Raw genomic sequence first — 54,997 nt, forward strand, 5'->3', positions numbered from 1 at the left:
GTGCAAATGGTGATTGGTGCGTATTGGTGCTGGTTGCTGTTGATCTGAAGAGTGGCGGAGCCCCGACGCAAAAGTGGGCCACCTCAGCGCGGGCGGCTTCGAGAGATCGGCCCTCACTTCCAGGAGCACAGCACCACCCCTGCCATACGACGCTGATCCTTGGTTCAGCCGACGGCCTGACGCCATCAACCCGCAAGGGGTCGGACTACGCGAAGCGTGCCGCCGCTTCGGCCCCGCCTTCGCTGTGATTGCGGCCATCGGCCGAACACATCGGGAGCCTGTCAGCGGGGGAGGGTCCTCCGCTTCAAACAGGAGCCGGATCGATGTCCCTCGCCGACGCGCATGCCTTCGCCTTCAGCCTCGCCGCCACCCTCATGGGCGCCATACGATTGCCAGGGTCTGCGATCTGGGCAATCTTTCCGTAGTCACCTCCTATTCACCTGTGAGCATCACGCCACTTTCTTCAAGGGACCTCCCGGCTTTATCCATTTTGGGGATCACAATAGCCAGTTTGCCGGACCCAGCATTTTCCTTATCATGGAAGGTTTGGAAGTTCGCGCCTGCGACGTTGCGCCATTGGATCAACCCGTCCATGGGACGATCATCAGGCCTCTGCTCGAAAAGCCGGGTATAGAACTCCTCCGCTTTGTCCATCCTTGCCGTGGCGAACGGCGTAAATTCCTTGGATTTGCATCCACATGCCTCGTGCAAATTGATTCCACCAATAAAAGGGCATGGGCGGGTTCCGTTCCGAAATGCGGTGTTTGCGGCAACCTGCTTTGTACGTTTCCGACTCTTGCCTTTTTCGGAAAGTGACCCACAGAATAGCTGATGAGGTTCTATCTCTCTGGGAGGATGGGATGGACATTCAAGCACCTGTTCGGCCTACGCAGCAAACGGCCAAGGAGCTGGTCCGCGAGGTCCTGTTGGGCTCTCAACCCGGCGACATTATTTCCGTTAAAGCGACCATTGTAGCGGTCCGTGAGCGCGGCCGCGATGTTCTCGAAACTGACTGCCAGTTAGTCGAAATGATCATCAAATCAGCCTCCGTTTGGGGACTGTTCATCGCCTTTGACGTTCGAGAGGCGTGATGCCCCACCGTTGGTTCAACCCTCCGGTTTATGTGAAGACCGAGCGCCCGGGGCTTCGCCTTGGTGTGAACCGGGTTGATGCCGCCGCCGAGGAGCTCCTTAAAGTGGTCCAATCGTGGCCCCAAGTGGCGGCTGGCGGCCGAGGCTTGCCTATCTGCGATCGATGGCAAAATGCCAGGTAATGACTTCCGGCTGCTGTTCGAAGCGGCAGCCGATGAAGAGGAGATGCTACTGCCGGATTAACAACGCTATACGGACGGGACCATTCGCGTCTGTTCGCGTTGGCGGTCGGCGAATTACTTGAACAATCTGACGCAAATGGCTGTGGCCATTGCTCTGTTTTGACCTTTTGTGTTACCTATTGTGCTACCTAACGTCCTACAAATGGGGGGCGCCAAAGCCAGCATCCCGACGTAGGTGGCCTCGCACTGCGGGCCAGCAGAGGTGTCCCCGATCAACATCGTAAATCCGCGTTCCCGAGCCTCCTTTTCGATCCCTTGAAGAATACCGGAAAGAACGGGTTCGCGATGTCCGACACCAGAACAATAAGCGCATCGGAACGACCCCGGCGAAAATCAATAGCTTGTCGATTGAACTGAAATCCGATCGACCTTGCAGCCTCGTTCACGCGGGTTCGGGTATCCTCCTTCACGTCGCCTGTACGCTCGAATTTCTGCTTTTGAGGCGCTTAGCCGACTGGCGGCTCATCACGAGAGCGGTCCGGCAGCTTTAGGAGTAGTCGATTTGTAATATGGGTGCCAACTATTCGTCCCAATTGGGACAGGCTGCGGCCGGCAAGCTGCGCCTAGGTCTCACAAAAGGCTCAGGCGCTGGCATCGGAAAAGGGGCGGCTGCTAAATTCTGAATGACCGATATGAGGCGCATGCGGTCCGGCAGTATAGGGAACGAGAGCAGAAGGTCTGCTTCTGGTGCAAACCAGCGGAAAGGCGCCATTCCGCTGGTGGCGCGATCTTGGCCGCAACGACGTTGGTTGCCGCTGCCTGAAAGCAGACACGGTGATACCGCGTTGGCAGCTTTGGCGCCTCAGAGCGATATTGAGGCTCAGGACGGTTTTATCTCACCTCGCGACCAATCAGCTTGGAAAAGCGGCATAGTCCGGATGCTCGTACCCCCAGCGGCCGGCGGAGATCGCATGATGCACGCCAGCTTCCTGCGCCGCCTCCAACACCTCCTCCGTGCTGTTGTCCTTGTCGGTGCAAACGAGCCAGCCTCCGCTTCTATGGTTTCCGAACGAATTAAAATGATCTTGAGAACCATTATCAAATGCGCGTCCCGAAATGGGGGCGAAGGCGATGCCAGCGCATCGGAGCGGAAGTTCTATGCCGGCGACCCTCCGCGGAAGTCGGTGCGAAAACTCCTGCCACAGCCCGCAACCGGAACATCAGATGTGCTGGTGCATTGCTAGTGAACGCCAATTCGACTGGGGCGCAAAATGCATCGCGCGATCACAAATGCATGGGCAATGGTGCGAGAAGCCGTCGTTGGGTTCGTCAACGACAATGCTCTCAGCCATGGCGCAGCAATCGCTTTTTATGCCACAATATCGTTGGCGCCAATTCTGCTCATCGTGGTTGCAATTGCGGGTCTCGCATTCGGTCACGAGGCAGCGCAAGCGGCATTGTCCGCCCAAATCACAGGGATGATGGGTACAGAAAGCGCAAACATCCTTCAAACCGCACTGAAGAGCGCATCCGAAAAGCCATCCGGCGGCACCTGGGCGGCGGTGATCGGCATCATCACCTTGCTTGTGAGCGCTTCCGGGGTCTTCGGCGAAATACAGCAGTCTTTGAACATGATATGGAAGGTCGAAGCGCAGGGCAGTTCGTTGTCTCGCCTGGTGCGCGCACGTGCGGTAAGTCTGGGACTGGTCACCGCACTTGGCTTCATGTTGCTCGTCTCTCTAGTCGCGAGCACGGCGATTTCGGCCCTAGGCAACCTCATCAACGCACAGTTGCCGTTCGGGACACTTGTCCTGGGCGTTATCAACGCGGTCGTTTCTTTTGTCCTCCTCGCAGCTATTTTCGCTGCCGTCTTCAAGATCTTGCCTGATCGAACCCTGGAATGGCGGGATGTCTGGATTGGCGCTGTTGTGACCGCTGCCCTGTTCACGCTCGGGAAATCGCTTATCGGTTGGTATATAGGCTCCAGCGCGGTCGCGGCCTCATATGGGGCCGCCGGTGGGCTGCTCGTCATCCTGTTGTGGGCTTACTACTCGGCGGAAATTTTTCTTTTTGGTGCGGAAATCACTCGCGCCTACTCCATTCGACACGGCAGCAGGTCCGATCAGGAAGCTGTGCTTCACAATGCTTGACCTGCAAGACATGCCACTATCGCCGGCTGATCCCCGGTCCTGATCGCGTACTCTGATCAGGTCTAGGCTCGCCGGGATCGAGGTGGTTGGGGTCTTCGCCCGGCGAGCTGTCCACCTGCACGGAAAGTACTGGCCGTGGGTTTGCCCATCAGCCGTGACTTATCCAATATCGGTGCGGTTAAGCCCCACAAGCACGCCCAACTGCTGGGGGGCTTTTTTGGGTCAGTCGGGAACATCCTCGCCCTGAGGCTGTTCAGTCACACCCGGCTCGTTCTTAAGCGGTCCTGCCGGTGACCAAGATGGCCCCTCACTCATCATGGTCGGCCCGCGCTCGGAAGCAAGCGCGGGCCATCCCTGAACAAGTCCGGGGCAATCGGCCAGGCAATTGCAGCATCGATGGTGGCCGGCCGCCTTGACCGAACTTGCGGGGCCAATTCCTCCTAGGTTGACGACGAAATATCGGTAGCAATTTCTACAATTTTCAATTTGGCTGGAAACCCTTTCTACCCGCAAGCGTTGAATTAGCACGGCTGCATTAAAGCAGTTGCATTCGGAGGAATTTTGATGAATTCGAAAATGCTCATTCTCGGCGCGACATTTGCCCTTGCGGATCGGCCTTTGCCGGCAGTTACACTGGCACGTCTGCGCTCGACGATCCTGCAAGAATGTCTCCTTTCTTCACGGACAGCAGCATGAAGACCATGAAGTCTGAGGCCGAAGCGAAAACCGCTTGGTCGGCTATGTCTCAGGAGGATAAGGACGCGGTGATGAAGGACTGCGCTGACGCAGATATTGCGAAGGCCCATGAGAACTTCTGCAAAGCTGCGATGATGATGGGCAAATAGGCCCAGCACCTAGCTTAATATAATACGCGCCCGCTGGCCCCGGCCGGCGGGCGTTTTCATTTGCCCTCGGACCCTGGGCCAATTCGCACAGTTGCTCCCCTGGGATGGCGCGGGCCACTCGATCTGAGACTCTGTCAATCGCCCGTCGGGCCTGATGCCCTCCATGGCGCAAGCCGGAATGCATAACGATTGCGGATGTGGCTGTTAAAATAGACTCCCTTGGCAAAGGCAGCTTTGAACGCAGCAACGGCCTCAGCAGGTACGTCCAAGAACTCGTAATGCTTCCCGCTCGCTACAAACCAAACCGACAGGACCCTAGTGTTGGGGTCATATTCGAACTTGCGTATCGAGGTCGACGGCATGGTATGCCATTCAAAAACTCAGCTAGCCGAGTTGGATCGCCAGCTACAGGCTGAAACTGTATTCGAATATGTGGCCGCGCTTTTCGTCGGCAACCCTGATCCAGATGGGCTCGCTGGTGCGCAGAGTGACTTCGCGCTCTGTCGCTTCCCGCGCCGCCCTGATCGGCGTTGTCGCATGGACGATGTGGGTAGCCGTCACGGTATCGCCGTCCATTTCCTCAACGTGGAATTTCGGCACTTTTGGTCCTAAGCGTCCAGTTCGAGCGGCTCGTGCTCCGGATCGGCATGATAAGTGACCTGGCGAAAATCGCGCATATCAATCTGTTGCCCGCAAACAGGGCAGGGGAGGAAATGCGCGAGTTCGCTCGCGGGCGGGCCTTCATGTCGGTGCCCGATTAGTGGTCTGCCGAGATCAGACAGCCTGGTCATTGTTTCCGCAGCGGCTTGGCTACCGGCTCCAAAGTCTCGCGTTGGTTGCCGTGCTTCGCGATCAGCTCTTTGACCTGCTGGGGTGTGATGCCGGTCTTTGTTGCGAAATATTCAACTTCATAATCCTCATCGGCCGAGACACGGTCCCGATCACGAAAATCCCGCTTGCTCTTGTCGTCGGCTATATCGATTCCTCCTCGCTCATCCCGCAACGCCGAGTTGACTTGTTTGTTGCACCCAAGAGGCTGATTTCCGGTTTCGGAACTATTTTAGCTTCATCTTATTGAATCGCCGGAGGGTGGTCAGTACATGCGTTTGAAGTTCATCGAGCCGTTGATGCCGACCCTTGTGGAGAAGCCTCCCGAGGGTGAAGGCTGGACCCACGAAGTCAAGTTCGACGGCTACCGATCGCAGATGATCATCGATGAAGTCGGCATGCGCATTTATACGCGCAATGGCCACGACTGGACGGCAAAATATCGCGACATGGTGAGAGAGGCCAAGCTCCTTGGTGCCGAAAGCGCCATCGTCGACGGCGAGATAGTCGTTCTGAATGACAAGGGCGTTTCGGACTTCGCAGCGCTGCGCAAAGCCATCACCCGCCGGCAACACGACTTGTATTTTGTTGCCTTTGATCTGCTTCATCTTAACGGCCACGATCTGCGCGATAAGGCGCTAGAGGAGCGGCGCGAGATCCTGGCCAGCATGATCGAGCCCGGCGGGCGCATTCAATTCAGTGAGCCGCTGCCGGGCGAAGCGAAGGCCATCTTTCACTTGCTCGACAAGGCCGGACTTGAAGGCATGGTGTCGAAGCGGAAGGACAGCAAATACCGAAGCGGTCCGTCGACCAACTGGCTGAAGGCCAAGTGCTATGCGATTGACGAGTTCGATCTGCTCGGCGTCGAGCGTGAAGTGGGCAAGCCGGCTTTCGCTCTGATGGCTGAGCGCGGCACAGGGCGCTATGTCGGCAGCGCGTTCGTCACCTTGAACCGGGAAATGCGCGAGAGGCTATGGAAACGCGTCCAGGAGCACTCAGGGACGGCGCCCAAGGGCATCATGAAGCGGCCAGCGACGCAATGGGTCAAGCCAGGGCTGATCGGCCGTGTGAAGCACCTGCGCGGCGAGGATGACCTGCGGCATGCATCGCTGCAGGACTTCCGCGAGGAGAACAAATAGCAGCTCCACAACTGGTCATCGCTTTTGCGAGAGGCGCGCATCCTAACGCCGCAAAGGCGGAGCTGAACGCGATACCGCAGGAACTCGCCTCACGCTTGTCAACGGTTAACACGGCTAAGAACGCCTAACACAATTCACTTCGTCACTGTCATTGCCAAGAATAGGTATGGAGTTTTTAGACATTTATTCATCTACTCGTGCTTTCTAGTGAGCTATGTCTTTCAGCACCTTCACCCGGATCTGGTTTGGAGGATGTCGTGGTCACGATCATAATTAATGCCGACAGCGGAGGTTTCCGCATGGCACATCTTACCGCCGATACGCCTATCTGATCGCGTTCCCGTTTTTCGATCAATACCCAATCAAGCACTCAACGACCACACCGTCGCGCTGGTTGCGAGCTAAAACACCGCCGGCCTTGGTTTGGAAAAGGGGCTGACATCCTTGGAGGCGCATTATGACAAAAATTTTTGAGATCCTGGTGGGAAGCATGGCCATTGGAGCCGTTCTCGCAAATCTTTGCATGCCGGCGAACGCCGCAGTTGGCGACGACGGAACCACTGCACCCATTGGCACGAGCGGTGCCACTGTCGGAACCGAGTCCCCCGACAATCCGACCAATACGGATCTGACTCGCATTGTCGACGCTATGTCGAGCGCCGAAATCACTCGGTTCAAGAAGCGCTGCATCGACGTGATCGAGAGCCGGGGCGTTTATGATCGTGACCTGCGCCAGCTCTGCCTGCTGATCTGGCGCCACTAACCAAACCGTTCGCAAGTGCCGGAGCTGTCGACATGACACTCTCCAGTTCCGACAGTGGAGGCCCGCCCACCGAAAGGTTGGCGGGCTTTTAGATAGCGGCCCTTACCCTACGGTTGGGTAAGTGTTTCCGCCCGATTTCCTGGCGTGCAGGCTTTCGTGACACAGTCGGCAATAGCCAAGAACGCTCAATCGGCGCTCGATGCCGCTAATCAGGCGGTTGCCGACGCCAAAGCGGCGCTCGACGCGCTGAATGCGAAAGCGGCTGACCCGAATACCCCGCCCGAAGATGTCCCTACGCAGGCCGACCTCGATGCAGCACAGACAGCATTCGATGACGCCACTCAGGCCGCGGCCGATGCTCAGGCCGCCGCCGCTGACGCCGCCGCCAATGTCCCATCGATCGATGCAGCCCTTGCCCAAATGGCCAACAAGCCGGTTGACCCTGAGGTGACAGATTGGGCCAATGGCGTGCTTGCCGACAAGATCGACCAAGTAGCCGCCAAGCTGGCGCCGGCCACGCCTTGAGGGGTCTCATGCGGCGGCAGCAATCCAGTCGACGCCGCCGGGTCCGCCCGGCGGCTGCATCTGATCGGGTCCGCGCTTTCCTTTTTAGGTGGCGCGGGCCGCTTTGGATTAGAAAATTGTGTCAACCGCCCGACGAGCCTGCTGCCCTCGCTGGCGCGAGCCGGAATGCATAACGATTGCGGATGTGGCTGTTAAAATAGACGCCCTTGGCAAAGGCAGTTTTGAACGCAGCAACGGCCTCAGCAGGCACGTCCAAAAACTCGTAATGCTTCCCGCTCGCTACAAACCAAACCGAGAGAACCCTGGTGTTCGGGTCATAGTCGAATTTGCGTATCGACGTTGAGGGCATGGTATGCCATCCAAAACTCAGCTGGCCGAGCCGAGTTGGATCGCCAACTACAGGCTGAAGCTGTACTCGAATATGTGGCCGCGCTTTTCGTCGGCAACCCTGATCCAGATGGGCTCGCTGGTGCGCAGCGTGACGTCGCGCTCGGTCGCTTCCCGAGCCGCCCTGATCGGCGTTGTCGCGTTGACGATGTGGGTGGCCGTCACGGTCTCGCCGGCCATTTCCTCGACATGGTATTTCGGCATTTCGCGCGCTCCCAAGCGTCCAATTCAAGCGGCTCGTGATCTGGTTGCTCGTGCCACATCACTTGACGGAAGTCGCGGCGGCCAACCTGCTGGTCGCATATCGGGCCATAGGTCGAAACGGTCTTGTCCGTCTGCCGGCGAATGTGGTTTGCCGGGGATGCGTGGGCCAAGGTCTGCTATTCTGGTCATGCTCGAACGAACACGATTCCGCGGCAAAAGTTCCGTCAGTTTGGTCTTCTCAGTTGGTGAAAGACATCGCACCAAAAGCGGAAGTCATTTGGTCGGCCGTCGAAATGTGCCTCCAAAGCGCAGTGCGCCACGGCGGTCGGTGCTTCCATCCCATAGAGTTCGATCGCAGATTGAGCGGCCTGACCTTGGTCGACGAGATCGGCAATCTTCAAAGCCGTAAATCAGCGCTCCGCATTGCGAGCCTTCCGGTATGAGTTCCGAGCCTTTATTATTTTCTCTGCCGCCGGCGCCACTGTCTATTGTCGGTGGCGAGGCCGCTATCACCTTCTGAGCGGGCTAGCGATGGAGTGCCTTCGACGGTGAAGACGATTCCGGCGTCTTCAAACGCCTTGCGGATCGCCGCGATGTTGTGGGGACGCGATTTCCTGAATCCGTTCTCAAGATCGCTGATGGCCATTTCGCTAAGATCTGCCTTTGCGGCAAGTCGCACACGCGACCAGTTCAGTAGGGCTCGTGCTGCTCTGGATTGGTCTGCTGAGAGTACGGTACGGCTGCTCATAGACAGTCGAACATTCAATATCGCTAAAATGTTCCTCTTGACTTTCTACGATTTCCAACGGCCTGAGGTTGGCCTCTCGGATAACGCAGAGGGGTCGTCTAATACCTTTGCGGAACGCTGATCGTCACTCCGCAATATCTTCTTTTTCGGCTTCGTCCGCTGAACCAGATCTGGCCTTTTCGCTATCAGGTAGTCAGCCTTGTTCGTTCGATAGTCTTCTTTGTGGATGGACATTGCTACGACCTCCATTGTGGAGATCAACGCGGCTGGAAGCCGACACGTTCCCAAAAATCGCTTGTTCAAGCCGAGCCGAACGGCACACGGGAACACTAAAAGGGCGCGGTTTGTGGACTGCGCCCATATTTTAGCTAGGTTCAACTGTCCTATCCTACGAGTCTTGTCGACCATACCAGTCGTCGACGTCTCGCCGCACGCGATCCTTCTCAATGCCGTAGCGTTCCTGGATCGTACCTTCGAGCTGATCGCGGTTGCCAGCTATGCGGTCAAGATCATCATCCGTGAGCTTGCCCCACTGCTCCTTGACCTTACCTTTGAATTGCTTCCAATTTCCTTCGACGCGGTTCCAGTCCATGATGGCGATCTCCTTTCGTTGTCCTTTCGAATAACGGTCGTAGTGGCCGTCAGGTTCCGCTGCAGGTAAGCGCGCTTGCTGGTGATCTAGCAAAGGAACCGAATGCCCGTCGACCGCTTGTGTGCGCCGGCCTTTTCCCTTTTGGGAACACAGCCGGCCTTTTGCCGATGGGTCGTATGGTACAACTTCGCAAGGAAATGCACGTGCTCGCCGATCCGGGCATCTGGGTCGCATTGGCGGCTGTGTTCATCCCTTATGGGGTCGGTGTCGCACTGCTTCTGAGGGTAGCCGGTTGATGAACCTGCCAGCGCTGCTCAGGCGTCAAGATGAGCGGATTCCCATAGAAGCCGCCTCAACCTGGCAGCGGGGGGTCTTCGCGTTCGGCCATCTGTTCCAAGAGCTTCCGTGACGCAGCCAGGACGCGGCGTGTCTCGTCGATGGTCGTAAGTAGGGAGTTGAGTTCGCCGACCGTCCGGCGTTGGTTCCGGCGAGCGCTTTCGAGGTATGAGTCGTCAGGCTTCCAACAGTCTGGCATCGGAATCTCCAGCCCGCGTCACCTCGCACGTGACTTTCACCTCAAACAGCGAAATGCTGGTGCCGTCATGAACTCGGAAGGCGACTTGGCGGAATGTGCCGCCCATTTGTTCTTTTGCGATTTCAAACAGCGCCCTTGCCGCCTAATCTTCAGCCGCGTCCAGACTTGCAAGCTCGGTGCCTTCGGTGTCCGGGTAAGGGGTTCCGTTGTCGGTTAGATCGAAGAAGAAGCGGGCCATGGAACCCTGACAGCGAAGCTTGGAAAAGGTTTCCTCGATCCCGAATCCGGGTGACGGCCACGGCGCGCAAGGGCATTATGAAGCGGCCGGCGACGCAATGGGTCAAGCCGGGCCTCATTGGACGCGTGAAGCACCTGCGCGGCGAGGATGACCTGCGTCATGCATCGCTGCAGGATTTCCGCGAGGAAGATTGAAGGATATCCGGAGCCATGCCAGCAGCTGATCGCCTTACCGTCCGCTTCGCCTATCAACGAGGCTTTCAGGTCGTCGGCGGCAGCGCAATTCTTCAGACGTTCGAGAAGCAGGATGAGGCGTTCAATTTCGTGCTCGGCCGGGGTGCTCGCGTGTGGCTGGCCTGGTCGCGGACCGTCATAGGAGGGCAGACGGCGCCCTTCGATTTCGCCGCAGCTTTCCAGCAGGAAAAGGTCGGCCGCATCCTGAAGATGATGCACGGCCCAGCCGCAGGCACTTGGTTCTGGACCTGCGATGACGGCGGCGCGTGCGGAACAGTCGAAACGAACGATGAGGCTGTTGTTGGAGTCGAGCGGGCATTCACGCAGCGCATCGCCGGGGCAGATCTACGCTAACCAGCCAGCACCCATTCCAAAGCCAACACCTAGGCCGATAGCGAGGCCCATGAACAGCTTGCCTGCCATATCGATGGCGAAGGCGCCGGACAGGGCGCCACACGTCCTGGCGGGGCGCTCTGAGGGCGTTGGCGATGTCATCGAAGATCGCTTCCATCGGTCGAATCTCGGAACGCCGAACCTGTGAATCCCCTGTTTGTTCCGTCAAAGTCTAACGATCAGGGAAGCGCCATTGAAAGCACGTGCAGTAACGGTTGATTCAACCATTGCTGGTAAATTGTGGAATGTGGGTGGCGGCTCCGACAGTTCGGGGTGGAACTCAATGCCGAAGCCGCCTACGCAGCCAAGGTTGGGATTTGACCGCGCCGTCCTATAATGGGACAGCGCGGTCAACGATTCGTTAAAACGTTCTGGAACTAATTAAGCACGCGCTAATTGACTCGCGGTCTCGGGAGTCAGTGCATATGCGTGAAGTTCATTCCTCCGATGGAGCTGATTTGGCGGGACAGGCCTCCCGAGGGCATTGGACAGCGTCACGTACCGGCCGCCGCCTTCGTCTTCCCTCTTCCTAGAGATCCGCCATTCGTTGGGCGAGTGGGTTGTTCGCATCATAGGGAGGAACGGTGAAACGTATTCCCGAGCATTCGAATATGAAGCAGATGCCGTCGCTTTCGCTGGCGATCAGTCTTCTCGTCTAGGATTGGAAGCTCCCCCGAAGCGAGCAACTTGACGAAATCAGCGAGAGACGCGCTGAAGCAGAGCGACTATCTGTTTCGCGGTCTCGTCGGTCCCGATCACTGGCGACTGTCGTGCGTCATCTTTCTGTATGATCGATGACGCCTGTTCGGGGGTGGTATCATCCTCCAGGCCGAACTCACAGACTCCGATGGGGGTTCTTGCCTTACATCTCACACATGGATTTTTGGTGCGAAGCCAATTCATAGTGATTGGGCCGACGTGGGGCCTACCTACAGGTCTACTGCTGCGATCCGCGCAATTCCTGGCAACGCGGCAGCAACGAAAACACCAACGGCCTGCTCAGGCAGTATTTCCCCAGGGCAACCAACTTTCCCAAGTCTCGCAGGACCAGCTCGACGCCATCGCTCTGCGTCTCAATCAGCGCCCCCGAAAAACCCTGGACTTCGAAACGCCGGCCGATAGCCTACGGAACGTGTTGCGATGACCGGTTGAACCCACCGCTTCGTATCGGCCGTTGAGGCAAACCTTGCCTTGGTCTGGAAGTGAACGGTTTTGGATAGGATCTATGGGTGAGATCTTGCCTCAGGAGGTGGAGCTAGGAGATGACGAAGGGTTGTCCTTAGGAAAGCTGAGGACGGGCAGGGCGCAGGCTCGAGAATCGTGATCGGGTTTACATCGGCGGGTCGCGACGTTGGAACCACTTCGCGGATTGAACGTTGCGAGCAGATGATCAGACGATTTGCCTACGCCCTTATCCTCGTCCAAGTATCTATGGCGACTGCGCTCGCCACGCAGGTATTCCTGTCGACCGCAGACGAAGCCGGTAACGCAGAACTCTCGCTTGCGACGGCCCCAGGCGAAGATCAGCGATGCGCCAAGGCGATGTGGCCCAATATTCCGGAACGATGTCTGCAGCGAGCCGAGCCTAAGGTGGTTACGCTCGTCCTCAGCCAAAACAACTAGAGCCCTTCACGTTTTGACGGAAGCATATCCGGCGTTTTCGAAGTAGTTCCTGCATTCGGCTGCCTCGATGGTTTCGACGAGGTGGCCGATGTGACGCCATGTGTCCTCGACGGTGCGCTTTTGAGCCTGGCGCATCCAATGTTTGATCTTGGCAAAGGCCTGCTCAATTGGATTGAGATCGGGAGAGTAAGGTGGCAGGTACCAGAGCCTTGCGCCGGCAGCCTTGATCATCTGCCTGATGGCGGCCGACTTATGGCTTCCCAGGTTGTCCATGACGACGATGTCGCCGGGCTTCAGCACGGTGATGAGCTGCTGCTCGACATAGGCCCGGAAGCATTGGCCGTTGATTGGCCCATCGAAGACGCAAGGCGCGAGCCGATCGCAGCGCAGCGCGCCAAGGAAGGTCAGTGTGCGCCAGTGGCCGTGCGGGGCCAAGCCGCGCAGCCGCTTGCCCTTCGGCCCCCAGCCTCGCAGCGGAGCCATGTTGGTCTTGATCCACGTCTCATCGATGAAGACCAGGCACTGCGGATCAAGGCCGGTCTGCCAAGATCGCCATCGCTGGCGCCTGCGGGCAATATCAGTGCGCGCCTGCTCAAGGGCGAACAGCGTTTTTTTTGAAGCTCAGCCCCTCGCGGCGCAGGAACAGCCACACTGCGTTGTGCGAGACCTTGACCCCGCGACCGGCCAACTCATCCTTCAGACCGTGCAGCGTCAGATGTGGCGTCCCATGTATACGCGCCTCGATGAAGGCACGGTGCGGCTCCAGCACCCTCTTGCGATGCCCACCCATCTTGCCCGTGCCACCGAGCCGGTAGTCCCATGGCGCTGCAACAGCTTCACCGCGGCCGAAACCGAAATACCGAACCGTTTGGCGGCAGACCGGCGGCTTTCACCACTCAAAACCGCCGCCACAACCCGCTCGCGAAGATCATTGGAAAGGGGTCGAGTCATCAGATGCTGGCCTCCACTCCAGCCAGCATCTTGAATCACAAAATCGACAAAGCGGGAATCCCCTTCGATTCCATCAAGTCGTGAACCGCTCTAATGGCTGCGCCATACGCGAATGGCTCTTGCAGGCTGCCATGCCCGACTGGCCGCGCCACCACAGAATCACCACCGCTCCGTTAAGCCTCGCGTAATCTCTGCAATCTATCTTGAAGGCAAGATTGTTGAGGGTGACATGAAGCGCAAGTCGATAATGCTCTTTGCCTTCCCATCGCTGATCCTGCTGATCCTTGCAGGGGAGCGCATGGCGACTTTCTTGCTGGGAGCATATCCGGCCAGCCCCACAATGTGGCGGGTTTGGCTTGAACTAAGGCCGCTGTCGACGATGTTTTGGCAACAGGTCGATGTCTGTCTGGGAGGGTCGATGGTCGTTGATGCCTCCATCCTGGCTGCCGCGTCGATCGTTTGCTGGACGGCGTGCCGCACAAGAAGGTCGGCTGCCTTCTTCTTTCTTGCCAATCACGTCGCCCTGCTTTTCGCCGGGTTGATGATCGCTGTCACCAGCCATTCCGAAACAGCGAGCACGATCGCCTCATTCACGGTACCCGGGGGGCTTCCCTTCTCGCTAATGGTCGATTTCACCTTGAAGAACAGCCTTGTGCTGGTCCTGGGTCTGACAGCATGCGCCTACTGTCATGTTGTCTTTCTCAGGGAAGCTCGAGAGCGATCCGGAGCGCTGGCCGCGAGGCTTGTTGCTCTGCAGCGAGATCTCTAAGGCAGCCCCATTTTTCCGGCGTTAGTTGATCTTTCGGTAGTAAACCTTGCCGTCGGCCTGCTCTATGCGCTGGTAGTCGGGACTTGGGGCAGGCGCTGCAGCTGCAATCTTCCTTTTGGGCGGACGCGGCGCATCGACAACGCTGGGCTCGGTCGCGTCTTCACCATCGAGAACAGCAGGCGCCTCCGCCATGCTGCTGGTCGTGTCGACGGAAGGTTCCGCTGCGCTCGACGTGATTTCGTCATGGACAATAGGCTCGTTCTGTTCCAGCCGGGCTATGCTCCGGTTGATTTCACCAAAGCTGCTCTGCAGCTGACTGTCCAGTTTTTCAAATCGGCTCTGAAAACCGTTGTTGACCGTATCCAACTGGCGGCCGATTCGTTGTTCGAACGTCCCGAGTTGTTCCAGGCGCCCTTCCAAAAAGCGCATATCGCTGATGCCGCGGTAAAGGTAAACCGCGGCTACAATATTTACCAAGGTGATCAGGGACGTGCCGATGATGACCGCGCCGATAATGCTTCTGTCGCTCGGTTTGACAACGGCAGATTGCTCTCCAATGTGGGTTGCTGTCCCAATCTCGATTGCCGGCATGTCCGGTTCGCTGATCATCGTCATTGAACCACCACCTTTGCGCCGATCGCGACGCGCCTGAAGAGATCGATCACATCGGTGTTGGTAAGGCGAAAACACCCCGATGTTCCATCGAAGCCAACACCCTTGGGATCGTTGGTTCCGTGTATCCGATAGAGCGTGTCACGCCCGTCCCGAAGCAGATAGAGCGCCCTGGCGCCGAGTGGATTGTAGGGACCGGCAGGCACCATTTGAGGCAGCTCCGGCTGGCGGGCGCGCATTTCCCGGGGCGGGCGCCATTCCGGCCATTCGGTCTTCGCCCCCACCTTGACGACCCCGGTCCAGCCAAATCCGTCCCGTCCGACGCTGATCTGATAGCGAAGCGCCTGGCCTTGTCGGGTCACCAGATAAAGCGCTTTCTCGCTCTTGCGGATAACGATCGTTCCAGGTTGTTCCGTGCTTTCAAAGGCGACCGTCTTGCGCAGGCTGGGGCCCATTGCCGGCAGCGGCGGCCGATCCGAAAGTGCCGATCGTGCGCTGGCAAAATCCTGGACCAACATCAGCAGCGCAATGCTCATGACGTAGGCCAATCCCGGGCCAATCCGATACCTACTTGGCCGCCCCCTATTTGGCAGCGTCATCGAGCCGCTCTTTGAACATCCGCTTGAGGTCCTTGTTGAAGCGCGCACGCCCATCCACCTCGGCAGGCAGGATAGCACGGTTCAACGCATCGGTGAGAAGCGCATTGTCCAGCGTGACCGACTTGATGTGGGGCGCCTTGAAAATCTTTTCGAGCTCGCTACGCGAAAAGTGGTTGCCGAACCATTTGCGCTTGTGCTTGTTGGCGACCAGCGTGATGCTGACAGCATTGCCACGCAACTCGCGGATCTTCTTGTAGAGCCGCTTGCCTTGTCGCAGCGAGGCGACGTTCAGTTCGAATACGATGAATATCTCGTCGCTCGTCGACAGCACCGAATTGTGCCAGCGCGTTTCGATGTTCGGCAGGTCGATGACGATGTCGTCGAACCGGTAGGCGACGAGGTCCAGGAGCCGGAAGACAAAATCACTGCCCTGCGGCTCGAATGGCAGTTGTGGCCTTTCGAAGGAATAGAGCGTCAGCCCAGACGGGCGCGAGAGCTTGATGACATCCATCAGCTCGACGTCGAGCCTCTCCGGCTGGCCGATGATGCCGCCGAGGTCGAACTGGTTGAACTGGTTGAGATAGGCGCCGCAATTGGCGCTCTGGAAATCGAGATCGACCAGGCAGGTGGAAGCCGCGCGTTCCTTCGATTTCGATGCCAGGAATTCGGCCGCCGACAATGCAAGCGTGGTCGCGCCGGCGCCGCCGCTGGCGCTGATGAAGGTGATGATCCGGCTTTTCGTTCCCTGGTTGCCGGTGTCGTGGAAAGTCACCGCGTTGAGCAGTTCCTTGCCGTCGAGCGGCTTGTGCAGCCAGTCCGAAGCGTTCATGCGCACCAGCACGCGCGTCTGCTCCGACGATAGCTCGTCGGAGACCGCGATCAGCGGCACGGTCGCCCAAAGGGCGCGCGCTTCGACGATGCCCGGCCTTCCGAGCAACTCGCCATTGCCGAGGTCGAGGATGACGATGCCTGGGCGGGTGTCCGCAGGCGGCCCCCCGAGGAAGTCGCCGGTCTCGGAAACCCTGACGTCGTAGATCGCCAGCGCATCGAGGCGCGTCGCCACATCGCGCTTGAAATTCGCATCCGACGAGAACAGCGCCACCTGCTTTCGCTTGGTCGGTGTAACCTTGGTGTTGATGGCGTTCATGGTGTCCACGTGCTCTTCATGTCTTCGCCCGTAACCGTGCTCAGCATGGAGGGCATGGTGATGTTTCCGAATCCGAGCAGCCCGGCCAGGAAGAAAAACTGAAAGGGATGATTGGTGATGCTGACCGTGATGGTCGGGACCGGGCCACTGGGGCGCGTCCAGTAGCCGAGGCCGGAGGCGGCGTATTCGATCCGCACCTGCGATTTCTCAAGCATCGGCAGGTAGTCTTCCATTCCGGCACGGTTGGCCGTGCCGTCATAAATCGCGTCGAACGAGGCCTGGCTCGCATTCGCGGGCAGGCACAAGCCTCCTCCGACACTGCAGCAGGCGACACCTGCCGTGCTTGCAGTGCAGACATAATCGTATGTGCCGGCCGGCACTGCGGTACCGACTTTGGTCACATCGGCCTGCGTTATCGTTTCAGATGGAAGGCCGAGTGCTACAGGACCAGAAATTTGCGCCAGTCTTGCGCCAGCTTGCACAGCTTTGTTTCCCGCGTTCCATTGGTAAAAGGCGTAGCCGAAATCGACGAAGCCGAGCAGAAGCGTCAATAGCAATGGCAGAGCGATGGCCATTTCGACCATCGCGGTGCCCGACTGCTCCGCGCAAAACCTTTGGTTTCCCATCACCATCCGATGACTCGTTCTTGATGGGTGACACTGAGGGTAACGGCACCAAAGCCAAGATACGACAAGAATCCAACGTCCGGGTAAGCATAGGATGTACTGACGTTTACGACGACGACCATGCTCGTGTTGCTGAGATAAAGCTGGGCGCCTGTGGATACATCGGTCGCAGGCGTAGACGTAGGGGTAATGTTAACTGTCGCAGGAAGCCATCCAGACACTCTGTCACTGCCGCCAACGACTGCCCCTTTGGCAGCAAGGTTTTGCGCCCACCCTTTGCAAGTGTCCCAGTCGCTACTGCATCGCGCCATGTAGCGAGCTGCATCCTCGACGCCTGCTGCAAGGAGCAGGCGCGTGTTCAGAATATTGGAGAATTCAAACACACCGGCCGATAGCAGCAATACGAACGGGACGGTGATCGCGACTTCCACCAAGGCCGCGCCCCTTTCGTCGCCCTGGAACCGCCGGATGATTTGGCCAAGCTTGGTCATGTCGGCTCTACCGGTACAGCTGGGCTTCGTTGCGGAATGCCTTGTCGACCAGAGTGTTGTTGGCAAAGCCGCCATCGACGTCGACGATCTCAAGGCTGATAGGCTTCTCACCGGCTGAGGGGTCCTCGGGGTCCTTGGTGTTGTCCTGCTTTTGTACCGGCGCGTTGACGAACACACTGGCATAGCCATCAGGCTTGAGCTGGATATGACCATTGATCTTGGCTTTGTTGGCGATGCAGTTGACGATCGCCATGTTGAGCAGCCGCCGATCGGGATCCGCAGTCGGGGTCGTGCCTTTGAAACAGGCTGGGACGCCGGTCTCCTTTGTCGGCGCCTTGGACTTGTCCCCGACGAGCCCGTGCGAAATCTCATAATTGTAGACGTCGTATCGGGAAGCCGGCGCGGTTTTGCTACCGGTCGGGTTGGTAGCACTGGGGACGCTGGGATATGTCCCGCCGTGATTGACGGTCCAGTATGTGGACCAAAAGGTTGAATTGGCGATCTTGTCGGACATTCCCGTCGTGTCGACGTAGTTGTTGCCGGGAGGGAGCGGCAGCGCCGTTCCATCGGTGACCGGGTCATATTTGCTGCAACCTGTCTTCTGGCCCTTGCGAACATTGCTGGCGGGCCGGTAGTTCCAATCCTTGTTGTTCTTGTTCAGTGAGCCGCTATAGAGATCGAATCTGGTGTTCAACCCCGTGTTGACCTGACCCAAGGTGACGCCGGTTTTTGTGGTCAGCGCGTTGCGATTGTAGCAGGTGCCGGAGGTACCCATGGCGATGGCATCGCGCAATGAGCTCAGGCTGTTGTCAATCAGCCCGAAGTTTCCGGGACCGGGGTTGCTGTCGACCTTGAGGATGCGGAACTCTCGGCTGTAGGTGTCGCCAGAGGCAAACGCCTGTTGGATTGTCTTGCTGGTCGAGGAGTCGGTCGTCTCGAACGGGTTGCACATGAAAACCGGTACGGTTTCGCAGATCGACTGAACGAACCCGGCCACGGCCTGCGGCCGGATGTCCATAGTATCGTTGCTGCCGATAAAGCTTGCAGGAAAGATCGTTGCAAAGGCACCCGCCCCATCAGCGAGGCCGGAAGCATTCACCGTCACCAACGAGAATGACACCACTTTTGGATCGGTGCTTGCCCAGTTGACGCCGTTTGAGTCGACGCCGGCAGCGCTCAACCTCGTGTCGTCGCTGGCGGGAATGCCGGTCAAGTAGGTTACCGTTACATCAGACAGGGCGAGCGTATGATCGCCTGCGGTCGAAAACTTAGTCTTCTGCTCGGTCAGAAGGGTGGTCTTCGCTAGGTTGGCTCGGGTGATCGAATCCGATCTGCCATCCAGTTCCGCGGCTGTCGCAAGCGCAAGCGCATCGACACCCTTCTGAAGATCATTGTGCAGTCCGTAGGCCCGACTCATATCGATGGCCAACAATGCGAAGCCAACCAGCACAGGCAGCATGATTGCGACAAGGATCATCGCTATGCCGCGTTGATCATTCCAGAACGCCCTAATGGTCCCCAACATGACCTTACTCTCTGCTTCCTTTGCACCAGGCCCCTCGCTCGCCCGGCGCAATGCAACCGCATCCTTCTGTTCAATTCGCTCCGTTGTTCACACCCGACCCGCCGACATTGACCGTTATCGCTGGCGGTGGCGGTGGTGGCGGTGGAAATTTGTAGCCCTGTGCAACAGCGGCTGCCCGGGCGCCGTCGCCTTCGATATGTGTGTTCTTCGCGTTCGGATTGAACGGATCCACCGTCTGCGCCAGCGAATTGAATTTTTGCGTGTCGCCGGCGGCGAGCGTCACCGTGTCGTAGTGGTTCAGATAGTCCGCGGCACAGCCCGATAGGGCGCCGGCGCATAGAATGAGGATCAAGGCGCTATTTCTTGACATAGAGCATCTTGTCCTTCGATTTGAAGTCCAGCATGTGGCCATAGGGGCCAGTCACGCCGTCGCCCGTTTCGTATTTTCGGATCATGTCCTTGTTCACCTCGAGCTGACCGAGCACGAAGAATTCCGGATCGTTGGCCGGCCGTGTCTTGTCGAACGGGGTCGCCAGTTGCTCGCCGGGTTTCACCGGCCGGACGATATGCGGCGTGACGATGACGACCAGTTCGGTCTCTTCCTTCTGGTTGCTCGAATTTCGGAACAACGTCCCGATGACGGGCACCTGACCGAGCCATGGCACCTGCTTCTGCAGCTTGGTGGTCTTGCTGGACAACAGCCCGCCGACCGCGAAGCTCTGGCCGTCGCGTAATTCGACGACGGTATCAAGCTTGCGGTTGGTGAAGATCGGGTCGCCGGCGGTGGTGAAGCCGGTGAGGTCGCTGACCTCCGGCGCCAGTTTCATATGGATCTTGCCGTCGTCGAGTACGACCGGCGTGAACCGCAGATTGACGCCGAACTGCTTGTACGTGATGGTTATCTGGCCATCGGTGCCGATGACACGGATGGGCACTTCGCCGCCGGCGTTGAAGCTGGCCGGCTCGCCCGAAAGCGTCGTCAGGTTGGGCTCAGCCAGCGTGCGTACCACACCCTTGGCCTCGAGTGCTTCGATAATCAGGTCGACCTTGATATTGCTGTCGATAACCCGGGTGATCAAAGCCGCAAATGGATTGCTGCCCGACAAGAGGCCGCTGAGCAGATCGCCCGGGCCAAGCACCACGCCATCTTCGTCGGCGGCTGCAACGCCCGTGCCTGTACGGGTTGTGCCGCTGCGATTTGTGCTCTTGATCGACACACCGAGGTCGCGGCCGGCATTACGCTTGGCTTCCAGCACGCGCACCTCGAGATTGACCTGCTGGCTGTCGTCGACAATGACGGAATTTATGATGGCGTCGGGGCCATATTGCTGCGCCACCTCCAGGATCGATGCCAGCGTCGCGCCATCCTTGACGTGGCCGCCGAGCCTGACCTTGCCGTTGATCGAACCGATTTCGATGCGCGCCCTGGGCGCCACCTGGCGGATCGCCTGCGCCATGTCGCTGACGTCGACACCGACTTCGATCTGGATGACGCCCAGCGAACGCTTTTCCGGGGAGAAGAGATTGACCGTGGTGGTGCCGGCGCTCTTGCCGATGACATAAAGCGTTCGGTCGGTCATGGGCTGGGCATCGGCGATCTTCTCGTCGCCGACAACGATGTCGCCGAGATTGGCGCTCACCTGGAGCGTCACCGACTGCGACATAGGCAGGAAGATGCGATGGACGCTCGGGTTCGATACGTCGATGAACCGGTCGGCTGCTTCAGCCGCCGCAATCGACGTCAGCAGCGCAGCCAAACAGGACAGTGCGGCCGCCGCTACCCTCATCCAAAACCCCTGCATCCCCATCTCCCAAACTGCTGCCGCCGGCTGACCCGCTTCGCCGCATCCCTTTATGGTTGTCGCGGCACGTCATAGGATTCAAGCTTCACGCCGCGAAAGACGCCCACTGTAACATTCTTCGGCGGTTCCGGCTCCAAATACTTGATAACTTCCTTGACGACTTCTTTTGATGCGGGTGCCGTCACCACGGCCGGCACCGGCTTGACCTTGCTCAGCTCGTCGAGCTGGCTTCCCACCCTGTCCACGGCCTTTTCCAATCCGGCGATCTTGTCAGCTGCGCGCTGGCGTTCGGCTGCGGCTGCGGCGTCGGCTGCGGCCTGCTTGTCCAGTTCGGCCTGCCTCTTTGCGACATCGTCCGGCGTCTCGCCATTCAGGTCGGAAAGCGTGACTCGTTCGGTTGTCTCGCCCTTGTTGGCGGCAGCCTGGCGCAGTGCAAGAGACAACTGCCCCGCACCGGCGGCCAGCGTCAGTTTCTGCGCGTCCTTTGTGGTGGCTTCAAGCGTCACCGACTTCACAACCGTGGGGTTGTCCTTGCTTACGTCAGCGACCTGGTCGACGGCGAGCACTTTCATGCTCTGCAGCAGAACGTCGACAAAACTCTTGTCCGCACCGTCATCGCCACGCACCGAGCGCGTCAGCAGCACATCAACCCGGTCGCCCGGGAAGACGAAGCCGGCAACGCCAAGCACGTCGTTGACGCGGATGGATACGGCCTTCATGCCTTCACCCAGCACCGCCGAAAGTGTGGCGCGCTGGCCTGGACCGGTAATCTTGCTGCCGAGGATCGGCTCATTGGTGCTGATCGCTTGCAGCGCCTGCCTTGCGCCACTGCCGGCCAAGGCTTCCTTGGTGGTCTTGAACGCTCCAGCCGGGACTGCGCCCGCGGGCCAAGCGATCTCATGCAACTTGTCGGCGCTCAATGTGTCGCCGAACTTCAGCGGCAGTGCCGCGACAACGATCGTATTGCCTTTGCCGTTTGATTGAGCCAAAGCACTACGCTGGCCAGCGAGCCAGATGTTGATCAGCACGACCGCCAGCACTCCGAAGACGCCGGCGAGGACTATCATAATTAGTGTGTTGGCGCGCATAACCCCAAGCCCCCAGCCAATAGAGCGGGAATTCGCCCGCCACGACTGATGTCAGGCCCGGGTTTGGACAACCCGGGCCTGATGCCGATCAAACGATCAAGAACCGGCACCGCTGGCGCAAGTGCCGCCGCCCTGGCCGTTCAAAGCGGTGCAAAGATCAGTAAACCGGCCCGTGACCCACATGCCGATACCGATAATGAATCCGATCGCGGTCACCGCGATGATGCCGATCAGGATAGAATATTCGACCATAGCAGCGCCGTTTTCGTCGTCGCGGAACTGCCGGGTCATCGTCATGAGCTTCTTCATGTCAATTTCTCCCCTTTGGAGTTGAACCCGACGAGACAGAGCCAAGGATGAACTCCATACCCAAGCATCCCCCGTCACCTCAATCCTAAGGCTCGCGAAAAAGCAGAGTCAAACGGGATTAACAATTCCTTAACCTTCCAATACCTATGCTCGCGAGTTCAAGGGCGACTTGAATTCTTACAAGAGCTTGATTCTGCTTATTTTTCAATCCTCCTTAACCATTCGTTCACAATTTGGCCGCAGCAAGGCAAAACGATAGCAGTATTAGCATACCTGCATATTCCTTTATATCTAAGGGTTTACGGAGATTTTTCACCCGCATCTCATTTGTTTCGGCGTGAAAGGTCCCGTGAGGTGGAAGTTGGGGCAGAGGGTTAAGCGCGCGAGTCGAAATAAAACGATTTTTTTCTGGCGTCCTCTTTAACTATGTTGAAAGCATTGGCCCGACGTGAGACCCTCCAGCGCTTGTGCCTCGCTTGGTTAACGTTTAGTTTCCGCTAATAAGGGGCTAGCGGGGGTATAAGGGATTATGCTGGGGCGGTTTAACAAGGGACCGAGTGAACCGCAGGCACAAGTGCCGGTGCTAGCAAGCGTATCGGCACCAGCCCCGCCGCTTGAAGTTGAACCGCATGGCGATGATTTTCTGACGCTCAAGGTCGAGCTGCATCGACATCTGATTGACAGGTTCAATCTGTCCGCTCTTGAAACAGCCTCCAAGGATCAGATCCTCAACGAGATTCGTCCGATCGTGCGCGAGTTCGTTCGCACTCGTGCCGTGCCGCTAAACGCCCGCGAGCTGGATCAGCTGACCAGCGACACCGCTGACGAGATGCTCGGTCTCGGGCCGATCGAACCGCTGCTCAAGGACGACTCCATCACCGACATCCTCATCAACACGCATGAGCGCGTGTTCATCGAGCGGCGCGGCGTGATCGAGGAGACGGCTATCCGTTTCCGCGACGAGGCGCATCTGTTGCGTGTCATCAACAAGATCGTCTCGGCTATCGGTCGGCGCGTCGATGAGTCCGCGCCTATGGTCGACGCCCGCTTGGCGGACGGCTCGCGCGTCAATATTGCGGTGCGACCGATTTCCGTGGACGGCCCGCTGGTGTCGATCCGCAAATTCTCCAAGAATCCATATTCGCTCGAGCGCCTGATGACGTTCAATTCGATTCGCCCGCCAATGATCGAGCTGCTGCGGATCGCGGTGCAAGCGCGCAAGTCGATCCTGGTTTCGGGCGGCACCGGTAGCGGCAAGACGACCTTGCTCAATGCCCTGTCGAGCTACATCCCGGCCAGGGAGCGCCTGATCACCATCGAGGACGCGGCGGAACTGCAATTGCAGCAGCCGCATGTCGGTCGTCTGGAGACGCGGCCACCGAATGTCGAGGGCAGAGGCGAGGTTCGCCAACGCGAACTGCTGAAGAATGCGCTTCGCATGCGGCCGGACCGCATCATCGTCGGAGAGGTTCGCGGCGAGGAGGCCTTTGACATGCTGCAGGCCATGAACACCGGCCATGAGGGGTCGATGACCACTATCCATGCCAACACGCCTCGCGACGCTATTTCTCGTCTGGAGCAGATGGTCGGCATGGCCGGCATGCCGATGACGCACGAATCCATCCGGGCGCAGATTGCCTCAGCCATCGATATCATCGTGCAGACGCAGCGGCTCGCCGATGGCGGCAGGCGTGTAACGTCGATTTCCGAGATTACCGGCATGGAAGGCAACGTCGTCCAACTGCAGGAAATCTATAACTTCGTGAGGCGCGATGTAGCCGCGGATGGAACGATCATCGGCGAGTTTCGCGCCACCGGTATCCGTCCACGCTTCGCGCCAGAGGCCGCAACGCTGGGGCTCCATTTCGCCAAGGATGCCTTCAACCCGCAGGTCGCCCTCTGATGCTTACCGGACAGGCGCTGCTTTATTTCATCTACATGCTCGCGGCAGCCTCGGTGATCCTTGCCGGCGAAGCCCTTTACCTTTCGCTGGCCGGTCGCCGCTCCCGACTCGTGGCAGTGAACCACCGGCTCCGTCGTCTCGCTGATGAGGCGCCCGCGGAAAAAACCTTGCAAGGTTTGCTGCGAGAACGCGGCCTGACGGATTCAGGAGATTTTATCTTCGGCTTTGTCTCGCTGAACAGGCTTTATACCCAGTCCGGCATCACCGGAAACCCGATGACCTTCGCAGCGTCGTTTTTCCTGGCCGGCCTGGCGTCGGCTTTGCTGCTCTGGCTTTTCCTGCACGTTGCAGCGCCGCTAGCCTTCATCATCTTTCTCGTGGTGGGCTTTGCCTTGCCTGTTCTTGTTTTGCGCCGGGCACGTAACAAACGGATTCAGAAATTCGCCAGGCAATTGCCCGATGCTCTGGACATGATCGTTCGTTCATTGCGCGCAGGCCATCCTGCGTCAGTTGCGATAGGTCTAGTCGCCCGCGAGATACCTGACCCGCTTGGCACGGAATTCGGCATCGTCGCCGACGAGATCACTTTCGGACTCAGCATGGAGCAGGCCGTGCGGAAATTAACGGAACGGGTCGGCTTCGAGGGACTCAATTTGCTATCGGTGTCGCTTTCGATTCAGGCGAGGACCGGCGGCAATCTTACCGAAATCCTCGCGAATCTCTCGACCGTGTTGCGGGAACGTCAGAAACTGCGGCTGAAGATCAGGGCATTGTCGGCCGAGGGCCGGGCGTCGGCCTGGATCATTTCCTTGTTTCCGCTCGTCATGTTTGGGCTGCTCTGGGTCACCGCGCCCGGCTACTACGGCAAGGTCTGGAACAGTCCTCTCATTACGCCTGCATTCGTCATCTTCGGCAGCTGGGCCCTGTTGGGAGACTACATCATGTATCGAATGGTTCATTTCGATTTCTGACAGGAGCCAGTCATAAACCTGTTTTCGAACACCGACGACCTGACCTTTTTCGTATCGATCGCGGTCTTCGCGTCGGCGGTGGCGCTGTTCCTGTTTGCGGCCTTGGTATTCCTGCCGGCACTGCAAACGCGAAAGCTGGTCGCGGACAGCCTTTTGGGCGAAGGCTCTGTCGATCCGCGATCGATCCTGGGACGGGAGCGCCTCGCCAAGATCGCGGCGCAGAAGCCGGTCGACGCTTACTTCAGGTCGATCGAGAAAGAACGCACCGAGCCCAATGCTCTGGAGGCGAAACTCTTCCGCGCTGGATTTTATCGAGCGGGTGCACCTCTCGTCTACACGGTTTGCCGCCTCGGCGCCGTTTGTATAGGGTTTCTGGCCATGTATGCCCTGCTGTCGTGGGTGCTGCCGCCACGGCTGCCGGGATTCGTAACGTTCGGCGGCTCGGCCTTGTTTGGGTTAGCCTGCATTGTCATTCCCAGCATCATGCTGGACCGGTTCGAGAATGCACAGAAGCAGATCTATCGTCGCGCCTTCCCTGATTTCATGGATATGATGATCACATGCGCCGACGCCGGTATGAGCCTCGAGGCCGCGGTCGAACGGGTAAGCCAGGAACTTGCGGCCACGCACAAATGGCTGGGAATTCAGCTCACGATCATGACTCTGCAACTGCGCGCCGGCAAGCCACTTCGGGAAGGGCTTCGCGAACTGTCTGACCGCATTGGCCTTGACGAGGCGCGGGCGCTGGCCGTGCTGTTCCGGCAGTCGGAAGAACTGGGCACCAGCCTGACTGACGCCTTGCGTGTCTACAGCGCGGAGATGCGCAGCCAGAGGATTCTGCAGGCGGAAGAGCGCGCCAACGCCTTGCCCGTCAAAATGATGATTCCGTTGGGGCTCTGCATCTTTCCGGTGGTGATGATGGTAATCATGCTGCCGGTGGTCATTCGCATGAAGGGCATTTTCTTCTAGTTGCCTATATGCTCTGTTCCTAATATCGGTCGGGGACTCGGGGAGATTGTATGAAAAGGCCAATTGCAGTGGTGGCCTGCCTGTTCATGGCGGCACTCGCCGGCTGCCAGACGAACGGAGCGGACGGCGTCGTTCGAACCAACGAGCCGTCGAAAGGCGACGTAACGTCCTTTGGCGATGCGTTCGACGGGTTGAAGACGGTCGGCGATGTTGAATACTACGCCTCGGACCAGGCCGTCGCGGAGGCCAAGAACCAGTTTCGTGCAGAAAATTACGGCAATGCCGGCGCACTGTTCTTCAAGGCGACGCAGCTTGCCCCAAATGATGGCGGCGCCTGGATGGGACTGGCCGCCTCCTGCGACCGGATCCATCGCTTCGACCTTGCCGATCGGGCCTATGGCCGGGCCTTCAAGCTGTCGGGTGCGACCCCCGAATATTACAACAATGTCGGCTATTCCTATCTGTTGCGCGGCAAGCTGCAGGACGCGCGCAGCAATTTCCTCAAGGCCTATGAACTGGCGCCCAATGATCCGACCGTGGTCAACAATCTGAAGCTGCTATCGTCCAGCGTGCAGAACATCGAGCGGTAGGATGTTGTTTGCCGCGTCGCTGTCGATAAAGGCGCTTGTGATCCCTCTGCTGGCATGGGTCGCCTGGATAGACTTCTCGGCCCAGAAGATATCCAACCGTGATGTGCTGCTGCTCTTGTGTCTCGGGCTGGGATCGCTTCAGCTTGTTTCCATAGCAAGCGGATCGTGGTGGGATATGGGATTGAGCGCAATCGCCGGATTTGTGCTGTTCGTCGCGCTCTTTCCGTTCTGGATTTTGCGCAAGGTCGGAGCCGGCGACGTCAAGCTGATGGCGGTCGTTCCGTTTCTGACCGGTGGAAACGGTCTCGCCCTGTTCTCGGTGCTGCTATTGGTTTTCGCCGTCGCCACCGTGGCCATCATGAAAAACCCTTTCATGCTGCCGGCAGGCGCGTTTCGGGTCTATATACAGCACTTGGACCGCAAGGGCGTCGTGCCTTTTGGCGTGCCGATTTCAGCTGCTGCGATCTGCACGATAGCGTTCCAAATCTATGCCACTCTGGCGCTGGTGGGCAGTTCTGGGATACTGCGGCAGCTTAACTAGCGCTTGGTTCCGGAGATTTTCTTCCATGTCGATAGCGCGGCTGGCGATCCGTACCACTTCGGAGGCGTGGCGCGCTAATCAGCCATTTTTCGTGACGGTATTCGCCTATATTCTACTGGCGCTTATTGCTGCGGCGCATTGGAACATCGTCATAAACTTGAAAATATATAATAAGAATTTCTTATTTTTTGGGGCAGCCGTAACCCTGATCCTTCTCGCTGTAGTCCTGGTTCGGTTGACTATTCAACGGCCGGAGCAACCGTTACGTGCCATGAAGGATCTCATGCTGGCCAACAACCTGCCGGATCGAATTGCAGCCGGACTGCCGGTTGCGCTCGTCATCCCGCTCTTTTTCTCGATGTTCACCAGCATCAAGGGAGGACTCAGCAAGATTCAACCATTCTATGCCGACACGCCCCTGGTGGCGATCGACAGGGCAATTCATGGCGGGGTCGATGCATGGAGTTTTTTTCATCCTGTGCTTGGCTTTGGCCCTCTCACCTTTACGCTGAACGTTCTTTACAATCTCTGGTTTGCCGAGGTTTTCATCGTTTTGTTTTGCGTCGCTTTTTCGGCGAGGAATGGACGGCTGCGTTCCCAGTTTCTGGTCGCGTTTGTCCTTACCTGGGTGTTGATAGGTAATGTTTTGGCGGCAGCCTTCGCTTCAGTTGGGCCGGCATTCTTTATGCCCTTTTACGGCGATGGTACGTTTTCTCCCCTGATGGACTACCTTCAGTCGACCAATTTGACCTATCCCGTCTCGGCGCTGGCTACGCAAAATTATCTGCTGGTCGATGCCGGGTTTGATGGTCCACGCTTGGGCAGCGGCATTTCAGCCTTTCCGTCCTTGCACGTGGCTGTCTCGACCCTGAACGCGATTTATCTCTGGCGTTTCGGGCGTTTGCTCCGCTGGGCCAGCATTGCGTTTCTGGCCGCAATCCAGCTGGGCTCGGTGCACTTGGCCTGGCACTATGCGGTCGATGGATACGCTTCCATGCTGATGACGCCAATCATCTGGGCGCTTTCAAGACGACTGTCGAACGCCCAGCCTGGCCTTTAAATCGGTATGAAATATCGTCGGGTCGAAATAAACTGAGCTTGCTTGTACCGCGATTGTACACGGCTATGCCCTGCGGATGATCCTACTATCCGCACAAAGATGCCGAGGATGACCGCGGTCGCAGAGAGCGACAGGAAGTATCGCTGGCGCTTGGCGACGTCATCAATCCATGCGGCTGAGACGACCACGAAGGCGACGGCCACGAACCACAATTGGGCGTAGAGGACATAGAGGATGTGATCGACAACACCTGGCAAGGGAACCGAGCGCGCCCAATTCCAGACATGCCCGAAATGCAGTGCCGCATCGATCTCGGCAAGCTGCCGGTCGGCGAAGAACGGCACCATCTGCGCAAGCTCATACTTGTAGGTGGTGAAGGCGGCCAGGCAGAGAATGAAGATGCCAAGGGTGAGGGTCGCGCTGCGCCAGCGGGAGCTGATTTTCGCGAGGAACCAAGTTGCCGGGGCTCGTCGGTCGCTGAATGGTGCCGCGATGCCGATCCCGAGCAGGATGATGAAGCGCAGCAGGAAATAGAGGATTAGCAGCCGCTGCGTTCCCAGTGCCGCGAGGTAGGTTTCAGGGAAAAGGCTAGCCGCCACACCAGCATAGCAAAGGCCGAAGATCGCCAGTTTTGCCGATAGCCCTATCCTCGGTGCGGAAGTTAGGTCAGCGCTCGCCGCCATATTCGCTTCTTTGGGGGGGCCTTCTTCAGAAGGACCGGAGCGTCGGCCGCGACCGGAGCCGGTGGGGTAAACATCAAGTATTGGACAACGGTGACGAACCCACCGGCACCGGCGCTCGCAATCGCGCAAATCAGAAGCATTCTCAAAAAGCCCACGCGGAAATCGCTCCTCAAGCCGGGAGAGAGGATGCGCTCGACTTGGTTAAGAAGCAACTACTACGATGGCCAGAAAGGAGAGACCGATGGCCGTCTTGGAGCACCGATGGGCTAGAGGTCTTTGCAAATACCATCGCCAGCTTGCTGCACCTCGCTGGGTTCGCAGTCTCGGCGAATACTGTAAAGGCGCGTAGATCGGTGAAAACGACGGTCACCCCGCGACGGTGACTTTAGAAGCGTGGTCGCATCCCGTTAAGGACTGCGTTTGAGAGTTCGCTAACTCAGCCGGAAGGGCACCTTCGAAGCCACGAAGCGGGTACCGTCTCCATCTATTGCAGCAACGCGATTGCTGCGTCTCCGAGACCCTTTGGTGGGGTGCCGCTGTAGCCATCCAGGTTGACGCTCGAATCTCCATTGTAAGAGAATTGCCAAGCAACAATCCATCCCAGGCCGGTAGACAACTTCTTTTCATTGGTCCCTTTCATCTTAAGGTGGTGCATTGGCGAGTATATTGTACCGTTTACAGAGTAACTGTTATTTATTGCAAGCGATATAGTCGGCAACAATGGCAAGGCGGTACGCGACCCGAAGATGGCAATGCCGGTATAAACGCCGCTTGTAGGAGCGGAAAGTTTCATGGCGCCGTTACCACCTGCCTGTATGATGCTGGACTTGGAATCGACGAATATGGTGACTTCCTTGCCTGTGATTTTCGCATTGTTGCTGATGCCGACTATCGCATTGTGAAAGTAGTGAACGCCTGGGGAAAGCACAATTTTTCCACCGAAGTCGATGCTTCCGCAGAACACCCGCCCGGCCGGAATGGTGACATCCGAGAGCGCCTGGTTGCTGTAGTCGCAACCGGTCGGGGGAACCGGTTCTGGTGTGGTGACAAGTGGGTCGGCGAGGAAGGGCTGGTTCGTCTTCGGGGAAACACTGTATCCGCCGCCTTGGTAATTGCCGACTACCGAGATTTTTGTCGCGGCGATTTTGCCGGCCCCAACGTGTCTCAGTGCTTCGGGGCTGGAAGAATTTACCTGAATGCCACAATTTGGCACCGACACCTTTCCTAACCCGGTCACACTCAGCGCTCCGGTTGACTCTGGATCGAGAGCATAGATGCAGTATTCCGGGGGCGCCTTTCGTGCCTTTGCCGTGACGTGAAGGCTGATCGCCCGAATGCCGGCAAGGTTCATAAAGTCCGTCGGCATTGAGGCGGTGATTTCAACTGCTGCCTCCCGCGACACGGGAGTGGGCGTTGTGATGTCGACTTCAACCACCGCGCCGACCGCAAAAGAGCCGTTGCCAAGCGCAATGTTCTTGGCGGCCGCGACGGCTTCCTCGTCTCCACCGTCGCTCTCTATAGCTGCCAGAGCCGCTGAATCGGCCAACTCTTGCAGTCTGGACTTCCAGGTGACGGCACTGGTAAGGTCAATGGCCACGCCCAAGACCAAGCATAGCGGTAGCGCCACCAACGCCGCTGCCACGGCAAAGTTTCCGCTACTATCGAGCAGCAGGTCCTTCAGCTTTCGCATTGAGATGCCCTCGCAGAGAAGCAGCCTAGATCGAATCGGGTTTAAACTTTACTAAATTAGAATGTCCTAACTAAATTGCATGCCGCTGCAGGCTGCGCAAACTTTGGCCAAGCGACTCGCGCTAGGCTATCTCGCTCATCGAGGTATCTACATCTTGCCGAGCTACAGGACCGCAGATCCCGCTATTTGAGTCCGAATGCGTTCGCTGCCTGATCCGAACCCAACATATCACTTGCCGAATGCCCGACGCCCGGCAAGATCACAAGACGCCAGTTAAAGGGCCACCCGTTGGCGGTCGCGACAGCTTGCGCTAACTCGTATGTGTACTGGCCCCGTTCCAGGCGTGTCGCCCCCTGGCGCATAGCGGCCGCGCCTTCGTTCAACTCTGCATCGCCTGTATCCTCCTCTCCGAGATAGATCGTCAGCGGCAAAGCCAGATACGCTTTCATCTCCTGGGTGGCTTGATCCGGCGTATAGACACATCCCGACGAGACGCAGCCGAGCCCATAGGCCACGGATTCCGCCAGCGAGGGCAGAACATATGAGGATGGATTGGCAACCACCAATCTTTTCGCGTCGGCCAAGGCGAATGCCGCGACGCGAGACGTGAATTGGCCGCCGGCGGAGTGCCCGAAAAGGTAATACTGCGCGTTCGGCAACCCCTCTCGTGACCTCGCCCAGTTCACCAGGCCCTTCACATACCAGACGGTCCATCGATCTCGTGGCTGAATAGCGCCGCTGTTGACGATCCCCCCGCGTTGATAGCTCCAGCTTGGGAACCTTTCCAAGTCAAAGAGCGGCGCCATGACGATCAGGCAGTTTCGATCCGCGAGAGACTGCGCATAATCCCTGTAGGAAGACGCCGTTCGGCTCAACCCATGGAAGACGAATAGAATCGCGGGGTTGCTGCAGCTCTTGGGGTGATAGGTATAGACGGTCAGCTTCGTCCCGTTGATGGTTGCTGTGGTCGTACCGTTGCCCACCTTCCAGGCAAGCACTGGGCCTGAGTAGACCAGGCCGCAGGCCATCACCGCCGCAATCAACAGACGGATTGGAAATCGCACCTGCCCCTCCTTATGACGATTGGCATGATGCCATATTTCATTAGAGACTTCTAAACAAATCAAAACCGCCCGGGCGGTAAAGACTTCGTTTCATTATAGGGACTGGTGCTTATCGAAGGACTGCTTTCCCGACTCGATATGCCTGGTTGGAGAGAGACGACTTGGCTCTAACGAGGGCGGTCCGATCATCTCAGCGCGACGGGATAGACAATTTGACGCATCTGTCCTGGACATCGGCTATTGCACCGCCCAATCCAGGCGACAAATCGAGCAGCCGATCGATCGTCGCCCGCCCGGCCGCCCCTCCCATTATTTTTGGCTGGTAGTCGAGGCGCGGATCTCTGTTTTGAACGTAAACTGGGTATATATCCAAATCTATCTGGCTCGCGCCAAAGTGGAAGCACGGCAAGATAGACTCGCCCTTGCTGTTTCCCGATCCGAAGGCGAAATTGCCGACGCTGTACAGTATGGGGCGATCTTTGTAAATCTCGACCGGCTGGAGGATATGTGGATGATGGCCGATAACCGCGTCTGCGCCCATATCGATGAAAAGCTGTGCTTTCATGCGATCTTCCTCGGAAGGTTGGCGCTGGTATGGTGCGCCCCAATGTACCATCACGGCGATCCGATCGACCAGTGGCCGCAGCCTTGCAAGGTCACGCTCGACCAGTTCCGGTAGATCTTGTGCTGAACCCGGGAGATCGCCATGCGCCGCCGTTCGACGATTCCAGTAATAGCCGAGAAGTCCGACACGAATATCTGTGCCGTCAAAGATCGCGGGATCGTGCGCCACGCTCTGGTTTCTTCCGCCACCATACGGCCTGATATGGTGTTGTTCCAGGGTGTCAAGGGTCTGAATCACACCATCTCGACCACAATCCTGTATGTGGTTGTTTGCGACAGTCATCGCAGCAAAGCCGGCGCGACGCAGGACTGAGGCAGACTTGGGATCGACCTTGTAAGAGTGGTTGCGCGTGGTTTCTTCCTTCTCGGAATCCGAGGAGAACGGCCCTTCGAGGTTCCCTGTAATCAGAGCGCAGCGGCTGAGGATCGGGCGGACCCAGGCGAAGCAATAGTCCGGGCCGAACCTGCGGATGCGATGCCGCATCCGCATCCCCGTCATTATATCTCCGATTGCCGCCAAATGGTAATGGGTGCGGGTGGATGAAGAGAGCATCAGTTCAAGCTGGTTCGGGTCGATGAGATCCCCATCATCCGGAATTATGACTTCCGCAAACCTTTCGCGAATTTTGGCAACATGGCGCTGAACCTCGTCAGACCCACTGAGACGAGAGGAGAGAGGCAGAACCGAAGGTGCACTCAGCATGTTGGTCACAGGCGAGCTAAAGCCTATCCCGCGCTTCTCGAAGATTTCCCGGATCAGCCTCTCATAAAGGCCGCCGGACCTCACGCGGTCCGCATGAAGCAGACACGAGGCAAAGCTGCGTGGTGATGATCTGATCGCGATCGTTCTGACGCGGGAAGGGTCGAATAGGCTGTCGGAAAGTCGCCCAAGCTCCAAAAGGGCACCAACAACCAATTCTATGCAGGCAAATTCGTGCCCGAGAAATGCCTTGTGCAGATCCCATATCGCCCCCGCAACGGCTTGTGCGACCAGCGCCTCCTGCGGCTGCACTTCGTCATCGTCAATGCGAGCGTCATTCGCAAGGCTGCCCGCAGGCACAAACTCGGCATCGTGACGAGCGTGCCAGCACCACACGTGCGGGGTCGACAGCATGGAGGCCGCCAGGTAAGTGCTCACGGCATATTCCAGGGCGCCCGGTCTGCTGAACGCGGCACGCGGTGTACGCAACCTGTCGGCCTGCACGTCAGCGGTATGACGCACGACGTGAAGCCCGAATGCCTGGTATATCATGCCGGCGTCGTGGGATGGGTCGCAGAGATAGGCGCCGCCTGAAATTCGCGGCAGCCACCCTTCCACGGTGACCCCATGCCCCGGTCCAAAAAGCAACTCTCCGCAGAGGGGAATTGAAAAATCATCGAGATTTTCCATTCTTGCCGGGTAACGATATCTGACCCCTTTTACCGGCACCCACCTGCCGGTGTCTTCAGAACTGCCCGGCCTTTGCTTCGGCCGACGTGCATTGACGATCGCCCTGACTTTCGGCAGGGGGCCTACTCCAAGTGAGCGAAGCACATCGTTGATGCGCTGGCTCATCATGGAGATGTGGTAGTAGACGTTGACTTGGCCAAAGCCCGCGTCGGCCTCGCGGCTTTCCAGCCCACCGCAAACGCCACCGCCAGACGGCTGGAAAGAAAAATTGCCGTCTTCGTCGGGCGACACTTCGCCCATCTGGCCTGTCGGCCAATCCTCTTCCATGCCTGGATGGCTGATTACGTCCACGTACCGCCCACGCAGGCCGCGCCTTCCGGCGCGCTGCGAGAGATATGGCAATTCGACCTCGGCCAGATGAACGCGGCCGCCGGTAAAGTCGGAGTCACATGGCTCCCAGACGTAAACAGAGCCAGTCGCCATATTTACTCCCCTGTAGAGGTTACTGCTTTCGCCGTCATACCGTACGCAAAGCAGTAACCGCTGCCCTGAGGATATTCGCTACCGCTTTTCCGTCAATTCGTGCCTATCGGACCACTCTTCTTCCGGGTCGCCCCATTGAGGGCGCCCGCTGCTTGGGTCGGTCGCCTCGCCAAGCTCCCGCCGTGCATTGTCCAGCACTTGCGCGAGCGATCCCTCACCGATCAGCTTGAGTTCCTTCGCGACCACGTTCGATTTCGTGAGCGGCCATTTGTCCAGGGAGGCTGCGCGTACGAAACCGTAACCGGACGGCATATGGACCATCAGCCAACCCAGGTTCATCATTTCCGTGGTGAATTCTCTCGGAACCTCCCAGCACCGAAGCGTCCCCGGTCAAGCGCCCGAATCTCTTGTATGACATCCTCGTTCGAGGCTCCCGCCTTGCTCTTGCTGCGTTGCAAGGCCAAATCCACGAGTTCGCGGCATCAACTCGCGAAACAGTCGGTGTGGATGGCAGTTGGAAAAACATATCTATAAACGCTACTCCCTTTTACCTCAGTAGAGAAGCTCCTCCCTGCGGTGAACTCCATTCCTGTGAGGTCGATCCGAAGGTCGCGAGGCCACCAAGCGGATAGCACAAGCGGATAGCAGACGTCGAGCGGCCCGCTCTGCCTCGCCCACTGCTCGAGGGCAGCGAAGGTCATGGCCGAGCTCAGGTCCGGTGAACCAACGATGCTCCGCAACCGCCGTCCCTCATCAGCCTGTCGCGATCTGCACTCCCGAAAACTTTCAACTCAGTGGAAATTTCCAGCTCCCAATGGTCCGAAAGCCGGAATGCAGGTCACTGCCGAACAGGAAGTCCAGCCGTGGGATGCGAGAGCCCGTTAAACTCTGCGTTCGTTGGCTCTTGCTCAGTCTGCAACCACTGCGCCATGAGGACGCCGAAATGTTCGGGGATCCGCAACGATTTCGATTGGTCCCGCCCCAACTTGGCAAGGTATCCGCACCATTGATCGTATTGCGTTTTGCCGGTGTCGCTCTTCCACTCATCATAGGCATGCGTGGCCAGGCCCTTAATTTCTTTGCTAGGGATCGGTTCGATCCCGTAACGGTATGCGCCCTGCAGGACCGAATATCCAAATATAAGCAGAGCGCCGGCCCAGTCCAGCGCACTCCGTCTCAAACGCCGGTTGATGCTGACGGAGAATCCCGCAGTTTCAACCTCATGCCACCAATCGACTGGCATATACAGAAGGTCACCTGCATTCAGTACGGCAATCTCTCCATGCAGTTGCTTCAGCAAGGGGAACTGGTTAAAATCGGGATTATTCAAATCCACAAGCGCTCGCCTGGGATTGTCGGTCGTCTTTTCATGCTCCGGATAGATGAAACTATAGTCCCAAGGGGGAAACATTTTGACCGCTTTTGTCCCGTGTAGCTGCACGAGGAACGCATACCAATGATCATAGTGTGCCTTGGCGGTAACCCCTTCGGAAGCAACATAGGGAGACGAGCCAATGAACTCCAGATCGCTTGGCCAAGGCAATGCTTCCAGAAGACTGCTGGGAACTTTTCCACCAAACATGTAGTAGCGCTCGTTGGGGTCCATCAGTGGTTGCCATTTCCCCTGGCCTAGGATCCGCTCGAACAACTCTTGAAAGGTCATTTCGCGAGTCATCCCGCTCTTGCGTAAGACATAGGATGCAGCGGACACCGTGGTGTCGTCCCCTGGAACTAGCGTAACCTGGCCGGTATGCCGCGCCCATTTGGGGTCGTCCAAGCCCCAACCGTCGGAGGCTTTAACCCAGCCTCGTACAACAAACGGCCGATTTTTCCCGAGTGCGGTGGAGATTTGCATGCTGTCAATCTCCTCGATCGGTTTCATGCTAAGTTTAGGGAGTTCGCGAACTTTTTCAGGGAGTGTCTGTTTGTTTGCCATGGTCTCCATCCTGGTTGAGATGACCGTTTGCGTCGACAGAAGCCTTCTGGTGGTCAAGGCCGCCGAGATCGATCTATTTGTCCATTGCGCCTAGTTTTTTCCGCGGAATTGGCGCGGCATAAGCGCTTGTCAACTTGCCCACGTGACCGGGTTCACCCAGTTCCTGCCGAGCAATGTCCAACGCCTCAGCCACTGCCCCCTCATTAATCAGCTTGAGTTCCTGCGCGACCGCATCCGATTTTGTGAGCTGCCATTTGTCCAGGGAGGCTGCGCGCACGAAGCCGTAGGCCGACGGCATGCGCACCATCAGCCAACCCAGGTTCATCATCTCCGCAGTGAACTCCCTCACAAATTTTGCCCCCCCTATACGACGCCCGGTCAAGCGCCTGAATGTCTTGTAAGACATCCTTGCACGGGTTCTAGGCTGCCCCGCCTTGTTCTTGGTGCGTTGCAAGGCCAAGGCGACGAGTGCTGCTGCGTCGCCTTGGGAAACATTTGGTGTCGCAGTTGCTGAAACAGTATCCATGAACGCTACTCCCTTTTTACCTCAGCAGAGAAACTCCTGCCTGCTGCTGAACTCCATTTGCGTAAGGTCGATTCGAAGGTGGCGACGCCACCTCATCGAACCATGCATCCCGTTTTGCCAGATACGAAATTGCCATTGCATGCATGGCAGCCTTGAGCTGCGGCGGGCGCGACGCAAACGTGGCAGGTTCCGCAACCAGCTCGCCAGATCCCGATGCAAGCGTCATCTTGGCTCCGGACCCATCGGTGCTCCACCGCATCGATAGAGCCAATCCACCGCGTTGTAGATGTCGCCGCAAATCAGGGCCAAGCTCAGTCTCGGCACTTGTCAGAATCAATCTTTCAACAGGCAGCGCCGACAACGCCTGGCGGGATACGAAATCCTCATTGTCGACGATAAAACAGCCACGGTTGCCGGCGTTCAAAACTGCTTTGGCCAGGTTTTTGAGAAGCTCGCAATTCTCGACGTCCGTCGCCGTCACCGACACGGCGTGGCAAGCGCCCAGACCAAGACCGTTCTCCGAGATTCTTGCTGGAGAAGCGGCATAAACCAGCGCTTCCAATAAAGGATCCCTGGCCAGCATTTGCGGTGTTGCTCGCTGGCTGAATTCTTGTGGTGCGGTGTTGATGTAGGCGCCTTTCTTCGACAAAAGGCCGATGCTCCGCCCCTCTGCCATGAACCGGTGCTGGATTGCTTTTGCCACCATGCTGGTATGCCGGTCGCCAAGGACGAGCACCGTGGCAACTTCCGATGAAGCCGGATCGTCGTACATATTGGCCAGGATTATCTCGCTCACATCCCTTGCCGTGCCGGCCCGCGGCCAAAGATGAAACTCAATCCCTGGTCTAGCGTTCACCTCGATGACAGTGCACCCGACATCTTTGTGAGATTGCGCAATGTCGGGCATGATCAGATCCAACCCGGCAATACTGAGCCCAATGACCCTGGCGATACGTTCACATAGCTTATGATTGTCCGGATGGACGGAGTTTGTAACGTCAACCGGTACGCCTCCGCGTGCGAGGTGACCGTTTGGTCGCAGAACCACCTGCTGCCCGGCAATCGGGATAGTCTCCATCGTAAGATGGTGCAATGACAGGTGTCTAAGCAGGTCGTCGTCGATTTCGAGAGGCGACAGACGCCTGCCGTCCCTGTCGGGTTCCCGATTCAAATCATCGATCAAATGACGCAGCGTTTTTTCGCCGTCGCCGGTAATCTGCGGCGGGCAACATAGGACTGCTGCCACGACACGAAAATCAACAATCGTCGCTCGATACTCCGGGCCGGCGATGAACTCTTCTACCAGCACGCCATACCGGTCAGACTGAGCCACCTGGCACGCTATGTCGAACGCGGCTTCAATAGCGCGGCGTCCCCGCAGCTTGACTGAAACTCCGCGCCCCTGATTGCCTTGGGCGGGTTTCACCACCACAGATTTGCCCAGCTGCTTGGCGGCAGCGACCGCCTCGGATTTGCTGCGAACCGTAAGCTGGCGCGGTACGGGCAAGCCGGCCTGCGCCAAAAGCCTGTTGCCCAGCCTCTTGTCGAGGGCCACTTTGGCCGACGCAAACGATGTCGAACCGGATATCGTTGAGAAGAGCTGCTTTTGGTTTTTGCCTTGGCCGAGACGAAGGTGGTTGCGCGCGACAAACTCGAACGGGATGCGGTTCCTCTTGGCGGCGGCGACCAGCACTGCGGTCGAGTTTGAAAGCCGCCGTTTCTTTGCTCTTTCCAGGTTCAATTCCCGTGCGAGGGAATACTTCGATGTTGCATCCCCATCTCGCGTTGCCTCGCTGACCGCATCAACGACAGCCGACGCGGCCGCGCGCGACATTTGCGGGTCGTCCGACTCCCAGACGATCACTGAATTGCTCTCGGACGGATCGCTCACCAACGTGGCCACAGTTGGAAACGAATAAAAATTCATCGCGCGGCGAAGCTCGAGGTCCGCGGCCAGGATCGCATCAGCAAGATAAGAAGCTACCAAAGCATCCTGCTCGCACTCCGGAAAGAGACCGGAAAGCACCAATCGGACCTCATCAGTAAAACTGGAAACGCGGGCAGTAGCCAGTTGCCCTAGATTCAGCGACAATTTAACAACTGTATTCGCGTTATACACGTTGAGGCCGGATAGCGTCTTGAACCCGGTGATCTCAAACGGCTTTAATTCCCCAACTGGGCATACTATAGCCATACATTTTGCCCCCCGAATTAACCTTCCGGCTGCTTTACGAAAGGTTCCTGCCTCCATCGCTTGCGCGCAACCCTCAGTTATATTATGGTTAGCTAATGGTTAAGGCAACAAGAAAATAAAAGAGGGTTGGAGCCACAGGAAAATAAATCTTAGATAAAGTTTGAATAAAAAGACTCGGACTGCGTAATTGAAGTAGCGTTGGGGTGGGTATCATGTCTGTTTGTAGAATTCAGCGCGGGCGCATGAAGAAAGCCAAGCGTTCGTTCGCGACTCGCCGGGTCGCGGCCTCGCATATGCGCACGTTGATCACAGGTTCCTTGCAGCCGGTCGCAGGCGATCTTGTCCTGGCTCGTGTGGACAAACTCGGCAATCACAGCAGATTGGAACTGATCAACGGGAGAAAGGCGATCATGTTTCCCGGCGATGAGATAATCATTTGCTATGGAAACAGATACGCACCGGACCAGTTCGAAGCTGTTATTGGCCCTGATCTCGGACCATGTGACCTAGTGGCGGGGGGAGGCATCGCAGCGTGTGAGCTTTCCAGACATGATCGCATGATCGCGCCAACGAAGATCACCCCTCTCGGACTGATCGGGGACAAGTTCGGTCGCCGATTGAATGTTTGGGATTACAAGGTCAGCTCCGACGACCTTCGCCCCTCTCTGCCGATTGTCCTGTCGCTGGGAACATCCATGAACGCGGGAAAGACATTGACGGCGACGTCGTTGGTAAGAGGTTTCAAAAGAGCAGGGCTTAAGGTTGCCGCGCTGAAGATTACCGGAACCGGGTCCGGTGGCGACACCTGGATTGTGCGCGATGCGGGCGCTGACATCGTTCTTGATTTCACCGACGCCGGGTTTGCAACCACTTATCTTGCCTCGGTGGAAATGATCGAGAAGGGCGCTTTCCGCCTGCTGAACCATGCAGCCGAAAATGGATGCGACGTTGCTGTCATCGAGATTGCCGACGGGCTGCAGCAGAAGGAAACGTCCGAGTTAATTCTGGCGGAATCATTTCGCAGCATGGCTCTTGGCACAATATTCGCGTCCTACGACGCGATGGGTGCAAAGTATGGAGTGGATACGTTGCGCGCTGCCGGCCACAAGGTGCTGGCCATCAGCGGCAGACTTGGCCGATCACCGCTTGGCGTGAGAGAGGCTGAGGAAGCTACCGGGCTGCATTGCTATTCCCCGTGGGATCTCCAGGATGGCGCGCTCGGTCCTGTGTTTAGGGCCCGCGCTGCGGAAAAACTGTCCAACGGACAGAGCAACAACCCGTACCTGCGGCGCATTGTGGCATCGTCGGAGGCAGCCATGCCGCTCGGCGTGGATCGAGCCCATTCTCACCAACTCCGGATTGATTTCTTGGCAAAGGTCGCGCGCGAGTTGATTGTAGCCGAACTGGGAGAAGTAAATGCCAATGACAGCCTGGCGACGTGGCCCAGTCCATTCGGAAGCATCTTGGTCACGCTGCCTGAGCGGCCTTCCCAGGGTTCCCAGGGTTCTATCCCCACATTCATGTCGGTGCAGGCGCCCGCGGAACTAGTAGAGGCAGCAGTGCTGGCAAAAAGCCGCGGTGCCCTCAAGTCGTCGCTCGGCGGCATCGTGCAGGCCCTCGGCTGCGCTCCGCTCCCGGCTGCCCGGATGTCCTACCTGCTGAACGAAACCTGGTCAATGTTTGAGGCGGCCGATCATCACGATAGACCTCTGCAAAACGCACTTGAGGCGCCGCCGTTGGATGCTCATGATGACATTGATGCGGTGATCATGAATTTCTCTGGCCTCTTCAATGAGCATTCTGATCAGCACGCTCCCCTTGGACGCGCGTGAAAGACGGTGTCCCGATGAACACACGAGGCAGGCGTCGGTATAGCGGCCCCCTCAGCGAAATGTGGAGAAAGTCGATACCCGGCCTTGCGGCTCTGGTGGTATTCAGCGTGTTTATCAATGTTTTGCGCTTTGCCGGCCCGCTCTATCTCATACAGATATTCGACCGGGTCATCTCGAGCCGCAGCGTTGAAACCCTTGTCATCCTGACCCTGGCTGCCTTGCTCGCCCTGGTAGCCGGCGTCGCACTGGAAACCATTCGCCGTCGCATGCTCTCGCGCTGGAGTGTCTGGATCGAGCATCAGTTGACCAGCCAGTCCGTGAAAGCCGGATTGACGTCAGGCGTAGCCAATCCGCCGCTTCTGGCCAGCATCGAAAAGGTCTCCAGCTTTGTTGAACGCGGGCTATCTGCCTGGCTGGATGTCGTTTGGGCACCGATTTTCCTGTTGTGTGTGTACTTCATCCATCCGGTTCTCTGGCTGATCGCGCTGGCAGCTACCGTTTTGCTGGTTGGTATGAGCCTGTTGAAGGAAAAGTTCACACGCGAACCCCGTCAAGCGGAACGCGATGCCGCCAAGCAGGCAAAAGAGGTGTTGGTTTCGGCGGAGCGGCACAAGGACGTTGTTAGTGCCTTTGCAATGGCGGACGCAATCGCCGGGCGCTGGGGTAGGAGCCGGGCGGACGGCTTCCTGCAAAGAGACCGGCTTAATGCTTGGGGATCCAGCCTGGATGCCGCGATCCGGGTGCTAAATCGTAGCCTCTACATTATTCTGCTGGCCTCCGGCATATGGCTGTTCCTGAACGACCAGGCGTCGCTAGGGGGGATATTTGCAGCCCGACTCATAGCCAACTTCGCTTACAGGATGGTTGGCAAAGCGGTTGGGGAACTCAGAGGCCTCCGCGAGGCGCGCGAAGGATACGCCAAAATCAAGGCGGACCTGGCCAGGCCGTCGGACGGGGACCCGTCCTTGCTGCCTGGAACTTCGCGCGGCACACTAATTCTTGATGAAGTAGCGTTCAGGCACGCGGGATCGCGAGAAGACGTATTCAGGAAACTGTCGCTGTCGCTGGCGCCAGGCGAGTTGCTATTGGTCATCGGGCGCGCAGCGACCGGCAAGACAACGCTCTCCCGCCTCCTGATAGGCTTGCTCAAGCCACGAACCGGACAGGTTCGCCTGGGAGACATGAACGTCACTCGGCTTCCGGATCATGTTAGAGCCGAGGCCATTGGCTATTTGCCACAGCAGGTCGAACTGTTCGAGGGAACCGTCGCCCAGAATATTGCCCGGTTTCAACAAAGCTCCATCGATGATGTGGTTTCTGCTGCAAAAATAGCAGGAATCCACCATGTTATTATTCGCCTGGACCAAGGCTATGACACAGTGCTTGACGACACGATCGGGCTGTCTGGCAGCGAACGGAAACGGATTGCGCTTGCAAGGGCGCTGTTTCGCGCTCCGAGACTTATCGTTCTGGACGAGCCATTCGCCAATTTTGACAGTTCGTCGAGAAGGGCGCTTGAAGCAGCGGTGAAAGTCATGAAGGGATCGGGATGCTCGGTAGTCATTACCATGTCGGGACAAACCAACCGTCTTGTCGGATTGATCGACCGGACGCTGATCCTGGGCGGCCGAACGCCTGAGCTCTCCGATCCCACGGAGCGCGCGGTTCGTTCCGTGAAAACTGAGTTGCGGAGTGTAAAGTGACAGTCCCGCTCGCCGTTGGCGCCAAACAACCCGGAGACGATCCGGCGCCCTTTGGTAAGAACTTCATTGTTCTCGGTTTCGCGATAATCGCAATTTTTTCGACCCTGACCGGCATGTGGCTTGTTGCGGCTCCAATCCAGGGCGCCATTGTTGCCAACGGGTTGGTGGAGGTAGCCTCAAACGTAAAGACAGTGCAGCATCTCGAAGGTGGGATTGTATCCGAGATATCGGTTCAGGAGGGCGATCGCGTATCGGCAAGTCAGGTCCTGGTACGACTGCAGAGCACTGCTTCTACGGCCGCTGCGAACGAGATCAAGGCGCAATGGTACGAGGCGAAAGCTACCGAGGCACGGTTGATCGCCGAGAGAGACGGCAAGGACTCAATCGAGATTCCGCCAGAGTTAAAGGAGCCCGGTAAAATGGCGGCCGAGGCTGTTTCCGGCCAGGAGAGTATCTTTCGAACACGTCAGACCTTGCTTCGTGAGAGACTTTCCTTGCTGCAGCAAACGACCGGAAGCCTGCATAAGGAGATAGAGGGCTATGAAGGGCAGGTGGCTGCGGCCACACGGAAACTGGAGTTGATCGAGGAGCAGCTGGGCGATGTTCGTGCCCTTTATCAAAAGAAGCTGGTGGTAAGGACGCGCCTGACAGATTTGGAGACTGAAAAGGCGGATGTGGGAGGCGACCTGAGCGGCTATATCGCGTCAATTGGCGTTGCCAGGCAAAAAATGGAGGAGACGAAGTTCAAGGTTGCTGAACTTAACGCATCCACGGCGGCCGACATTGTCGCTGAGCTTGGGGTGGTGCGTGCCAAGATATATGAATCCGCTCAACGAATAGCCGCCGCCGATGACGTGATGACAAGAACCGAGATCCGCGCTCCCATCGGAGGCACCATAGTGGGGCTCAAGATTCACACCATTGGCGGGGTGATAGCAGCAGGCGATCCTCTGATGGATATCGTGCCCGTCGACGACAACTTCGTCGTGATTGCCAACGTGGACCCGCTCGACGTCGACCAGGTGAAAGTGGGGCTGCACGCGACCATCTGGCTCAGCGCGGTGGGCAGGCGGTATCAGCAGCCCATGAACGGTGATGTCCGCACCCTTTCAGCAGACCGGCTGGTCGATCCGCGCACTGGCAAGGCATTTTATGCAGCTCGCATCGTTCTGACACCTCAGTCCCTGAAGGCAACGCCCGTGGCATTGCAAGCCGGAATGAACACACAAGTGATGATCGAGACTGGAGCGAGGTCAGCATGGGAATATCTTAGCGCTCCGGTGTACGCTGCCATGGGTCGGGCTCTGCGCGAACAATAGGATTGGCTATCGGGGCAGCCGTCGTTGGGGTGGATTGTGAGCGGTGCGCAAGCTCAGCGCCTCCACATCTCAAAAGATAGCGTGCACCTGCTGGGGTGAGAGAAGAGCCCATAAGCGCTAACTTTACAGCAAGACGGCGCTTCTTGCAGCGGCGGATTGGCTTTTGCGCCGTCTTGGTGGATCGCAGACGTGACGAATGATTTCAGTGACGCGGGTGAGGATTTTTCCCGGCCGCATCACCATCAGCATGGCGTTGAGGATTTCAGAACGCAGGAGACTATGCAGCCTCCAAAGGGACAGCGATTGCGACGTGCGTGGTTTGGTCTTCACAGGGGGAGAGTCGAGAACGTCGGTGACGGCCTCGTCGATCATCAGCGCCAGGATCAGGTGGGCCGTCAGCCAGCTTCGAGCGAGCCGCTCATCTCGCGCGGGAAGCTTATGGATGCCCATTCCGCTCTTGAGCCGCTTGAAGGCGAGTTCGACCTGCCAGCGCAACCGATGGGTCTGCAGAACCTCGTCGGCCGTCAATTCATGGGCCGGGACCGAGGTCAGCAGCATGACGAAGCCCGCGGCAATGAGGGTCATCGGCTGCAGCCTGTTGGAGCAGCGGCGCTGATTGCCCCGCTTTGCCGCCTTCTGGGCCTTTTGCGTGGCCTTCTCATCCTTGCGCTTGACGATGAGCCTTGTCGGCAAGGGCGGCTTGCCTCGTCCCTTGCGACCCGAATGCTCCACGAGCACGTTCATCTCGCAAACCTCACCAGGCTGCATGGGCTCATAGATGGCGTTCCAGTCGACCCGTTGCCCGTCGGGCGTGGTCAGCCGAACACTGGTCCAGCCCGTGCGCACGATGAAGTCGGCACCCGCCGACACCACCTTTTCAAGGGACGGAGCGCGGGCGTAGGCGCGATCGCCAACAACAATGTCGCCTTGGCGTAGCGGAACACGCAAGAAGCTTCACCCCCGCGCACGTCGCTGATCTCCAGATGCGTGAAGCGTGCGAGCGCCGGTTCGTAGGTGGCATGCAGCCGCCAGTCCGTGCCGGCACTGCCAGGGCGCGAGATCGAACTGCCATCGACAACGCGCAGCCGGCGCCCCGTCGGCGCGGTGCTTTTGGCGCAAGCCTTTTGGAGCAAGGCGCCGGCAATGTCGCCGAGCCAATCGGCGGCTGCGCGCAAACGCTTCAAAAGAGCGACGTCGGAAAGGCTCGCAAGAATGTCGGCCAAATGCAGAGGCCGGAGACCGCGGTGAAGCGGCCGGCCACGCAATGGGTTAAGCCGGGGCTGATCGGCCGCGTGAAGCACCTGCGCGGCGAGGATGACCTGCGGCATGCATCGCTGCAGGATTTTCGCGAACCTTAGTCTGATTCGATGATTTCAAGAAAACTTGCCGCCAGTGCCAAAACCGTCTCCGCCTTTCTCAACTTGATGGGAAATGAGAAGCGGCTTTTGATCATGAACCACCTGGCCGGCGGCGAACTTTCGGCCGGTGTCCTCGCCGAGAAAGTTCAACTCAGCCAGTCGGCTTTGTCGCAGCATCTTGCCAAGCTCCGCGCCTTCGGCCTTGTCGACACCCGACGCGACGGTTAAGTAATCTACTACTACTGCTCATCCGGCGCAGCGCGCGAATTGCTGGCCACGCTGGACGGCTTCCTGACGACCGGACGACCGCTCGCGAGGCCAGGTCCGCACTACGTCGCCCAAAGACTTCGCCGGCTGCGAATGGCCTGAGAAGTGGCGCAAAAAAACAAATAGGCATGGAAACCAAAGCTAATGGCTTAATGCGGTTCAAAGATAGAGACGTTCTCGTGACCGACGGAAATTCCGGAATAGGTCGCGGTATCGTTCAATATTTTCTTGGAAGAGGGAGCCCGTGTTGCTTTCGCCGGCCGCGATCAGGAGAAGGGCCGAGCCGTTGAATTGGAAGCAAAAGCGCTTGACGGTGACGCCCGCTTTTTCCGTTGCGATCTCTCGGATGAACAAGAAGTTGAAGAGCTGATCGGCTCAGTCCGCAAATGGGGGCGACTGAATTGTCGTTGTCAATAACGCAGGCGGCGGTTCGCGCCGAAGTGGAATCGAATTTGGCGATCGTCCTGGCGCGAGGTGGGACAAGATGCGGCGCGCCAATCTCGATTCCACCTATTTTGTGTCATCTTATGCTTTGCCTCTGATGCGGGATGCCGGCGGAGGTGCAATCGTGAACATATCGTCCACGGCCACCCTACACGGCGTCTGGGGCCTCTATTGCGTCGCCAAAGCAGACGTTGAAGCGCTCACGCGATCATTGGCAATCGAAGGTGCTCCGCATAGGGGCAGGGTGAACTGCGTTAGCCCTGGTTGGATCGCCACCGCAACCGACCTCAAAGTGCCCGCGTCGGGCAGTTCTGGTAAACGCTTCGCCGGCTCAGATCGCGGTCGGCAGCAGGATTATCCCGACGTCAGGTGACTGATCTTGTTGCGTGTTCATTCGTTAGATTCTCAGCCGTCGTACGACGGCTGTTCCGGAGAAACGGTCGGTCGGGCACTGTTCGTCAGATGCTCGCGCCACACGGACGCAGAACCACGACGGCGGTCGGCTGCAATCGCGTTGGCGGCGTAGAAGCCCCACGTCGTGTGCTGGCCAAGGTAGATTGTTCTGCCGTCCCCAGCCGGTTCTGCGGAAAGCGTCGTGCGGGAAATTCGCGGACGAATCGGTGCTTCAATCGGCATGAAGCCGGTCGGCAGCGACAACGATGCTTATCAACCAAAGCGTGAAACTCACCGGTACATACATCGGCTACTTGGGTTTCTTCTCAAGCTTTTCATCCCCGAAAGAATTGCCTCCCAGGTGCGGCTCGATATCCGAAGCTTGACGATTCTATCCCACATCCGCCTCACGTCCGCACCCTCAGCGCCTGCTCTAGCCTGTCGGCAATCTGTGTGACGATATAGGCAATCACCATATAGATCACGACGGCAATCACGAAGGCTTCAAGGTAGTAGTAGTTCAGAGCCGCGGTCAACTGGGACTGGGCGAAGATATCGACAACCTCGATGGCGAATCCGAGAGAAAGGGCCTTCATGATGACCATCATCGAAGTTGTCAGGTCAGGAATTGCCGTGAGGGCCACCTGGGGAAATAGGATACGTCGGAACAGTTGGCCGCCCGTATAGCCCAGCGAATGGGCTGCGTCCGACTGACCGGTGTCGAATGCATTCAGGGCTCCCTTGATAATCTCCGATTGGAATGCGGCGACACAGCCGGTAATCGCAACTACAAGGATGACCCAATTGGGGGTTTCGTGGGCGTTGAAGTTGATCCCCAGCAATGAGAACAGGAACTGGAATGCGGGCGGCAGACCGAAATAGGCGAGGAAAATCACGATGACCATCGGAACGCCCTTGAAGACGATCTTGTAAGTCATGACGAGTTCTCGCAGCACCGGCACCCGTCTGTATTCAATAAGCGCGAATATGCTGCCGACTATCGTCGACAGGACGAAAATCATGAGCGCCATTCCAATTGTCACGGGTACGGCACTCAAAATTTCCTGCGTGTCCTGAAGCAAAATATCGGTATCAAACATGGTTGAATACCCTTACGTCAGACGCTCGCGAGGAGCTGGTTCTTGATCGGAGTTGTTGTCGTCGCCTCAGGCGCTTGCATCGGTGATCGAAGCTCGAAGAAGCGCACGATGAGCCATGCGACCAGGCACATCAGCGAATAGATCACCGCCAGGACGAGGTAGGTTTCGAACTGGAACTGGTTGTAATCTCGCTCCATGATCAGATGCGCAGTCGCCATAACGTCGGCCGCCCCGATGTACATGACCAGCGCAACGTTATGGATCAGGTAGATGATGGAGTTCCCATAGCCCGGCAATGCGAAGTGCACCGCTTGCGGGCCGACGACGCGAGTAATTTTCTGTCGGAACGTATATCCAAGGCTGTCGGCCGCATCGTGCTGGCCGCGATCGACGGCCAGGTATGCAGGCCGCATGACTTCCGACAGATAGCCGCCGTGGTAGACGCTCAACCCCACCATGGCGGCCATGGTCGCCGAAATGAAATCTTTGGCGCCGAACAGGATCACCAACAGCGGAAGCCCATAAAACGCGACGAACAACTGCAGTACGACAGGAACACTGCGGGCATAGGACACGTAGAGGTCCACCAGGTGACTGATGACCAGCACCCTGCGGACCCGGAGGGTTGTCGCGATGAGAGCCAGGCAGAACCCGGAAATGAGGGCTGTAAACGTGATGGCGAGCGTCAGCGGCAGTGCCGAGAGCAACTCGGGAATCATAGCAGATACATCCACTTTGAAACGCTCCTTCTTGCAATTCAGCCTTGCCGCTGACTAGCGAATATGGTCCTCGACGGCCGCGCTATTTCATGTACTGGACGATGCCCTCGCCGAACCACTTCTGCGAGAGCTTTTCGATCGTGCCGTCGTCTTTCAATTCCTTGAGAACTTTGTTCACATCGTCGGCCAGAACCTTGTTCTCGTCAGATCTGTGGATCAGCATGTAGGTGTTGTTGCTGAACACTGGTTCGGACGCCACGATATCGAGTTTCTTTTGCTCGATGACGGTCTGCTCACCGAGATTCGACGGCAGGACGAGAGCGTCGAACTTGCCGTTCTGAACTTCGTCCAGCCGGTTCGGGTAGGGGATACCGGCACTCGATGCCGTGACTTCGAGCTTGTATTGCGGGTTTTCTTTCTGCCAATTCATGATGAACTTGTAGGTTCCACCGCCGGCCGTGGTCGGAACGATCCTCTTGCCGACCAGGTCTTTCATTTCCTTAATGCCGCTGTCTTTCTTGCTGTAGATCTTCATCAGGCTGGCGCCCATGGGATTTTCCGGAATGAGGAACTGCTTGGAGCGCTCGGGCGACTTGTAGTAGCCACCGACCGCGATGTCGTACTTGCCCGTGGCGAGGCCGGTTTCCTGGGCAATGTCGGAGACACCTTCCATTTCGAACTTGTACTGCGGCAGCTTTGCGTTGATCGCCTTCAGAAGATCGGGCTCATAGCCTTGCGGCTCGACGCCGATCGCGCCCCATGCCAGCGGCTTGGATTCGGCAGACGTGGCGATCTTGATCGTCCGAACGGTCTGGCCATGGCTGATCCCGGCTGTTGCAAGGGCGATTGCGATGCCGCCAGCGATGGCCAGGGCATAGCGGCGAGAAAAACTGGATGTGATTGCAGACATTTCTTAGGGTCCCTTCTTGTTGGATTATTGAAAAGCGAGTTCTGACTGCAGAAATTGAGCAAGTCGTGGGCTGGACGGTGCGTCGAAGATTTCAGCCGGGCTGCCATCGGCGGCGACCACGCCACGATCCATGAAGACGATCCGGTTGGAGATGTTCTTTGCGAATTGCATCTCGTGGGTCACAAGCAGCGAAGTGATCCCTGACGAGGTGACATCCTTGATCACCTTTAGAACTTCACCGACGAGCTCGGGATCCAGCGATGACGTAGGCTCGTCGAAGAGTATCACGTCGGGTCGAACTGCCAGGGCGCGCGCAATGCCTGTGCGCTGGAGCTGGCCGCCCGACAGTTGGGAGGGATAGCTATCTCGCTTCGGGGTGAGCCCGACCCGATCGAGCTCCCGCAAGGCGATCTCCCGCGCCTCGTCCGCGGACTTCCGCTGCACGACGACCAGGGGATCCATCACGTTCTGCAGGACCGTCATGTTCTTGAAGACGTTGAATTGCTGAAAGACCATCGCCGTTCGCAACCGGATCGCTTGGACAGCTGTTTTGTCGGCGCGCTGGTAATCCATCCGAATCTGATCGAAGGCGATGGTTCCTGAGGACGGCTTGGCCAGGTAGTTGATGCATTTCAGCAACGTGGTCTTGCCCGTGCCGCTGGGGCCGATGATCGAAACCACGTCACCCCGCTTTACCGATAGATTGACGCCGTTCAGAACCTGCGTGCTTCCGTAAGACAGCTTTACATCTTTGAGTTCAAGCATTGCTGGTTGGCCCTTCGGAAAGTGTGAGACGGACTGCTTCGACCGCACGTGACATCATCACCCGCTCTCCGCATGGCCGAGAACGTGCATCAGCCGGTTTGCCCAGCCGAAGATCGATATGGCGTGGATCAGGTCGATAATCTCGCGGTCGTCCATGCCGACTGATCGAAGCGCGGCGATATCGTCTGCCGTCGCTTCCGACGGGGCCGCCGACAGGCGGCGGGCAAAACTGTAGATTGCCGCATCGCGTGGGCCGAGCGCTTCCGGTTTATCGAGATAGAGCGCGGTGACCACTTCGTCGTTCTTGGTCAGCTCTGCATGCCTGCGGGCGTGAACAACGGCGCAGAATTTGCAGCCATTGACGATGGACGCACCTAATGCACCAAGCTCGCGGTCAGGGCGGGCAAGCCCGCCTTCGACATACATGATTGCGTTGAACAGAATCGTGCGGGCAAGATAGCTCTCAGGGTCATGCGCAAGGGTGCGCACATATTCCGAAACTTTCTTGGCTGATGGCGTGACCTTCATCGCTTCAAGCTGTTCCGGCGTGGCCTCGGATAGCTCGACCGGCACTATGTACGGATGCCAATTCAATGGCTTCAGGCGCACCGCGGAAATCATGCCGTCCTCAACAATCGCAGGCCGGTTGCCACCCGCGTCTGGAAATTGACGAAGGCGATGAGCTCGGAAAGGGCGACGATCTGAGGATTGTTCAATCCAGCTTGGGCGAGCAGGGCGATGTGGCCCGCTTCCGCCTTTTTCGGTGTCAGCGTAATCAGGTCCACATGACGTGCGATGGTCGCCAATGGCTCTTCCAAATCCGTTTCCCCCTGGGCTAAGGCCAGAAGCTGCTCAGTCGGATCGAGCTGAGCCAGCTGCACATCATATTCGGCCATCAGGACCGGATCGGCATTCAGAGCGGCCATGCGACGGGCCAGAGCAACCCTCAAATTGGGCGCAAGCCCTTGGTCGTTTGCTGGCTGCAGAACGGACAGGCGGCATTCTTCTGCCCCTCGCACGAATTCCGGCCGAAATCGCCGTGCGGCGAAAAGGGCGTCGTCCGGGGAAATACCGGCGGCCTTGTCCATTGCGTCGATCACAACGCGGCCTCCTTCTGTAGCAAGGGTGTGGAATCGACCCATTCGTCGCCCAGAAGTTCGGGCGTGTCGTAAGCAATCAGATTGTCGAAGTGGGTTTCGACATCTTCGGCAAACAGCGATGCGGCAATGCCGCGGACCATACGGTCGGCACCGGCGCTGACGGCTGGGATATCGCCGGAAACCTTGCCGTGGGTCAGCATGGCGGCGTCGTTGAAGCAGTGGATATGCGACAGCATCGGGCAGGAGCCGGGAACGCGTTCGCGAAATTCGAAGGCGGGACCAAGATCCGGCGCGTCCGACATGCCTGCACGCGGCAGCCCCATATCCGGCGTATATCGGCCATCCGACCAAGTGCGGATATGTGGCGCGAGGGCTGCAAATTCCGGGCGGCCGTCGAAGTCATTTGAGAAGCCGGTTGCCGCGATCAGGAAATCGTAGCGCATCGGACCTTGTGTGGTTTCGACCAGGAGGCTTCCCGCATCTTCCTTGACCGCGACGATGCCGCAGTCGAGAAAGAACCGAGCATTCGAATGCCGAGACACGCGAAGCGTCGATGAACGCGGCGGCGGCGTCTGGGTGGAGGCGGTGTAGTCGAAGAACTTCCACTTCCAGGCATCGGGCAATTCATGCATGCCGAGTACAACACCCGGGCTGCCGATGCCGGTCAGCTTGTTGATGCGCGGCATCTCCTTGCGCCGGATCAACATGTCGACAGAGCCGGCGCCCGCCTCGAGTGCGGTCGCAGCATTGTCCATGGAAGAGGCACCGGCGCCGATAACTGCCACACGCTTGCCTTTCAGCGCATCGAAATCGATGTCGTCGGCAGAATGGGCCCAATAGGCGCGATCGATGCCGTTGAGGAAATCGGGCAGGGCAAAACCGCCCAAACCGGACCGACCGGTGGCCAGAACGAGACGACGGGTTAGAACCCGGCCGGTTTCCGCGCCCTCGATGTCGATCGCAATCAGATCTCCAACGGGTGCCAGTCCGGTCATGCGCACGCTGTTTCGCACTGGCAGACCAAGAACCCTGCGGTACCAGACCAGGTAGTCCATCCACTGGCCCTTGGGGATCTTGTCCAGCGACAGCCAGGCCTCGACGCCCCATTGCGCCGTGAACCACGCGCGGAACGTCAATTGTGGCAGGCCGAGCGACGGACCGTTGAGCGTCTTCGGCGACCGGAGCGTTTGCATGCGGGCAAACGTTACCCATGGTCCTTCGAGCCCGGCCGGAGCCGCATCGTAGGCGACGACGTTGGTAATCCCGGTAAGCACCAGCTTTGCAATGGCTGCAAGTCCGCACATGCCAGCGCCAATGACAACGACATCACGGACCGGGGCGCCCTCATGCATGCGTGTGGGGACCCAAGGCTTGGCAGGCAGCTCAAGCAAGTCGAGATCCTGCGCGAGTTGGGCTTCCAACGCGGCAAGGCCTGTCGATGCTGCCGGGGTAGGAGTATGCTTCATATTCCAGTTCCGTTATTTGTGCCCGACGCGGGATCGTTCACCAATTGGCTGGCCAAGGCCGGATCGAGTTTCTTGAAGCCGACGATCGATCGTTCAGCCACCGCTTCGACCGCATCCATCAGCGCCTGCGCGACTGGGCGAAGGGGGCGTTTTGCGGCAGCCACAACCCCCCAATAAAAGAGAACGGTCGCGTCAATCGGGCGGATGGCGACCCCAGGCAAGGCCACGCCATAGGCGGTGAGGGGATCAATGACAGCGGCAACGCCGGTCCGGCGCACAAGCTGCAACGCGCCATAGGCAGTATTCGTCCGGATCACTGGCCCGGTGTCGATGCCCCTGGCGGCCAATGCCTTGGAGACGTGCAGTTGGAAACGCAGCGGGTTGAGCAACGTAGCGACGCGACGGCCGGCAAAGGCCGAAAGCGGTATGACATCAAGTTCTGCCAGCGGATCGTCCTCCCGCACGGCGGCAACATCGGGCGCCGAATAGAGCCGCAAGACGTCCAGACCGGGCGTATCGAGCGGCAGGCTTGAAAAGCCGATCTCGGCACGACCGCTGCGCACTTCCTGGGCGACGATTGAGGGAAGAAACTGTCCGAGATGGGTCTCGTGCGGAAGCTCGACACCCTTGAGCTCGGCCATGGCCGTCGGGATTAGGCCAGTGCCGATCGCAGAGGTTGTGACAATCTGCAGGATCCGACCCCGGCCGGCGGCGATCATCTTGGCCCGCGCCGCGAGTTCGGTGAAGGACATCAGCAGTCGCCGCGCTTCTTCTTCAAATGCGACACCCTCTTCAGATAGCTGCACCCGTCGACCGACCCGGTGCAGCAATTCGAAGCCAAGTTCTGCCTCAAGATCCTGAATGGTGCGTGTCACCGCAGGTTGGGAACGCCCGAGCATGTCAGCCGCCTTGGTAATGCTGCCGCTGGCAGCAACCGCAAGGAAGGTCTGAAGGTCCCGAGTTTCCATATTCTCCCTACATGTGAAATCCGTATGATTGACATCGTCTCATTCATTTTTGATATATGTCAAGCGGAAACTAATGTTCACAGCGGCGCTTTCCGGCTCAGAGCGGAGCCCTTGATCGACACGGCTAGGGGCAACCGACGTGACTCCAATTCGGAACCTCGTGATGAAAAAACTTGTAGGCGGGGACGGCAAGGATTCTCGAACCATAAAGCCTGCAACAGGAGGAATGTTATGCGCGTGAGTATTCTGGGCGCCGGAGCAATTGCCTATGGCCTTGCGGCCTATTTGGCACAATCGGGACACTCGCCAACACTTTGGTCACCGTCGGGACACCGCACCAGAACGTTGGCTACTGGCGAACTATTGAAGGCGACGGGGGATATCGAGGCGACGGTGCCGGTGCGCATTGCCAAGGATTGTAGAGATGCTATCGACCACGCGGACGTGGTGGTGATCGCGCTTCCGGCTTACGGCCACAAGATGGTGATGGACGCCGCCGTCCCTCATCTGGCAGATGGAATTCCGGTCATCATCAGTTCGCATAGTTCGTTCGGGGCTCTGTATCTCTGGAAGCGGTTGACGGAGCGCAAGGTCAGGTTGCCGATCGTCGTTTGGGGCACAACACTACTGACTGGTCGCCAGCTCGGATCAACCGAAGTCAATGTCACTTCCATTCGCCAGAAGCTTGACGTTGCGACGCTGCCTTTCGATGCGCTCGACCAAGGGTACGAGCTTTGCACGGCCTTGTTCGGCGATCGTTTCGTCAAGCGGGATGGTCTGCTGGCGATTGCGCTCAGCAACCTCAATCCGCAGAACCATCTGGGAATTGCCCTTCTCAATCTCACACGCATGGAGAAGGCCGAGCAGTGGAGCCAAGGGGGAAATGTCACTCCTGCCGTTGGCCGCTTTATCGAGGCTCTGGATGCCGAACGGTTGGCCATAGCTGCCCATTTCGGTATCGCGGTTCGTACCGTCCAGGAACATTTTTCATTGTCGTTCCACGTCCCCATGAGCACTGTTTCGGAAATGAACCTGGAGATGGATCGCCAAGGTCGTGGCGGCTTTGGCCCGACGACTATCGAGAGCCGCTATATTCTCGAGGACGTTCCGTTCGGCCTGTTACCGACCGCAGTCCTGGGGAAGATCAGCGGAAATCCGGCGGTTCTCCATGAATCCGGAATTTCCATATTGTCGGCGGCTTATGGCCGGGATCTCAAGGGAGACAATGATATTCTTCCTGGGCTCGGCATCGAGAAGATGACAAAGACGGATCTTGAAGCCCTTTGCCGCAAGGGGTTTTGATCGCGCTCGCGGCCCATGAGGCGTGATTACGCTTGGGGGAAGCTAGCGCGACGCTCCACGTTACCCATCGCGAGCTGATTGTTGCGAAGGGGCCAACACAGGTTAGATGGTATCAACTGTGTTGGTCGCAGTTGCCTATTTCACCCGCTTCATTTCCGCGTAATCGCCGCTGGCGCGTAGGGTGACAGTGACGTCGCTGGCGCCGCGATTGCGCCAGAACCAGCCGTGATTGCCTTTGAAAGCAGCTTCCAGCGTGCCCTCGCTTCCCGGCACGCCGCGCCCCTTTTCGTAGCTGACCGACTGGCCGCCGCCGTCGCCATGCATGTCGAAAT

At 58.0% G+C, this 54,997-nt stretch carries 62 protein-coding genes and 3 pseudogenes (1 of these 65 cut by a window edge); 24 read left to right on the top strand and 41 right to left on the bottom strand.

Going from position 1 to position 54,997, the window contains the following annotated elements; translation table 11 throughout:
• Positions 1 to 432: 432 nt before the first annotated feature.
• Entirely contained in the window at positions 433 to 594 is a 162-nt protein-coding gene (locus NKJ78_RS27630; protein WP_245272492.1) for a hypothetical protein, read from the bottom strand.
• 266 nt (positions 595 to 860) lie between these two features.
• Here NKJ78_RS27630 and NKJ78_RS27635 point away from each other — a divergent pair, with 266 nt between their 5' ends.
• From NKJ78_RS27635 to NKJ78_RS27650, 3 genes are all read left to right on the top strand, one after another.
• The gene (locus NKJ78_RS27635; protein WP_023709645.1) at positions 861 to 1,091 is read left to right on the top strand and encodes a hypothetical protein; all 231 of its coding nucleotides are present in this window, start codon (positions 861 to 863) and stop codon (positions 1,089 to 1,091) included.
• 1,453 nt (positions 1,092 to 2,544) lie between these two features.
• On the top strand, positions 2,545 to 3,423 hold the full coding sequence (locus NKJ78_RS27645; protein WP_352562745.1) for a YihY/virulence factor BrkB family protein: 879 nt from the start codon (positions 2,545 to 2,547) through the stop codon (positions 3,421 to 3,423).
• Between the two features lie 692 nt (positions 3,424 to 4,115).
• Positions 4,116 to 4,268 carry a hypothetical protein gene (locus tag NKJ78_RS27650; protein WP_023816230.1) on the top strand — a complete coding sequence of 51 codons (153 nt, stop codon included), beginning with the start codon at positions 4,116 to 4,118 and terminating at the stop codon, positions 4,266 to 4,268.
• A 134-nt stretch (positions 4,269 to 4,402) separates the two neighbouring features.
• On the opposite strand, the gene NKJ78_RS27655 is transcribed toward NKJ78_RS27650, so the two are convergent.
• The 3 genes from NKJ78_RS27655 to NKJ78_RS27665 form a co-directional block, all read right to left on the bottom strand.
• Entirely contained in the window at positions 4,403 to 4,630 is a 228-nt protein-coding gene (locus tag NKJ78_RS27655; RefSeq protein ID WP_081731378.1) for a KTSC domain-containing protein, read from the bottom strand.
• 43 nt (positions 4,631 to 4,673) lie between these two features.
• Complete coding sequence (locus tag NKJ78_RS27660; RefSeq protein WP_155921714.1) at positions 4,674 to 4,868, bottom strand: hypothetical protein; 195 nt, start codon at positions 4,866 to 4,868, stop codon at positions 4,674 to 4,676.
• A gap of 187 nt (positions 4,869 to 5,055) precedes the next feature.
• A complete protein-coding gene (locus NKJ78_RS27665) occupies positions 5,056 to 5,271 on the bottom strand; it encodes a DUF3606 domain-containing protein (RefSeq protein ID WP_502901615.1) in 216 nt (71 codons plus the stop codon).
• A gap of 97 nt (positions 5,272 to 5,368) precedes the next feature.
• Between NKJ78_RS27665 and NKJ78_RS27670 the strand changes: the two genes are divergently transcribed.
• The 3 genes from NKJ78_RS27670 to NKJ78_RS27680 all read left to right on the top strand — a co-directional run bounded on the left by NKJ78_RS27670 (position 5,369) and on the right by NKJ78_RS27680 (position 7,523).
• A complete protein-coding gene (locus NKJ78_RS27670) occupies positions 5,369 to 6,235 on the top strand; it encodes an ATP-dependent DNA ligase (RefSeq protein ID WP_352460663.1) in 867 nt (288 codons plus the stop codon).
• A gap of 457 nt (positions 6,236 to 6,692) precedes the next feature.
• A complete protein-coding gene (locus tag NKJ78_RS27675; protein WP_023708233.1) occupies positions 6,693 to 6,998 on the top strand; it encodes a hypothetical protein in 306 nt (101 codons plus the stop codon).
• Positions 6,999 to 7,154: 156 nt separating this feature from the next.
• Positions 7,155 to 7,523 carry a hypothetical protein gene (locus NKJ78_RS27680; RefSeq protein WP_352460662.1) on the top strand — a complete coding sequence of 123 codons (369 nt, stop codon included), beginning with the start codon at positions 7,155 to 7,157 and terminating at the stop codon, positions 7,521 to 7,523.
• Between the two features lie 121 nt (positions 7,524 to 7,644).
• Here NKJ78_RS27680 and NKJ78_RS27685 read toward each other — a convergent pair whose 3' ends face one another.
• The 6 genes from NKJ78_RS27685 to NKJ78_RS30855 form a co-directional block, all read right to left on the bottom strand.
• Entirely contained in the window at positions 7,645 to 7,872 is a 228-nt protein-coding gene (locus NKJ78_RS27685) for a KTSC domain-containing protein (RefSeq protein ID WP_352460661.1), read from the bottom strand.
• 47 nt (positions 7,873 to 7,919) lie between these two features.
• Positions 7,920 to 8,114, bottom strand: a complete 195-nt coding sequence (locus NKJ78_RS27690) for a hypothetical protein (RefSeq protein WP_352460660.1) — start codon at positions 8,112 to 8,114, stop codon at positions 7,920 to 7,922.
• A 224-nt stretch (positions 8,115 to 8,338) separates the two neighbouring features.
• Positions 8,339 to 8,515 (bottom strand): Y4oE-related protein, encoded by a 177-nt coding sequence (locus NKJ78_RS30850; RefSeq protein ID WP_502901614.1) that lies wholly within the window; start codon positions 8,513 to 8,515, stop codon positions 8,339 to 8,341.
• A 56-nt stretch (positions 8,516 to 8,571) separates the two neighbouring features.
• Positions 8,572 to 8,862 carry a helix-turn-helix domain-containing protein gene (locus NKJ78_RS27695; protein WP_352460659.1) on the bottom strand — a complete coding sequence of 97 codons (291 nt, stop codon included), beginning with the start codon at positions 8,860 to 8,862 and terminating at the stop codon, positions 8,572 to 8,574.
• Between the two features lie 388 nt (positions 8,863 to 9,250).
• The gene (locus NKJ78_RS27700) at positions 9,251 to 9,454 is read right to left on the bottom strand and encodes a CsbD family protein (protein ID WP_023673385.1); all 204 of its coding nucleotides are present in this window, start codon (positions 9,452 to 9,454) and stop codon (positions 9,251 to 9,253) included.
• A gap of 677 nt (positions 9,455 to 10,131) precedes the next feature.
• Positions 10,132 to 10,227, bottom strand: coding sequence for a DUF6894 family protein (locus tag NKJ78_RS30855; protein WP_023673382.1), 96 nt, complete (start codon positions 10,225 to 10,227; stop codon positions 10,132 to 10,134).
• A 50-nt stretch (positions 10,228 to 10,277) separates the two neighbouring features.
• On the opposite strand from NKJ78_RS30855, the gene NKJ78_RS27705 reads away from it, so the two are divergent.
• The 3 genes and pseudogenes from NKJ78_RS27705 to NKJ78_RS27715 all read left to right on the top strand — a co-directional run.
• Positions 10,278 to 10,421, top strand: coding sequence for a hypothetical protein (locus NKJ78_RS27705; RefSeq protein WP_502901613.1), 144 nt, complete (start codon positions 10,278 to 10,280; stop codon positions 10,419 to 10,421).
• A 15-nt stretch (positions 10,422 to 10,436) separates the two neighbouring features.
• A complete protein-coding gene (locus NKJ78_RS27710; RefSeq protein WP_352460658.1) occupies positions 10,437 to 10,814 on the top strand; it encodes a hypothetical protein in 378 nt (125 codons plus the stop codon).
• Between the two features lie 968 nt (positions 10,815 to 11,782).
• Positions 11,783 to 11,997: pseudogene (locus tag NKJ78_RS27715) on the top strand (IS30 family transposase); the annotation flags it as partial.
• Positions 11,998 to 12,482: 485 nt separating this feature from the next.
• Here NKJ78_RS27715 and NKJ78_RS27720 read toward each other — a convergent pair.
• A pseudogene (locus NKJ78_RS27720) lies at positions 12,483 to 13,388 on the bottom strand (IS630 family transposase).
• Between NKJ78_RS27720 and NKJ78_RS27725 the strand changes: the two are divergent.
• Together NKJ78_RS27725 and NKJ78_RS27730 are read left to right on the top strand one after the other, a co-directional pair.
• The gene (locus NKJ78_RS27725) at positions 13,296 to 13,511 is read left to right on the top strand and encodes a hypothetical protein (protein ID WP_023673374.1); all 216 of its coding nucleotides are present in this window, start codon (positions 13,296 to 13,298) and stop codon (positions 13,509 to 13,511) included. The pseudogene NKJ78_RS27720 and the gene NKJ78_RS27725 overlap by 93 nt on opposite strands.
• 145 nt (positions 13,512 to 13,656) lie before the next feature.
• Positions 13,657 to 14,196 (top strand): hypothetical protein, encoded by a 540-nt coding sequence (locus tag NKJ78_RS27730; protein ID WP_023673373.1) that lies wholly within the window; start codon positions 13,657 to 13,659, stop codon positions 14,194 to 14,196.
• Positions 14,197 to 14,217: 21 nt separating this feature from the next.
• On the opposite strand, the gene NKJ78_RS27735 is transcribed toward NKJ78_RS27730, so the two are convergent.
• From NKJ78_RS27735 to NKJ78_RS27780, 10 genes are all read right to left on the bottom strand, one after another.
• Entirely contained in the window at positions 14,218 to 14,811 is a 594-nt protein-coding gene (locus tag NKJ78_RS27735; protein ID WP_352460657.1) for a hypothetical protein, read from the bottom strand.
• Positions 14,808 to 15,407 carry a L,D-transpeptidase gene (locus NKJ78_RS27740; RefSeq protein WP_352460671.1) on the bottom strand — a complete coding sequence of 200 codons (600 nt, stop codon included), beginning with the start codon at positions 15,405 to 15,407 and terminating at the stop codon, positions 14,808 to 14,810. The genes NKJ78_RS27735 and NKJ78_RS27740 overlap by 4 nt, the downstream gene beginning before the upstream one ends.
• Positions 15,391 to 16,554 (bottom strand): CpaE/TadZ family protein, encoded by a 1,164-nt coding sequence (locus NKJ78_RS27745; RefSeq protein WP_352460670.1) that lies wholly within the window; start codon positions 16,552 to 16,554, stop codon positions 15,391 to 15,393. Before NKJ78_RS27745 ends, NKJ78_RS27740 begins: the two co-directional genes overlap by 17 nt.
• Positions 16,551 to 17,186, bottom strand: coding sequence for a TadE/TadG family type IV pilus assembly protein (locus tag NKJ78_RS27750; RefSeq protein ID WP_352460656.1), 636 nt, complete (start codon positions 17,184 to 17,186; stop codon positions 16,551 to 16,553). The genes NKJ78_RS27745 and NKJ78_RS27750 overlap by 4 nt, the downstream gene beginning before the upstream one ends.
• Complete coding sequence (locus NKJ78_RS27755; RefSeq protein ID WP_352460655.1) at positions 17,180 to 17,671, bottom strand: TadE/TadG family type IV pilus assembly protein; 492 nt, start codon at positions 17,669 to 17,671, stop codon at positions 17,180 to 17,182. Before NKJ78_RS27755 ends, NKJ78_RS27750 begins: the two co-directional genes overlap by 7 nt.
• Before the next feature lie 7 nt (positions 17,672 to 17,678).
• Entirely contained in the window at positions 17,679 to 19,196 is a 1,518-nt protein-coding gene (locus tag NKJ78_RS27760) for a TadE/TadG family type IV pilus assembly protein (RefSeq protein ID WP_352460654.1), read from the bottom strand.
• Positions 19,197 to 19,266: 70 nt separating this feature from the next.
• Complete coding sequence (locus tag NKJ78_RS27765) at positions 19,267 to 19,548, bottom strand: hypothetical protein (RefSeq protein ID WP_352460653.1); 282 nt, start codon at positions 19,546 to 19,548, stop codon at positions 19,267 to 19,269.
• A gap of 4 nt (positions 19,549 to 19,552) precedes the next feature.
• Positions 19,553 to 20,998, bottom strand: coding sequence for a type II and III secretion system protein family protein (locus tag NKJ78_RS27770; protein WP_352460652.1), 1,446 nt, complete (start codon positions 20,996 to 20,998; stop codon positions 19,553 to 19,555).
• Between the two features lie 50 nt (positions 20,999 to 21,048).
• Positions 21,049 to 22,086: a Flp pilus assembly protein CpaB gene (cpaB, locus tag NKJ78_RS27775; RefSeq protein ID WP_023673364.1), complete on the bottom strand. Its 1,038-nt coding sequence runs from the start codon at positions 22,084 to 22,086 to the stop codon at positions 21,049 to 21,051.
• Positions 22,087 to 22,182: 96 nt separating this feature from the next.
• A complete protein-coding gene (locus NKJ78_RS27780; protein WP_352460651.1) occupies positions 22,183 to 22,395 on the bottom strand; it encodes a Flp family type IVb pilin in 213 nt (70 codons plus the stop codon).
• 529 nt (positions 22,396 to 22,924) lie between these two features.
• Here NKJ78_RS27780 and NKJ78_RS27785 point away from each other — a divergent pair.
• The 6 genes from NKJ78_RS27785 to NKJ78_RS27810 are packed head-to-tail and all read left to right on the top strand — an operon-like array spanning position 22,925 to position 28,429.
• Positions 22,925 to 24,298: a TadA family conjugal transfer-associated ATPase gene (locus tag NKJ78_RS27785; RefSeq protein ID WP_352460650.1), complete on the top strand. Its 1,374-nt coding sequence runs from the start codon at positions 22,925 to 22,927 to the stop codon at positions 24,296 to 24,298.
• Positions 24,298 to 25,269, top strand: a complete 972-nt coding sequence (locus NKJ78_RS27790) for a type II secretion system F family protein (RefSeq protein ID WP_352460649.1) — start codon at positions 24,298 to 24,300, stop codon at positions 25,267 to 25,269. Before NKJ78_RS27785 ends, NKJ78_RS27790 begins: the two co-directional genes overlap by 1 nt.
• An 18-nt stretch (positions 25,270 to 25,287) precedes the next feature.
• On the top strand, positions 25,288 to 26,238 hold the full coding sequence (locus tag NKJ78_RS27795; RefSeq protein ID WP_352460669.1) for a type II secretion system F family protein: 951 nt from the start codon (positions 25,288 to 25,290) through the stop codon (positions 26,236 to 26,238).
• 50 nt (positions 26,239 to 26,288) lie between these two features.
• Positions 26,289 to 26,828 (top strand): tetratricopeptide repeat protein, encoded by a 540-nt coding sequence (locus tag NKJ78_RS27800; protein WP_352460648.1) that lies wholly within the window; start codon positions 26,289 to 26,291, stop codon positions 26,826 to 26,828.
• A gap of 1 nt (position 26,829) precedes the next feature.
• Entirely contained in the window at positions 26,830 to 27,369 is a 540-nt protein-coding gene (locus tag NKJ78_RS27805; RefSeq protein ID WP_023673358.1) for a prepilin peptidase, read from the top strand.
• Between the two features lie 25 nt (positions 27,370 to 27,394).
• Complete coding sequence (locus tag NKJ78_RS27810) at positions 27,395 to 28,429, top strand: phosphatase PAP2 family protein (protein ID WP_352460647.1); 1,035 nt, start codon at positions 27,395 to 27,397, stop codon at positions 28,427 to 28,429.
• On the opposite strand, the gene NKJ78_RS27815 is transcribed toward NKJ78_RS27810, so the two are convergent.
• The 8 genes from NKJ78_RS27815 to NKJ78_RS27850 all read right to left on the bottom strand — a co-directional run bounded on the left by NKJ78_RS27815 (position 28,426) and on the right by NKJ78_RS27850 (position 39,019).
• Positions 28,426 to 29,112, bottom strand: a complete 687-nt coding sequence (locus tag NKJ78_RS27815) for a hypothetical protein (protein WP_352460646.1) — start codon at positions 29,110 to 29,112, stop codon at positions 28,426 to 28,428. The genes NKJ78_RS27810 and NKJ78_RS27815 overlap by 4 nt on opposite strands.
• Positions 29,113 to 29,596: 484 nt before the next feature.
• Positions 29,597 to 30,802 (bottom strand): TadE/TadG family type IV pilus assembly protein, encoded by a 1,206-nt coding sequence (locus tag NKJ78_RS27820; RefSeq protein ID WP_352460645.1) that lies wholly within the window; start codon positions 30,800 to 30,802, stop codon positions 29,597 to 29,599.
• A gap of 182 nt (positions 30,803 to 30,984) precedes the next feature.
• Positions 30,985 to 31,866, bottom strand: coding sequence for an alpha/beta hydrolase (locus NKJ78_RS27825; RefSeq protein ID WP_352460644.1), 882 nt, complete (start codon positions 31,864 to 31,866; stop codon positions 30,985 to 30,987).
• Positions 31,867 to 32,056: 190 nt separating this feature from the next.
• Positions 32,057 to 34,363 carry a CapA family protein gene (locus NKJ78_RS27830; RefSeq protein ID WP_352460643.1) on the bottom strand — a complete coding sequence of 769 codons (2,307 nt, stop codon included), beginning with the start codon at positions 34,361 to 34,363 and terminating at the stop codon, positions 32,057 to 32,059.
• 78 nt (positions 34,364 to 34,441) lie between these two features.
• Positions 34,442 to 34,705, bottom strand: coding sequence for a hypothetical protein (locus NKJ78_RS27835; RefSeq protein WP_031208144.1), 264 nt, complete (start codon positions 34,703 to 34,705; stop codon positions 34,442 to 34,444).
• Between the two features lie 496 nt (positions 34,706 to 35,201).
• Positions 35,202 to 36,299, bottom strand: coding sequence for a cupin-like domain-containing protein (locus tag NKJ78_RS27840; protein WP_352562746.1), 1,098 nt, complete (start codon positions 36,297 to 36,299; stop codon positions 35,202 to 35,204).
• Positions 36,300 to 36,372: 73 nt separating this feature from the next.
• On the bottom strand, positions 36,373 to 36,825 hold the full coding sequence (locus NKJ78_RS27845) for a hypothetical protein (protein ID WP_352460640.1): 453 nt from the start codon (positions 36,823 to 36,825) through the stop codon (positions 36,373 to 36,375).
• A 16-nt stretch (positions 36,826 to 36,841) separates the two neighbouring features.
• Positions 36,842 to 39,019, bottom strand: a complete 2,178-nt coding sequence (locus tag NKJ78_RS27850) for an ATP-grasp domain-containing protein (RefSeq protein ID WP_352562747.1) — start codon at positions 39,017 to 39,019, stop codon at positions 36,842 to 36,844.
• 242 nt (positions 39,020 to 39,261) lie between these two features.
• Here NKJ78_RS27850 and NKJ78_RS27855 point away from each other — a divergent pair, with 242 nt between their 5' ends.
• The 3 genes from NKJ78_RS27855 (at position 39,262) to NKJ78_RS27865 (ending at position 43,873) form a co-directional block, all read left to right on the top strand.
• Complete coding sequence (locus NKJ78_RS27855; protein ID WP_352460638.1) at positions 39,262 to 40,851, top strand: hypothetical protein; 1,590 nt, start codon at positions 39,262 to 39,264, stop codon at positions 40,849 to 40,851.
• 95 nt (positions 40,852 to 40,946) lie between these two features.
• Positions 40,947 to 42,554 carry an ATP-binding cassette domain-containing protein gene (locus tag NKJ78_RS27860; RefSeq protein WP_352562748.1) on the top strand — a complete coding sequence of 536 codons (1,608 nt, stop codon included), beginning with the start codon at positions 40,947 to 40,949 and terminating at the stop codon, positions 42,552 to 42,554.
• Positions 42,551 to 43,873 carry an HlyD family type I secretion periplasmic adaptor subunit gene (locus NKJ78_RS27865; protein ID WP_352460637.1) on the top strand — a complete coding sequence of 441 codons (1,323 nt, stop codon included), beginning with the start codon at positions 42,551 to 42,553 and terminating at the stop codon, positions 43,871 to 43,873. Before NKJ78_RS27860 ends, NKJ78_RS27865 begins: the two co-directional genes overlap by 4 nt.
• 123 nt (positions 43,874 to 43,996) lie before the next feature.
• Here NKJ78_RS27865 and NKJ78_RS27870 read toward each other — a convergent pair whose 3' ends face one another.
• Both NKJ78_RS27870 and NKJ78_RS27875 read right to left on the bottom strand, forming a co-directional pair.
• A complete protein-coding gene (locus tag NKJ78_RS27870) occupies positions 43,997 to 44,746 on the bottom strand; it encodes a transposase (protein ID WP_352460636.1) in 750 nt (249 codons plus the stop codon).
• Positions 44,689 to 45,201, bottom strand: a complete 513-nt coding sequence (locus NKJ78_RS27875; protein WP_352460635.1) for a hypothetical protein — start codon at positions 45,199 to 45,201, stop codon at positions 44,689 to 44,691. The genes NKJ78_RS27870 and NKJ78_RS27875 overlap by 58 nt, the downstream gene beginning before the upstream one ends.
• A gap of 39 nt (positions 45,202 to 45,240) precedes the next feature.
• On the opposite strand from NKJ78_RS27875, the pseudogene NKJ78_RS27880 reads away from it, so the two are divergent.
• From NKJ78_RS27880 to NKJ78_RS27890, 3 genes and pseudogenes are all read left to right on the top strand, one after another.
• A pseudogene (locus tag NKJ78_RS27880) lies at positions 45,241 to 45,600 on the top strand (ArsR/SmtB family transcription factor).
• A 126-nt stretch (positions 45,601 to 45,726) separates the two neighbouring features.
• Positions 45,727 to 45,915, top strand: a complete 189-nt coding sequence (locus NKJ78_RS27885) for an SDR family oxidoreductase (protein WP_352460634.1) — start codon at positions 45,727 to 45,729, stop codon at positions 45,913 to 45,915.
• Positions 45,916 to 45,943: 28 nt separating this feature from the next.
• Entirely contained in the window at positions 45,944 to 46,315 is a 372-nt protein-coding gene (locus NKJ78_RS27890; RefSeq protein WP_352562752.1) for an SDR family NAD(P)-dependent oxidoreductase, read from the top strand.
• A 32-nt stretch (positions 46,316 to 46,347) separates the two neighbouring features.
• Here the strand turns inward: NKJ78_RS27890 and NKJ78_RS27895 are convergent, their stop codons facing one another.
• From NKJ78_RS27895 to NKJ78_RS27935, 9 genes are all read right to left on the bottom strand, one after another.
• Positions 46,348 to 46,599, bottom strand: a complete 252-nt coding sequence (locus NKJ78_RS27895; RefSeq protein WP_352460633.1) for a hypothetical protein — start codon at positions 46,597 to 46,599, stop codon at positions 46,348 to 46,350.
• A 143-nt stretch (positions 46,600 to 46,742) separates the two neighbouring features.
• Positions 46,743 to 47,435 carry an amino acid ABC transporter permease gene (locus tag NKJ78_RS27900; RefSeq protein ID WP_352460632.1) on the bottom strand — a complete coding sequence of 231 codons (693 nt, stop codon included), beginning with the start codon at positions 47,433 to 47,435 and terminating at the stop codon, positions 46,743 to 46,745.
• A gap of 17 nt (positions 47,436 to 47,452) precedes the next feature.
• A complete protein-coding gene (locus NKJ78_RS27905) occupies positions 47,453 to 48,169 on the bottom strand; it encodes an amino acid ABC transporter permease (RefSeq protein WP_023723893.1) in 717 nt (238 codons plus the stop codon).
• Positions 48,170 to 48,236: 67 nt separating this feature from the next.
• Entirely contained in the window at positions 48,237 to 49,064 is an 828-nt protein-coding gene (locus NKJ78_RS27910) for a transporter substrate-binding domain-containing protein (protein WP_023708287.1), read from the bottom strand.
• Positions 49,065 to 49,088: 24 nt separating this feature from the next.
• Entirely contained in the window at positions 49,089 to 49,829 is a 741-nt protein-coding gene (locus NKJ78_RS27915; RefSeq protein WP_352460631.1) for an amino acid ABC transporter ATP-binding protein, read from the bottom strand.
• A 57-nt stretch (positions 49,830 to 49,886) separates the two neighbouring features.
• Positions 49,887 to 50,450, bottom strand: a complete 564-nt coding sequence (locus NKJ78_RS27920) for a peroxidase-related enzyme (protein ID WP_352460630.1) — start codon at positions 50,448 to 50,450, stop codon at positions 49,887 to 49,889.
• Positions 50,447 to 50,929 (bottom strand): CMD domain-containing protein, encoded by a 483-nt coding sequence (locus NKJ78_RS27925; RefSeq protein ID WP_352460629.1) that lies wholly within the window; start codon positions 50,927 to 50,929, stop codon positions 50,447 to 50,449. Before NKJ78_RS27925 ends, NKJ78_RS27920 begins: the two co-directional genes overlap by 4 nt.
• Positions 50,926 to 52,395, bottom strand: coding sequence for an NAD(P)-binding domain-containing protein (locus tag NKJ78_RS27930; protein WP_352460628.1), 1,470 nt, complete (start codon positions 52,393 to 52,395; stop codon positions 50,926 to 50,928). Before NKJ78_RS27930 ends, NKJ78_RS27925 begins: the two co-directional genes overlap by 4 nt.
• A complete protein-coding gene (locus tag NKJ78_RS27935) occupies positions 52,392 to 53,363 on the bottom strand; it encodes a LysR family transcriptional regulator (RefSeq protein WP_352460627.1) in 972 nt (323 codons plus the stop codon). Before NKJ78_RS27935 ends, NKJ78_RS27930 begins: the two co-directional genes overlap by 4 nt.
• 231 nt (positions 53,364 to 53,594) lie before the next feature.
• On the opposite strand from NKJ78_RS27935, the gene NKJ78_RS27940 reads away from it, so the two are divergent.
• On the top strand, positions 53,595 to 54,665 hold the full coding sequence (locus NKJ78_RS27940) for an NAD/NADP octopine/nopaline dehydrogenase family protein (protein ID WP_352460626.1): 1,071 nt from the start codon (positions 53,595 to 53,597) through the stop codon (positions 54,663 to 54,665).
• 135 nt (positions 54,666 to 54,800) lie between these two features.
• Here NKJ78_RS27940 and NKJ78_RS27945 read toward each other — a convergent pair whose 3' ends face one another.
• Positions 54,801 to 54,997 carry the final stretch of a hypothetical protein gene (locus tag NKJ78_RS27945; RefSeq protein ID WP_352460625.1) on the bottom strand. It continues 601 nt past the right edge of the window, so 197 of the gene's 798 nt are visible here — the last part of the coding sequence; its start codon lies beyond the right edge, outside the window; its stop codon occupies positions 54,801 to 54,803.

The organism is Mesorhizobium sp. M0037, from assembly GCF_040323635.1.
Lineage (GTDB): Bacteria > Pseudomonadota > Alphaproteobacteria > Rhizobiales > Rhizobiaceae > Mesorhizobium.

Bases quoted from the DNA above. Each gene is read 5' to 3' on its own strand.
- NKJ78_RS27630 (WP_245272492.1), bottom strand. From the start codon at position 594: ATGGACGGGTTGATCCAATGGCGCAACGTCGCAGGCGCGAACTTCCAA.
- NKJ78_RS27635 (WP_023709645.1), top strand. From the start codon at position 861: ATGGACATTCAAGCACCTGTTCGGCCTACGCAGCAAACGGCCAAGGAG.
- NKJ78_RS27645 (WP_352562745.1), top strand. From the start codon at position 2,545: ATGCATCGCGCGATCACAAATGCATGGGCAATGGTGCGAGAAGCCGTC.
- NKJ78_RS27650 (WP_023816230.1), top strand. From the start codon at position 4,116: ATGAAGACCATGAAGTCTGAGGCCGAAGCGAAAACCGCTTGGTCGGCT.
- NKJ78_RS27655 (WP_081731378.1), bottom strand. From the start codon at position 4,630: ATGCCGTCGACCTCGATACGCAAGTTCGAATATGACCCCAACACTAGG.
- NKJ78_RS27670 (WP_352460663.1), top strand. From the start codon at position 5,369: ATGCGTTTGAAGTTCATCGAGCCGTTGATGCCGACCCTTGTGGAGAAG.
- NKJ78_RS27675 (WP_023708233.1), top strand. From the start codon at position 6,693: ATGACAAAAATTTTTGAGATCCTGGTGGGAAGCATGGCCATTGGAGCC.
- NKJ78_RS27685 (WP_352460661.1), bottom strand. From the start codon at position 7,872: ATGCCCTCAACGTCGATACGCAAATTCGACTATGACCCGAACACCAGG.
- NKJ78_RS27690 (WP_352460660.1), bottom strand. From the start codon at position 8,114: ATGCCGAAATACCATGTCGAGGAAATGGCCGGCGAGACCGTGACGGCC.
- NKJ78_RS27695 (WP_352460659.1), bottom strand. From the start codon at position 8,862: ATGAGCAGCCGTACCGTACTCTCAGCAGACCAATCCAGAGCAGCACGA.
- NKJ78_RS27700 (WP_023673385.1), bottom strand. From the start codon at position 9,454: ATGGACTGGAACCGCGTCGAAGGAAATTGGAAGCAATTCAAAGGTAAG.
- NKJ78_RS30855 (WP_023673382.1), bottom strand. From the start codon at position 10,227: ATGGCCCGCTTCTTCTTCGATCTAACCGACAACGGAACCCCTTACCCG.
- NKJ78_RS27710 (WP_352460658.1), top strand. From the start codon at position 10,437: ATGCCAGCAGCTGATCGCCTTACCGTCCGCTTCGCCTATCAACGAGGC.
- NKJ78_RS27725 (WP_023673374.1), top strand. From the start codon at position 13,296: ATGGCGCTGCAACAGCTTCACCGCGGCCGAAACCGAAATACCGAACCG.
- NKJ78_RS27730 (WP_023673373.1), top strand. From the start codon at position 13,657: ATGAAGCGCAAGTCGATAATGCTCTTTGCCTTCCCATCGCTGATCCTG.
- NKJ78_RS27735 (WP_352460657.1), bottom strand. From the start codon at position 14,811: ATGACGATGATCAGCGAACCGGACATGCCGGCAATCGAGATTGGGACA.
- NKJ78_RS27740 (WP_352460671.1), bottom strand. From the start codon at position 15,407: ATGACGCTGCCAAATAGGGGGCGGCCAAGTAGGTATCGGATTGGCCCG.
- NKJ78_RS27745 (WP_352460670.1), bottom strand. From the start codon at position 16,554: ATGAACGCCATCAACACCAAGGTTACACCGACCAAGCGAAAGCAGGTG.
- NKJ78_RS27750 (WP_352460656.1), bottom strand. From the start codon at position 17,186: ATGGTGATGGGAAACCAAAGGTTTTGCGCGGAGCAGTCGGGCACCGCG.
- NKJ78_RS27755 (WP_352460655.1), bottom strand. From the start codon at position 17,671: ATGACCAAGCTTGGCCAAATCATCCGGCGGTTCCAGGGCGACGAAAGG.
- NKJ78_RS27760 (WP_352460654.1), bottom strand. From the start codon at position 19,196: ATGTTGGGGACCATTAGGGCGTTCTGGAATGATCAACGCGGCATAGCG.
- NKJ78_RS27770 (WP_352460652.1), bottom strand. From the start codon at position 20,998: ATGCAGGGGTTTTGGATGAGGGTAGCGGCGGCCGCACTGTCCTGTTTG.
- cpaB (WP_023673364.1), bottom strand. From the start codon at position 22,086: ATGCGCGCCAACACACTAATTATGATAGTCCTCGCCGGCGTCTTCGGA.
- NKJ78_RS27780 (WP_352460651.1), bottom strand. From the start codon at position 22,395: ATGAAGAAGCTCATGACGATGACCCGGCAGTTCCGCGACGACGAAAAC.
- NKJ78_RS27785 (WP_352460650.1), top strand. From the start codon at position 22,925: ATGCTGGGGCGGTTTAACAAGGGACCGAGTGAACCGCAGGCACAAGTG.
- NKJ78_RS27790 (WP_352460649.1), top strand. From the start codon at position 24,298: ATGCTTACCGGACAGGCGCTGCTTTATTTCATCTACATGCTCGCGGCA.
- NKJ78_RS27800 (WP_352460648.1), top strand. From the start codon at position 26,289: ATGAAAAGGCCAATTGCAGTGGTGGCCTGCCTGTTCATGGCGGCACTC.
- NKJ78_RS27805 (WP_023673358.1), top strand. From the start codon at position 26,830: ATGTTGTTTGCCGCGTCGCTGTCGATAAAGGCGCTTGTGATCCCTCTG.
- NKJ78_RS27810 (WP_352460647.1), top strand. From the start codon at position 27,395: ATGTCGATAGCGCGGCTGGCGATCCGTACCACTTCGGAGGCGTGGCGC.
- NKJ78_RS27815 (WP_352460646.1), bottom strand. From the start codon at position 29,112: ATGGCGGCGAGCGCTGACCTAACTTCCGCACCGAGGATAGGGCTATCG.
- NKJ78_RS27820 (WP_352460645.1), bottom strand. From the start codon at position 30,802: ATGCGAAAGCTGAAGGACCTGCTGCTCGATAGTAGCGGAAACTTTGCC.
- NKJ78_RS27830 (WP_352460643.1), bottom strand. From the start codon at position 34,363: ATGGCGACTGGCTCTGTTTACGTCTGGGAGCCATGTGACTCCGACTTT.
- NKJ78_RS27835 (WP_031208144.1), bottom strand. From the start codon at position 34,705: ATGATGAACCTGGGTTGGCTGATGGTCCATATGCCGTCCGGTTACGGT.
- NKJ78_RS27840 (WP_352562746.1), bottom strand. From the start codon at position 36,299: ATGGCAAACAAACAGACACTCCCTGAAAAAGTTCGCGAACTCCCTAAA.
- NKJ78_RS27845 (WP_352460640.1), bottom strand. From the start codon at position 36,825: ATGGATACTGTTTCAGCAACTGCGACACCAAATGTTTCCCAAGGCGAC.
- NKJ78_RS27850 (WP_352562747.1), bottom strand. From the start codon at position 39,019: ATGGCTATAGTATGCCCAGTTGGGGAATTAAAGCCGTTTGAGATCACC.
- NKJ78_RS27855 (WP_352460638.1), top strand. From the start codon at position 39,262: ATGAAGAAAGCCAAGCGTTCGTTCGCGACTCGCCGGGTCGCGGCCTCG.
- NKJ78_RS27875 (WP_352460635.1), bottom strand. From the start codon at position 45,201: ATGCCGCAGGTCATCCTCGCCGCGCAGGTGCTTCACGCGGCCGATCAG.
- NKJ78_RS27900 (WP_352460632.1), bottom strand. From the start codon at position 47,435: ATGTTTGATACCGATATTTTGCTTCAGGACACGCAGGAAATTTTGAGT.
- NKJ78_RS27910 (WP_023708287.1), bottom strand. From the start codon at position 49,064: ATGTCTGCAATCACATCCAGTTTTTCTCGCCGCTATGCCCTGGCCATC.
- NKJ78_RS27915 (WP_352460631.1), bottom strand. From the start codon at position 49,829: ATGCTTGAACTCAAAGATGTAAAGCTGTCTTACGGAAGCACGCAGGTT.
- NKJ78_RS27920 (WP_352460630.1), bottom strand. From the start codon at position 50,450: ATGATTTCCGCGGTGCGCCTGAAGCCATTGAATTGGCATCCGTACATA.
- NKJ78_RS27930 (WP_352460628.1), bottom strand. From the start codon at position 52,395: ATGAAGCATACTCCTACCCCGGCAGCATCGACAGGCCTTGCCGCGTTG.
- NKJ78_RS27935 (WP_352460627.1), bottom strand. From the start codon at position 53,363: ATGGAAACTCGGGACCTTCAGACCTTCCTTGCGGTTGCTGCCAGCGGC.
- NKJ78_RS27940 (WP_352460626.1), top strand. From the start codon at position 53,595: ATGCGCGTGAGTATTCTGGGCGCCGGAGCAATTGCCTATGGCCTTGCG.